This window comes from Mycobacterium szulgai, assembly GCF_002116635.1.
Classification (GTDB): domain Bacteria; phylum Actinomycetota; class Actinomycetes; order Mycobacteriales; family Mycobacteriaceae; genus Mycobacterium; species Mycobacterium szulgai.
In genome coordinates this window covers 1-57,671 of record NZ_LQPW01000144.1, presented here as the reverse complement: position 1 = coordinate 57,671, position 57,671 = coordinate 1, and the positions used below count along the sequence as shown (strand labels likewise).

Annotated in this window: 50 protein-coding genes (1 of these 50 running past the window's edge); 29 read left to right on the top strand and 21 right to left on the bottom strand. The window is 66.6% G+C overall.

The features are described 5' to 3' along the window. The 3 genes from AWC27_RS20865 to AWC27_RS20855 all read right to left on the bottom strand — a co-directional run. On the bottom strand, nt 1–718 hold the 5' portion of the coding sequence (locus AWC27_RS20865) for a class I SAM-dependent methyltransferase (protein ID WP_085672231.1). 188 nt of this gene lie to the left of the window's left edge; the window shows 718 of its 906 coding nt (coding positions 1–718); the start codon lies at nt 716–718; its stop codon lies beyond the left edge, outside the window. An 18-nt stretch (nt 719–736) separates the two neighbouring features. Further along, nucleotides 737–2,293 (bottom strand): PPE family protein, encoded by a 1,557-nt coding sequence (locus AWC27_RS20860; protein WP_085672230.1) that lies wholly within the window; start codon nt 2,291–2,293, stop codon nt 737–739. 84 nt (nt 2,294–2,377) lie between these two features. Further along, entirely contained in the window at nt 2,378–3,286 is a 909-nt protein-coding gene (locus AWC27_RS20855; RefSeq protein WP_085672229.1) for an oxygenase MpaB family protein, read from the bottom strand. Nucleotides 3,287–3,388: 102 nt separating this feature from the next. Between AWC27_RS20855 and AWC27_RS20850 the strand changes: the two genes are divergently transcribed. Further along, nucleotides 3,389–4,042 (top strand): TetR family transcriptional regulator, encoded by a 654-nt coding sequence (locus AWC27_RS20850; protein WP_085672252.1) that lies wholly within the window; start codon nt 3,389–3,391, stop codon nt 4,040–4,042. Nucleotides 4,043–4,061: 19 nt separating this feature from the next. Continuing rightward, a complete protein-coding gene (locus tag AWC27_RS20845) occupies nt 4,062–4,682 on the top strand; it encodes a hypothetical protein (protein ID WP_085672228.1) in 621 nt (206 codons plus the stop codon). On the opposite strand, the gene AWC27_RS20840 is transcribed toward AWC27_RS20845, so the two are convergent. Together AWC27_RS20840 and AWC27_RS20835 are read right to left on the bottom strand one after the other, a co-directional pair. Continuing rightward, nucleotides 4,670–5,227, bottom strand: coding sequence for a hypothetical protein (locus AWC27_RS20840; protein WP_085672227.1), 558 nt, complete (start codon nt 5,225–5,227; stop codon nt 4,670–4,672). The genes AWC27_RS20845 and AWC27_RS20840 overlap by 13 nt on opposite strands. 14 nt (nt 5,228–5,241) lie before the next feature. Then, nucleotides 5,242–5,823, bottom strand: coding sequence for a VOC family protein (locus AWC27_RS20835; RefSeq protein WP_085672251.1), 582 nt, complete (start codon nt 5,821–5,823; stop codon nt 5,242–5,244). Between the two features lie 100 nt (nt 5,824–5,923). Between AWC27_RS20835 and AWC27_RS20830 the strand changes: the two genes are divergently transcribed. The 4 genes from AWC27_RS20830 to AWC27_RS20815 are packed head-to-tail and all read left to right on the top strand — an operon-like array spanning nt 5,924 to nt 10,772. Continuing rightward, nucleotides 5,924–6,541, top strand: coding sequence for a TetR/AcrR family transcriptional regulator (locus tag AWC27_RS20830; protein ID WP_139837128.1), 618 nt, complete (start codon nt 5,924–5,926; stop codon nt 6,539–6,541). Beyond that, a complete protein-coding gene (locus tag AWC27_RS20825; RefSeq protein WP_085672225.1) occupies nt 6,538–7,602 on the top strand; it encodes an alpha/beta hydrolase in 1,065 nt (354 codons plus the stop codon). The genes AWC27_RS20830 and AWC27_RS20825 overlap by 4 nt, the downstream gene beginning before the upstream one ends. Then, the gene (locus AWC27_RS20820; protein ID WP_372516890.1) at nt 7,593–8,549 is read left to right on the top strand and encodes a 2-hydroxyacid dehydrogenase; all 957 of its coding nucleotides are present in this window, start codon (nt 7,593–7,595) and stop codon (nt 8,547–8,549) included. Before AWC27_RS20825 ends, AWC27_RS20820 begins: the two co-directional genes overlap by 10 nt. A 39-nt stretch (nt 8,550–8,588) precedes the next feature. Further along, nucleotides 8,589–10,772, top strand: coding sequence for an acyl-CoA dehydrogenase family protein (locus AWC27_RS20815; protein WP_085672223.1), 2,184 nt, complete (start codon nt 8,589–8,591; stop codon nt 10,770–10,772). Here the strand turns inward: AWC27_RS20815 and fadD2 are convergent. Next, nucleotides 10,769–12,445, bottom strand: coding sequence for a long-chain-fatty-acid--CoA ligase FadD2 (gene fadD2, locus AWC27_RS20810; RefSeq protein ID WP_085672222.1), 1,677 nt, complete (start codon nt 12,443–12,445; stop codon nt 10,769–10,771). The two genes, AWC27_RS20815 and fadD2, sit on opposite strands and share 4 nt — an antisense overlap. A gap of 67 nt (nt 12,446–12,512) precedes the next feature. On the opposite strand from fadD2, the gene ligD reads away from it, so the two are divergent. From ligD to AWC27_RS20765, 9 genes are all read left to right on the top strand, one after another. After that, on the top strand, nt 12,513–13,748 hold the full coding sequence (gene ligD, locus AWC27_RS20805; RefSeq protein ID WP_085672221.1) for a non-homologous end-joining DNA ligase: 1,236 nt from the start codon (nt 12,513–12,515) through the stop codon (nt 13,746–13,748). 32 nt (nt 13,749–13,780) lie between these two features. Further along, nucleotides 13,781–14,761 (top strand): ABC transporter substrate-binding protein, encoded by a 981-nt coding sequence (locus AWC27_RS20800; protein ID WP_085672220.1) that lies wholly within the window; start codon nt 13,781–13,783, stop codon nt 14,759–14,761. 79 nt (nt 14,762–14,840) lie between these two features. Further along, nucleotides 14,841–15,503, top strand: coding sequence for a 5-oxoprolinase subunit B family protein (locus AWC27_RS20795; RefSeq protein ID WP_085672219.1), 663 nt, complete (start codon nt 14,841–14,843; stop codon nt 15,501–15,503). A gap of 22 nt (nt 15,504–15,525) precedes the next feature. Continuing rightward, entirely contained in the window at nt 15,526–16,395 is an 870-nt protein-coding gene (locus AWC27_RS20790; RefSeq protein WP_085672218.1) for a 5-oxoprolinase/urea amidolyase family protein, read from the top strand. Nucleotides 16,396–16,416: 21 nt separating this feature from the next. After that, nucleotides 16,417–16,962 carry an aminoglycoside N-acetyltransferase AAC(2')-Ic gene (gene aac(2')-Ic, locus AWC27_RS20785; RefSeq protein ID WP_085672217.1) on the top strand — a complete coding sequence of 182 codons (546 nt, stop codon included), beginning with the start codon at nt 16,417–16,419 and terminating at the stop codon, nt 16,960–16,962. A 208-nt stretch (nt 16,963–17,170) separates the two neighbouring features. Continuing rightward, the gene (locus AWC27_RS20780; protein WP_085672216.1) at nt 17,171–18,568 is read left to right on the top strand and encodes a nitrate/nitrite transporter; all 1,398 of its coding nucleotides are present in this window, start codon (nt 17,171–17,173) and stop codon (nt 18,566–18,568) included. Nucleotides 18,569–18,646: 78 nt separating this feature from the next. Then, nucleotides 18,647–19,789 carry a uroporphyrinogen-III synthase gene (locus AWC27_RS20775; RefSeq protein WP_085672215.1) on the top strand — a complete coding sequence of 381 codons (1,143 nt, stop codon included), beginning with the start codon at nt 18,647–18,649 and terminating at the stop codon, nt 19,787–19,789. After that, complete coding sequence (locus AWC27_RS20770) at nt 19,786–20,550, top strand: sirohydrochlorin chelatase (RefSeq protein WP_085672214.1); 765 nt, start codon at nt 19,786–19,788, stop codon at nt 20,548–20,550. Before AWC27_RS20775 ends, AWC27_RS20770 begins: the two co-directional genes overlap by 4 nt. A 31-nt stretch (nt 20,551–20,581) precedes the next feature. After that, nucleotides 20,582–21,031 carry a TetR/AcrR family transcriptional regulator gene (locus AWC27_RS20765; RefSeq protein ID WP_085672213.1) on the top strand — a complete coding sequence of 150 codons (450 nt, stop codon included), beginning with the start codon at nt 20,582–20,584 and terminating at the stop codon, nt 21,029–21,031. Between the two features lie 22 nt (nt 21,032–21,053). Here the strand turns inward: AWC27_RS20765 and nirD are convergent, their stop codons facing one another. Both nirD and nirB read right to left on the bottom strand, forming a co-directional pair. Further along, nucleotides 21,054–21,410, bottom strand: a complete 357-nt coding sequence (gene nirD / locus AWC27_RS20760; RefSeq protein WP_083113857.1) for a nitrite reductase small subunit NirD — start codon at nt 21,408–21,410, stop codon at nt 21,054–21,056. A 9-nt stretch (nt 21,411–21,419) separates the two neighbouring features. Then, nucleotides 21,420–23,975 (bottom strand): nitrite reductase large subunit NirB, encoded by a 2,556-nt coding sequence (gene nirB / locus AWC27_RS20755; protein WP_085672212.1) that lies wholly within the window; start codon nt 23,973–23,975, stop codon nt 21,420–21,422. 216 nt (nt 23,976–24,191) lie between these two features. Here nirB and AWC27_RS20750 point away from each other — a divergent pair, with 216 nt between their 5' ends. Continuing rightward, nucleotides 24,192–24,632, top strand: coding sequence for an Hsp20/alpha crystallin family protein (locus AWC27_RS20750; RefSeq protein ID WP_085672211.1), 441 nt, complete (start codon nt 24,192–24,194; stop codon nt 24,630–24,632). A 35-nt stretch (nt 24,633–24,667) separates the two neighbouring features. On the opposite strand, the gene AWC27_RS20745 is transcribed toward AWC27_RS20750, so the two are convergent. After that, nucleotides 24,668–25,429, bottom strand: a complete 762-nt coding sequence (locus AWC27_RS20745; RefSeq protein WP_085672210.1) for an isocitrate lyase/PEP mutase family protein — start codon at nt 25,427–25,429, stop codon at nt 24,668–24,670. 64 nt (nt 25,430–25,493) lie between these two features. Here AWC27_RS20745 and AWC27_RS20740 point away from each other — a divergent pair, with 64 nt between their 5' ends. From AWC27_RS20740 to AWC27_RS20725, 4 genes are all read left to right on the top strand, one after another. Then, a complete protein-coding gene (locus AWC27_RS20740) occupies nt 25,494–25,790 on the top strand; it encodes a hypothetical protein (RefSeq protein WP_083113854.1) in 297 nt (98 codons plus the stop codon). A 77-nt stretch (nt 25,791–25,867) separates the two neighbouring features. Then, entirely contained in the window at nt 25,868–26,692 is an 825-nt protein-coding gene (locus AWC27_RS20735) for a hypothetical protein (RefSeq protein ID WP_085672209.1), read from the top strand. A 40-nt stretch (nt 26,693–26,732) separates the two neighbouring features. After that, nucleotides 26,733–28,649, top strand: a complete 1,917-nt coding sequence (locus tag AWC27_RS20730; protein WP_085672208.1) for a fumarate reductase/succinate dehydrogenase flavoprotein subunit — start codon at nt 26,733–26,735, stop codon at nt 28,647–28,649. Then, on the top strand, nt 28,649–29,395 hold the full coding sequence (locus tag AWC27_RS20725; protein WP_083113851.1) for a succinate dehydrogenase/fumarate reductase iron-sulfur subunit: 747 nt from the start codon (nt 28,649–28,651) through the stop codon (nt 29,393–29,395). Before AWC27_RS20730 ends, AWC27_RS20725 begins: the two co-directional genes overlap by 1 nt. A 3-nt stretch (nt 29,396–29,398) precedes the next feature. Here the strand turns inward: AWC27_RS20725 and AWC27_RS20720 are convergent, their stop codons facing one another. The 4 genes from AWC27_RS20720 to AWC27_RS20705 form a co-directional block, all read right to left on the bottom strand. Continuing rightward, nucleotides 29,399–30,649, bottom strand: coding sequence for a hypothetical protein (locus AWC27_RS20720; RefSeq protein ID WP_085672207.1), 1,251 nt, complete (start codon nt 30,647–30,649; stop codon nt 29,399–29,401). After that, nucleotides 30,646–31,881, bottom strand: coding sequence for a radical SAM/SPASM domain-containing protein (locus AWC27_RS20715; RefSeq protein ID WP_085672206.1), 1,236 nt, complete (start codon nt 31,879–31,881; stop codon nt 30,646–30,648). Before AWC27_RS20715 ends, AWC27_RS20720 begins: the two co-directional genes overlap by 4 nt. Before the next feature lie 116 nt (nt 31,882–31,997). Continuing rightward, nucleotides 31,998–32,486, bottom strand: coding sequence for a flavin reductase family protein (locus AWC27_RS20710; protein ID WP_085672205.1), 489 nt, complete (start codon nt 32,484–32,486; stop codon nt 31,998–32,000). A 6-nt stretch (nt 32,487–32,492) separates the two neighbouring features. Further along, nucleotides 32,493–33,530, bottom strand: coding sequence for an isopenicillin N synthase family dioxygenase (locus tag AWC27_RS20705; protein ID WP_139837127.1), 1,038 nt, complete (start codon nt 33,528–33,530; stop codon nt 32,493–32,495). Nucleotides 33,531–33,723: 193 nt separating this feature from the next. Between AWC27_RS20705 and AWC27_RS20700 the strand changes: the two genes are divergently transcribed. After that, the gene (locus tag AWC27_RS20700) at nt 33,724–35,559 is read left to right on the top strand and encodes an acyl-CoA dehydrogenase (RefSeq protein WP_085672203.1); all 1,836 of its coding nucleotides are present in this window, start codon (nt 33,724–33,726) and stop codon (nt 35,557–35,559) included. Between the two features lie 338 nt (nt 35,560–35,897). Here AWC27_RS20700 and AWC27_RS20695 read toward each other — a convergent pair whose 3' ends face one another. Then, nucleotides 35,898–37,220, bottom strand: coding sequence for an acetyl-CoA C-acetyltransferase (locus AWC27_RS20695; protein WP_085672202.1), 1,323 nt, complete (start codon nt 37,218–37,220; stop codon nt 35,898–35,900). 122 nt (nt 37,221–37,342) lie between these two features. On the opposite strand from AWC27_RS20695, the gene AWC27_RS20690 reads away from it, so the two are divergent. Both AWC27_RS20690 and AWC27_RS20685 read left to right on the top strand, forming a co-directional pair. After that, nucleotides 37,343–38,716, top strand: coding sequence for a 3-oxoacyl-ACP reductase (locus tag AWC27_RS20690; RefSeq protein ID WP_085672201.1), 1,374 nt, complete (start codon nt 37,343–37,345; stop codon nt 38,714–38,716). Nucleotides 38,717–38,735: 19 nt separating this feature from the next. Next, entirely contained in the window at nt 38,736–39,581 is an 846-nt protein-coding gene (locus tag AWC27_RS20685) for a MaoC/PaaZ C-terminal domain-containing protein (protein ID WP_085672200.1), read from the top strand. Here the strand turns inward: AWC27_RS20685 and AWC27_RS20680 are convergent. Both AWC27_RS20680 and AWC27_RS20675 read right to left on the bottom strand, forming a co-directional pair. After that, nucleotides 39,535–40,785, bottom strand: coding sequence for a chloride channel protein (locus tag AWC27_RS20680; protein WP_085672199.1), 1,251 nt, complete (start codon nt 40,783–40,785; stop codon nt 39,535–39,537). The two genes, AWC27_RS20685 and AWC27_RS20680, sit on opposite strands and share 47 nt — an antisense overlap. Before the next feature lie 58 nt (nt 40,786–40,843). Further along, nucleotides 40,844–41,407 (bottom strand): nuclear transport factor 2 family protein, encoded by a 564-nt coding sequence (locus AWC27_RS20675; RefSeq protein WP_139837126.1) that lies wholly within the window; start codon nt 41,405–41,407, stop codon nt 40,844–40,846. A 64-nt stretch (nt 41,408–41,471) separates the two neighbouring features. Between AWC27_RS20675 and AWC27_RS20670 the strand changes: the two genes are divergently transcribed. Next, nucleotides 41,472–42,101, top strand: coding sequence for a TetR/AcrR family transcriptional regulator (locus AWC27_RS20670; protein WP_085672197.1), 630 nt, complete (start codon nt 41,472–41,474; stop codon nt 42,099–42,101). On the opposite strand, the gene AWC27_RS20665 is transcribed toward AWC27_RS20670, so the two are convergent. After that, on the bottom strand, nt 42,094–43,278 hold the full coding sequence (locus AWC27_RS20665; RefSeq protein ID WP_139837125.1) for a cytochrome P450: 1,185 nt from the start codon (nt 43,276–43,278) through the stop codon (nt 42,094–42,096). The two genes, AWC27_RS20670 and AWC27_RS20665, sit on opposite strands and share 8 nt — an antisense overlap. An 82-nt stretch (nt 43,279–43,360) precedes the next feature. Between AWC27_RS20665 and AWC27_RS20660 the strand changes: the two genes are divergently transcribed. From AWC27_RS20660 to AWC27_RS20650, 3 genes are read left to right on the top strand one after another with little or no spacing between them, the layout of a single operon-like run. Further along, a complete protein-coding gene (locus AWC27_RS20660; protein ID WP_085672196.1) occupies nt 43,361–44,131 on the top strand; it encodes an SDR family NAD(P)-dependent oxidoreductase in 771 nt (256 codons plus the stop codon). Beyond that, on the top strand, nt 44,131–44,874 hold the full coding sequence (locus tag AWC27_RS20655; protein WP_085672195.1) for an SDR family NAD(P)-dependent oxidoreductase: 744 nt from the start codon (nt 44,131–44,133) through the stop codon (nt 44,872–44,874). Before AWC27_RS20660 ends, AWC27_RS20655 begins: the two co-directional genes overlap by 1 nt. A 60-nt stretch (nt 44,875–44,934) precedes the next feature. After that, entirely contained in the window at nt 44,935–45,864 is a 930-nt protein-coding gene (locus tag AWC27_RS20650; protein ID WP_085672249.1) for a TIGR03564 family F420-dependent LLM class oxidoreductase, read from the top strand. Nucleotides 45,865–45,884: 20 nt separating this feature from the next. Here the strand turns inward: AWC27_RS20650 and AWC27_RS20645 are convergent, their stop codons facing one another. Continuing rightward, nucleotides 45,885–46,511 (bottom strand): TetR/AcrR family transcriptional regulator, encoded by a 627-nt coding sequence (locus AWC27_RS20645; protein ID WP_085672194.1) that lies wholly within the window; start codon nt 46,509–46,511, stop codon nt 45,885–45,887. Between the two features lie 54 nt (nt 46,512–46,565). Beyond that, complete coding sequence (locus AWC27_RS20640) at nt 46,566–47,741, bottom strand: glycoside hydrolase family 3 N-terminal domain-containing protein (protein WP_085672193.1); 1,176 nt, start codon at nt 47,739–47,741, stop codon at nt 46,566–46,568. A gap of 81 nt (nt 47,742–47,822) precedes the next feature. On the opposite strand from AWC27_RS20640, the gene AWC27_RS20635 reads away from it, so the two are divergent. Further along, entirely contained in the window at nt 47,823–47,996 is a 174-nt protein-coding gene (locus AWC27_RS20635) for a DUF2613 domain-containing protein (RefSeq protein ID WP_023369784.1), read from the top strand. 9 nt (nt 47,997–48,005) lie between these two features. Then, nucleotides 48,006–52,139, top strand: coding sequence for a DUF3367 domain-containing protein (locus AWC27_RS20630; RefSeq protein ID WP_085672248.1), 4,134 nt, complete (start codon nt 48,006–48,008; stop codon nt 52,137–52,139). A gap of 3 nt (nt 52,140–52,142) precedes the next feature. Here the strand turns inward: AWC27_RS20630 and AWC27_RS20625 are convergent, their stop codons facing one another. Together AWC27_RS20625 and AWC27_RS32860 are read right to left on the bottom strand one after the other, a co-directional pair. Next, entirely contained in the window at nt 52,143–57,086 is a 4,944-nt protein-coding gene (locus AWC27_RS20625; protein ID WP_085672192.1) for a PE family protein, read from the bottom strand. Nucleotides 57,087–57,468: 382 nt separating this feature from the next. Further along, nucleotides 57,469–57,671: hypothetical protein (locus AWC27_RS32860; RefSeq protein ID WP_211281677.1), on the bottom strand; the 203-nt coding region annotated here is incomplete at its 5' end.

Here is a 57,671-nt window from a genome sequence, read left to right as displayed (position 1 = left end):
ACTGGCGTCCGTCCCCGGTGGCGGTCGCGGCGCGTTCTTCTTCGACCGCGGCCTGGAACTCGTGGTCGGGCAGCGGGGCGCCATCCTCGACCGCGACGTGGCTGCCGAGGCTGGCCAGTCGGTCGATGCCGACGAATAGCTGCTCCTGGGTAGCGGCCGGCAGATAGATCAGCAGTCCCTCGGCGAGCCACGCCGAGGCACTGTTGGGGTCAAAACCGCTGTCCTGCAATGCTTGTGGCCAATCTTCGCGGAGATCAACCGCGATCTCACGACGCTCGGCACGCGGTTGGACGCCGTGCTGTTCGAGTACCTGGCGTTTGAAATCGAGGACTCGCGGACGATCCAGCTCGAAAACCGTCGTCCCGTCCGGCCACGGAAGCCGGTAGGCGCGCGAGTCCAGCCCTGCAGCCAAGATGACCACCTGACGCGCGCCGGCGTCGGCGGCCCGGCGGAAGTAGGCGTCGAAGTATCTGGTGCGGGCGCCCTGGAAGGTGACGAAAAACTTGCCGAAATCGCCGGTCTTCAAGGCGTGGTCGGGCGCTTTGCCGTCCAGCACGTCGGCCCAGGATCCCCCCACGGCCCGGCAGAACACGTCCGCGTAGGGATCGACCGCTAGCGGCTCGGGCTTCTGCGCCTCCAGCGCTCGCGCCGCCGCCACAAACAGCGCGGTCGATCCGACGCTCGTGGTGATGTCCCAGGTGTCCCCTTCACTGCGCACCCAACCAACCCTACCCAGCTAGCCGGGCGGCGCGACCGGGTCCGGATCCCAGGTGCCCGGAACCATCGGCACCCGTGGACCGGCACCGAATTCAGCTGTGACTGCCGTCAAGCCCGCTGCCGGGGCTGCCGTCGCGTTGTGCACCGTCCCGGCGAATCCCACTGGGCCGGCGCCCCGATCCGAAGCCCGCACGTCGTCGGGGGGGAGGTCGGAATCGGAATCCATGTCGAGGTACTCATCGGCATGGTCGCGCGCCACAATCCGCCGCCGCCGGCGCGCCCGGGCCTGGTCGCGCGCGGCCGCCGCGGCAGCGGCAGCCGCCGAATCGGGTTCTGGCGCTTTCCTTTTGGCGCTCGCGCTGGCGGCCGCGCTCATGCCCGAGCCGAAACCGATACCAGGACCGCCGCCGACCAGAAATGGGAAGCTGAAACCGGCGGCCGCCGGGGGTGCCGACGGCGCCGGCGCCGGGCTGGCCACCGTGCTCGGTGCCGGTGCGGGCGCCGACGGCGAAGCCGGCACCGAAGCCGCGACAGACACCGTGGGAGCCATCCCGGCGACCGGAAGCATGGCCGGTACTGCGGGACCCGGCGGCACGGCGGCCGGGACGACGGGATGGATGCCGGCCAGGCCGGACAGACCCGCGAAGCCGGTCGCTGCTCCCAAGCTCGCGATGGCGGCACCCAGCGCGGCGGCCAGCAATTGTGGGGACTGGCTCAGCGAGGTCGCGATCTGGGCTATGTGTGTCGGCCAATCGAACAGCATGAGTTCGACGATGAATTCGATTGCGCCCACCGGGTTGGTGAACAGCTCTCGGAAGAACGTCTGAAAATCCTGAGTGAGTTCAAGCGCGCGCACGATCCACCAGATCGGCTGGGCCGCGTTGGTGTAGGCGTCGTATGGAAGCCCGTTGACGGTGCCCTCCAGCGGGTCCCAGATCACCCGGCCGCCGGTGATCACCCGCAAGATGTCGGCGATAAGGTAGTCCAGCGCAGTGGGGTCGCCGCCGTGGTCATGGCCGGCGTGATCGTCCGCTTCCTCGGAATGCACAATCTCCGGAGCCGGGGTGCTCGGCTGCCCCGACAGCACAGCCGCCTCGGCGACCGCTTGATACGTCGACATCGTGGTGGCCGCCTGAATCCACATCCGCACGTAGTCAGCCTCGTTGAGGGCGATCGGGATGGTGTTGATCCCGAAGAAGTTGGTCGCGACCAGTACTCCGTGGATGGTGTGATTGGCAGCCAGCTCGACCAGGGTCGGCATGGTCGCCAGCGCGGTCGTATAAGCCGCGGCGACGGTTTCCTGCCGACCGGCCATGTCCGTGCTCATCGCGCTCGCCTGTGTCAGCCAGGCCAGGTAGGGCGCATGAGCGGCGACATATTGATCCGCCGTGGGCCCGTCCCAGGCTCCGCCCTGGACCGCCGCCAGCAGTGTCATGAGTTCGTCTGCGACGGCGGCGTATTCGCCGCTCAGCGCGGACCAGGCCGCCGCGGCGCTCAACACCGATCCCGGCCCTGGGCCGCTGCTTAACAAGGCCGAATGGACCTCAGGCGGCGACCCCATCCACACCGTGGCCATACGAAATCCCCTCCGCCGGACAGCACCGGTTATGGAGGTTACTGAATTTGATAATCGTTTTCAATACGGCCGCCGGGGGCGTCCCTACACCAATGGACGACCCGTCTTCATCCGGCGATCCAGATCCCACAGCATCAGGTTGAACGGGAACTGCCGCACGATCCGCGGCAGCATCCGGTTTACCGCGCCGAACAGGCTCATCAACTGGTCGAAGCGGCGTTGCCGGGCAGCATCCCAGGGCAACCTCATCTCGTCGCGAAACCGCTGCGGCAGAAAGCCGGTGGTGATGAGCAGGTTGAAACTCTCCATCCGCTGCTGCACGGCACGCGGCAGGCGCACGCCCTTTATCCGGGAAACCGCAATGGGATAAAGGAATTCGCGGACGGTTTCGTCGATGTGCACCTTGTCCAGCGACTCCTGCCAGTACCGGTCGAAGGCGGCCCGGTCCGCGGGCCACAGGTCCGGCGGCACCTGCAGGGTGGTTCCGATCGACATGCCCTCGCGGTAGAGGCGGTCGGCGTCCTCCTCGGGTATCTCGCCGACGAAGGTTCGGTAGATGTCGACGCCCCCCTTGTAGATGCAGGCCGCCACCCACAACTGCAGCTCGGGATCAAAAGCGTTATACGACACCGGACTATCGGGCGTGGAGTAGACCTGCGCATGCGCGCGGTTGACGGCGCGGCGAAACGCCACCCTCTGGGCGTCGGTACCGGCGTTGGCCACCGCGATATAGGTGAAAGTGGTGCGCGCCCGCTTGATCGGGTGGCGGTCGATGCGACCGCTTTCGACGCGGCTCTCGGCCACGCCGTGGCCGACGCCGGGGCGCGACAGCTCCATGATCACGTTGGCCGGACCGGCCAGCAGGGCCACTCCCATCAGGCCGTAGTCACTGGCGACACGGCGCCGGCGCCGCGAACGGTGCGGACGGGGCGGATCGGAGATCGGTCGCTCGACATGCGGAAGTGGCGGGCGAACCGTCTGTTGAATTGCCATCGGGTGGCCTCCCAGCACTCGCCCCGAAGATCGCGAGCTAATTGTGAGAACGCTTGTTTCCTGATTTTGGCGGTAACCTACCCTGGTGTCAAGGTGGCCTGGGTGAGTCGCGGCGAGCGGCCGTACCGCGGTGTCGATGCCGCCGAGCGCCTGGCCGGGCGCCGCCGCCGGCTGCTGGCCGCCGGGCTCGACCTACTGGGGTCGGACCAACCAGACCTGTCCGAGCTGACCGTCCGCGGGGTGTGCCACCGGGCCGGGCTGGCTTCCCGCTACTTCTACGAAAGCTTCGTCGATAAGGACGGATTCGTGGCCGGCGTATTCGATTGGGTGGTTGCCGACCTGGCCGCGACCACCCAGGCGGCGGTGGCGGCGGTACCGGCCGACGAGCAGGCGCGCGCCGGGATGGCCAACGTGGTGCGCACCGTCGCCGGTGATGCGCGCATCGGGCGGCTGCTGTTCAGCACCCAGCTGGCCAACGCGGTGGTGATGCGCAAACGAGCCGAGTCCAGCGCCTTGTTCGCCGTGCTCTCTGGCCAGTATGCGGTCGACACGCTGCGGGCTCCGGCAAACGAGCGCGTTAAAGCCGCGGCGCACTTCGCGGTAGGCGGCGTCAGCCAGACCCTGAGCGCCTGGTTGGCCGGCGATGTGCAACTGGAGCCAGAACAACTCGCCGACCACCTGGCATCGCTGCTTGTCGAACTCACCGAGCCAAGCCTGTACCGCACTGGTGACTTCACCGATTCGAAGCAACGGTAGGGGTGCCAGCCTGGAAGTCATGACCAGGACCCGCGCCCTCACATTGGCCGCTTGCGCGCTAGCGCTGATCGCTACCGCCGCCACCGTCGCCGGGTGCGACCGCGATCAGAGCACGCCGACGGCCGAATACGCGGTCTACGCCGAATACGCGCTGACCAACAAGCCGGTGGTGCCCGGCTGGAATACCCGCGTGTTCAATACCCGGGAAGTTCAGGAAGGCCAAAGCATCAGCCTTGACGACAAGACCGGCGTCGTGACGCTGCAGCCGGGTCGCTATCACATCACGGCCAGCTCGATCGTCAACTACTACGACTCCGCAAGCCTGACCACCATCCCGATGAATCCCACCCCGGCGGCCGGCTACGCCCGGCTACGGCGTCTCGAAGACGCCACGCCGCCAAACACCAAACCCACCCCGCACCTGATCAACTCCAGCAATTCGAAGGCACTGTCGGTAGGCACCGGCAGCAACGCCGACGTCATTCCCAGCCTGATGGAGACGTTCCTGAAAGTGGACAACGAAACCAAGCTGGTGGTCGAACACCAGGTCGGCGATCAGGTGAAGGACATTTACCTGCAGGTCAACGGCAACGGATCGATCTGGCACATCAACGCCCGGATCGCGATTCAGCGACTGTAGTCGTAGAAAAGCGGGATCCGCCACAGTCGCGTGTCGGGATCGACCAACAATCGCGCCATGCTGAGTCGCAGCAGCCGAAGAGCACCCCTGATCAGCAGCCAAGCCATGGGTATCTCGATCAGCATCGCCGTGATTACCGACAACCAGGCGTCTTCGGGTCCGGCGGTCAGCAGGTCGAACCACGCGTCGCAGACCAGCAGGACGCCGGTGGTGAACGCGCTGAGCAACAGTAGCCGGCGTCGCCGATACCCGAAATAGGCCGTCGACGCCATGAAAAAGACGAGCAGCAGATCGAAGCCCACCCAGGTCACCGGCCAGTTGTGGGCGACATACTTCTGCGGCAGCGTCATCCCGAGGTAGCCGATCCAGGGGATCAGAATGATGCAGCCGGCCACGATCAGACCCAGCCTGATGCGCCGCTCACGAGCCAGGACCTGTGGATCCTCCAATTCGTGCAGGGGCAGCGCGAGCCGGGCAATCAGCTCGCGGCGCTGCGCTGCGCTGAGCGTAGCGATCTGCGCGTCACTCAAAATGCCCTCGGTCACTGATGTCGGGGGTTCTAGTGGCCGGCAGCCATCGCAGGCCGCCGGTCGGCCGCGGTCTTGGGCACCGCCGGCGTGTCCGCCTCGGTGAATTCCTTTACCCAGCAGGCGAATTCCAGGGTAATGCCGTCAGGATCCTGGAAATAGAAGGAACGTACATACACGCCCGGATGTACCGTCTTCGATACCTGCATGTCGCTCTCGTCATGGTTGAGCACCGGGCCCACCCGCACGCCCTTCTGTTTGAGCCGCTGCCGGTAAGCGTCGAATTTCTCGGCCGGCACATGAAACGCCAAGTGGTTCATGGTGCTCACCGCACTGGTGATGTCCCCGATGCCGGGGATGGCATCCGGCGACGAGACACCCGGCACCCGATCGGGAGCGTCGGCGAACCAGAAGAAGGCGACGCAGTCGCCGTTGCCGGCATCGAAGAAGAAGTGCTGCCCCTGCCCGCCGGGCAGATCGAGCGATTTGACCAGCGGCATGCCCAGGATGTCGCGATAGAAGGTCACAGTGCGCGCCATGTCCGAGCACACCAAAGCGACATGGTTGATTCCGCCGAGCTCGAACTCGGTGTTGGTGTTGTGCGGCTTGATCATTTGCGTCATTTCGTGGCTCCCATCGACCCGGGCGGCACTGGCCAGAATCTAAATCTGAATCTAACATCAGATTCAGATTTCATCCAGGGAGGAAGTGCCAGTGTCGACCGCGCCCGACTTCCCGACGCACCGCGGCCGGCGGACCCAGGCCGCGATCGACGCGGCTGCACGAACGGTTATCGCGCGCAAGGGAATCCTGGCCACCACCATCGCCGACATCGCCGCCGAAGCGGGCCGCTCGTCGGCGTCGTTCTACAACTACTACGACTCCAAAGAGGCGATGGTCCGGCAATGGGCGCGGCGCTTTCGTGACGAGGCCAGCGAGCGGGCACTGTCGGTCACCCACCACGGCCTGTCCAACCGCGAGCGCGCGTACGAGGCGGCAGCGGCTCATTGGCACACCTACCGGCATCGTCTCGCGGAGGTGATCAGCGTGTCGCAGCTGGCCATGGTCAACGAAGACTTCGCCCAGCATTGGGCCGAGATGTGCTCCATCCCAATTACTTTCATCGCCGATACGGTTCGGCGCGCGCAGGCGCAAGGGTACTGCCCCGGTGATGATCCGCAGTTGCTCGCCGAAGCTATCGTGGCGATGTTCAACCAGTTCTGCTACATCCAGCTCAGCGGCTCGGGCGAACCCGACGACCAGGCCTGCGTCCGGACGCTCGCCAACATCTACTACCGCGCCATCTACAGCGAGGAGGATCGCTCGAATTGACCGCTCTCATCAGGGAATTCGTCGGGCTTCCATCGCCGACGGCGCCACGCGCGGGAGCCGGCGGGCATCCGTGTCAGGGGCTGTATCACCGCGCCTCCGGGAGCAAACCGAAAGTGGCGATGATCGCCACGCACTACCAGATCGACTTCTCCGAGCACTACCTCGCCGAGTACATGGCCGTCCGCGGCATCGGATTCCTGGGCTGGAACACCAGGTTTCGCGGTTTCGAAAGCAGCTTCGTACTCGATCACGCACTGATTGACATCGGGGTCGGGGTGAGCTGGCTGCGAGAGACGCAGGGCGTGGAAACGGTGCTGCTGCTCGGCAATTCGGGCGGCGGCTCGCTGATGGCGGCATACCAGTCGCAGGCCGTCGACCCGCTGGCCGGCGACGGTTACGTCGCGACCGCGGCCCATCCGGGGCGCCCCGACGTGCTGACCGCCTGGATGGACGGCGCCGTCGTCGACGAAAACGATCCCGTCGCAACCGATCCCGAACTAGATCTGTTCAATGAGAGCAACGGACCACCGTACGCACCGGAGTTCGTCCGCCGTTACCGTGTCGCGCAGATCGCCCGAAACCACGCCATCACCGACTGGGCCGAGAAGGAACTGAAACGTGTTCGCGCCGCGGGGTTTTCGGACCGTCCGTTTACCGTGCTGCGCACCTGGGCCGATCCGCGCATGGTCGACCCCAGCATAGAGCCGACCAAGCGCGCGCCCAACCAGTGCTACGCGGGTACTCCGGTCAAGGCGAACCGCTCGGCGTACGGCATCGCGGCGGCCACCACCTTGCGCAACTGGCTGGGCATGTGGAGCCTGCGGGTGGCCCAGACCCGGGCCGAGCCGCACCTGGCTCGCATCGACTGCCCGGCTTTGGTGATCAACGCAGAGGCAGACACCGGCGTCTTCCCGTCAGACGCCCAGCGCATCTACGACGCGCTGGCGAGCACCGACAAACAGCGGGCCGCCATCGACACCGACCACTACTTCACCACCCCGGGTGCCCGTGACGAGCAGGCCGACATCATCGCCGAGTGGATCGCCCAGCGGTGGCCGTAACCGTTCTGGCCCACTTCGTCCCCGGCGCCAAAGTTCTCGATTTCCTTGCCGCCGAATCGGATTGGCTCGACGTTCGGTGGTGTGCGGACAGCGACGACGACGCCTTCTACCGGGAGTTGCCCGGCGCGGAGGTGATATGGCACGTGCTACGGCCCTTGTCGGGCGAAGACCTGCGGCGCGGCCGGCGGTTGCGGCTGGTGCACAAGCTGGGCGCCGGGGTGAACACCATCGATGTGGATACGGCCACCGACTGCGGCATCGGGGTCGCCAACATGCCCGGTGCCAATGCCCCGTCGGTGGCCGAGGGCACGGTGCTGCTGATGCTGGCCGCGTTGCGCCGGCTGACCGCACTCGACCGCGCGGTCCGCCACGGCAGCGGCTGGCCGTCGGACCCGGAGCTGGGCGAGAAGGTGCGGGATATCGGCGGCTGCACGGTCGGCCTGGTCGGCTACGGCAGCATCGCCAAACGCGTCGGCGAGATCGTCGCCGCGATGGGAGCCACCGTGCTGCACACCAGCACCCACGACAACGGGCGGCCCGGCTGGCGGCCATTGCCCGAATTGCTCGCGGCGTGCGACATAATTTCACTACACCTGCCGTTGACGCCGGATACCCATCATTTGCTGGGCCGCACAGCACTGGCACGGATGAAACCGGATGCGGTGCTGGTCAACACCTCTCGCGGTGCGGTTGTCGACGAGCAGGCGCTCGTCGACGCGTTGCGCGGCGGGCGGCTGGCCGCGGCGGGACTGGACGTTTTCGAGGTCGAGCCGATCGCACCCGACAACCCGCTGTTGCGCCTGGACAACGTGGTGCTGTCGCCGCATGTCACCTGGTACACCGCCGACACCATGCGGCGGTATCTGACCCAGGCCGTCGACAATTGCCGCCGGCTGCGCGACGGACAGCCGCTGGCCAACCTGGTGAACCAACCGACCGGTTGTTAGCTTGGTTACGAACCCCAAGAGAGCTAGGGAAGGCGACCAATGCCGATCGCGATAACCCCTGAACATCAAGACCTGGCCGATTCGGTGCGGTCCCTGGTGGCGCGGGTAGCGCCGTCCGAGGTGCTGCACGAGGCGATGGAAACCCCGATCGAGAACCCGCCGCCGTACTGGCAGTCCGCGGCCGAACAAGGCCTGCAGGGCGTGCATCTGGCCGAAGCCGTCGGCGGCCAGGGCTTCGGCATCCTCGAGTTGGCCATCGTACTGGCCGAGTTCGGCTATGGGGCCGTCCCCGGGCCGTTCGTGCCCTCGGCGATCGCCAGCGCACTGATCTCTGCGCACGATGCCAAAGCCGCGGTGCTCGCCGAGCTGGCAAGTGGCACCGCCATCGCGGCCTATGCGCTGGACTCGGGGCTGACGGCCACCCGGCACGGGCCGAAGGACGAGGCGCTGGTCATCCGCGGTGAGGCCCGCGCCGTTCCCGCGGCGGCCCAAGCGTCGGTGCTGGTGCTGCCGGTGGCGATCGACAGCGGCGAGGAGTGGGTGGTGCTGCGCGCCGATCAGCTCGAGATCGAGCCGGTGCAAAGCCTGGACCCGCTACGGCCCATCGCGCACGTGCGGGCCAATGCCGTCGAGGTCGGCGACGAGGCCCTGCTGACCAACCTCAGCATGGCCAACGCACGCGCCCTGATGTTCACCCTGCTGTCCGCCGAGGCCATCGGCGTGGCGCGCTGGGCAACCGACACCGCGTCGGCCTACGCGAAGATCCGCGAGCAGTTCGGCCGGCCCATCGGTCAGTTCCAGGCCATCAAGCACAAGTGCGCGGAGATGATCGCCGACACCGAGCGGGCCACCGCCGCGGTGTGGGATGCCGCGCGCGCTTGGGACGAGGAGAGCCCTCACGTCGAGTTCGCCGCCGCGGTGGCCGCGACGCTGGCGCCGGCCGCTGCCCAGCGCTGCACGCAGGACTGCATCCAGGTGCACGGCGGCATCGGCTTCACCTGGGAGCACGACACCAATGTGTACTACCGCCGGGCGCTGATTCTGGCCGCCGGCTTCGGCCGCGCCTCCGAGCACCCGCAGCGCGTGGTCGACACCGCCACGACCAGCGGAATGCGCGCGGTGGATATCGACCTCGACCCCGAAACCGAGAAGCTGCGGGACGAGATCCGCGCCGAGGTCGGCACGCTCAAGGGCATGGACCGCGAGTCACGCAAGGTGGCGATCGCCGAAGGCGGTTGGGGGCTGCCGTATCTGCCCAAGCCGTGGGGCCGGGCGGCCGGACCCGTCGAGCAGATCATCATCGCCCAGGAATTCACCACCGGGCGGGTGAAGCGGCCACAGGTGGGAATCGCGGCGTGGATCATTCCGTCGATCGTGGCGTTCGGCACCGAGGAACAGAAGCAACGGTTGCTGCCACCCACGTTGCGCGGTGAAATGATTTGGTGCCAGCTGTTTTCCGAGCCGGGCGCCGGATCGGATCTGGCCGGGCTAGCCACCAAGGCGACCAAGGTGGACGGCGGCTGGCGCATCACCGGCCAGAAGATCTGGACCACCGCGGCCCAATACGCGCAGTGGGGAGCGCTTTTGGCGCGAACGGACCCGTCAGCGCCTAAGCACAATGGCATCACGTACTTCCTGCTCGACATGAAAAGCCAAGGCGTGCAAGTGAAGCCGCTACGTGAACTCACCGGACACACGTTGTTCAACACCGTCTACATCGATGACGTGTTCGTGCCCGACGACCAGGTGCTGGGCGAGGTGAACCGCGGCTGGGAGGTCAGCCGCAATACCCTTACCGCAGAACGGGTTTCGATCGGCAGCAGCGACGCTAACTTCCTGGCCACCCTGCCGCAGTTCGTGGAGTTCGTGCGCGACGGGCAGTTCGACCAAGTCGCCCATCACCGGGCGGGGCAACTGATCGCCGAAGGACATGCCGCGAAGTTGCTCAACCTGCGCTCGACGCTGCTGACCTTGGCCGGCGGTGACGCGATGCCGTCCGCTGCCATCTCCAAGCTGCTGTCGATGCGCACCGGCCAGGGCTATGCCGAGTTCGCGGTGTCCTCGTTCGGCACCGACGCCGCGATCGGTGACACCGAGCAGTTGCCCGGTGAATGGGGCGAGTACCTGTTGGCCAGCCGCGCCACCACCATCTACGGCGGCACGTCAGAGGTTCAGCTGAACATCATCGCCGAGCGGCTGCTCGGCCTCCCCCGGGACCCTTAGTCCTCGATATCCATCTCGCGCAGCTCGCGCTTGAGGATCTTGCCGGTGGGGTTACGCGGCAGTTCGTCGAGGAAGATGACTTCCCGCGGCACCTTGTAACGGGCCAAGTGGTCACGCACGTAGTGCTTGACTGCGTCTTCATCGAGGTCGGCGCCTTCCTTCTTGACCACGAAGGCGCGCAGCCGGTGTCCCCACTCCTTGTCCTCGACGCCGATCGCGGTGGCTTCCACGACATCGGAGTGTCCGCTGATCAGATCTTCGACTTCGGCCGGGAAGACGTTCTCGCCGCCGGACACGATCATCTCGTCGTCGCGGCCGCTGACGTAGAGCAGGCCGTGCTCGTCGAAGTAACCGACGTCTCCGGACGACATCAGGCCGTCGATGATCTGCTTGTGCCCCCCGCCGGTGTAGCCCTCGAACGGGAAGGCGTTGCCGACGAAGATCCGCCCCACCTCGCCCTGGGGCAGCTCCTTGCCGTTGTCGTCGAGGATCTTGACCTTGACGCCCTTGACCACCGGCCCAACCGTCGCGGCGTTGCGCTCCAGGTCCTTGGGCCCGGCGATGGTGGCGAACGCGATCTCCGTCGAGCCGTACATGTTGTAGATGACGGGACCGAAGTCCTTCATCGCGCGGGTGGCCAGCTCGGCGCCCAGCTGCGACCCGGACACGAAGATGATCTTCAGGCTGGACAGATCGGGCTTCTTGTCCATCTTCTCGATCGCGTCCAACAGCCGCGAGAGCATCACCGGCACTACGACCATGGCGGTCACCTTGTACTTCTCCAGGTCTTCGAGCACCAGCGGCGGCTTGAACTTGCGCCGGAGCACCAGCGTCGAGCCCAGGAACATCGCGATGGTGCCGTGCAGATAGCCCAGCGCGTGGAACATCGGGGCCGGCAAGGAGGTGATCTCGTTGGCCTTGAACGGCACGTGCGAGAGAATGCCGCCAACCGGGGCCAGCGTGGGCGGCGTGCTGCGGTTCGCCCCCTTGGGAGTGCCGGTGGTCCCACTGGTCAGGATGATGATCGACGCGTGCTTGCTGGCCTTGGGGGCGGGTTCGGAGCTGCTGCGCTCGATCAACTCGGCCAGCGTCTCGTCCGTGCTGCCCGACGGCTCGTCGGCGTCCGGGTTGGTACCCAGCGCCCGCAGCTTGCCCAGCTCCGGCTCGGCCTTGCTGACGGCCTTGGTGTACTCGTCGTCGTAAATGATCAGCTTCGCGCCTTCGCGCTCGGACACCTCTTTGATCTGCGGTCCGGAGAATTCGCTGTTGAGCAGGATGATGCGGGCACCGGTTCGGGCGGCGCCGTAGTTGGCGATGAGGAACCAGCGAGTATTGCGGGCCAGGATGGCGACGCCGTCGCCGCCCTTGATCCCCTTCTCTATCAGGCCGTTGGCCACCGCGTGGGCGGCTTCGTCGAGTTCGGCGTAGGTGAACTCGCCCTCTTCGTCGATGCACGCCGCGCGGTCGGGGTGCCGCCGGGCGTTGAGCGAGGGCAGCATGCCGAACTCGCCCCATTTCTGGATATCGGCGGCCATCGCGGCGGTTTTGATCGGCGACTCCAGCCGGAACGCTCCCGCTTCGAAGATCTTGCGCACGTAGTGCAGCTCGGATGCGCCGCGTTCGACGTACTGCTGGATTTTTCCGACCCCGGGGAGATCACTGAGGTTAGGCATAACCTCACAATATGTGACGGCCATCGCAATGCGGCCAGAGAGTCGGCCGGAATTAGCATGGACTTCCATGACCGGCCCGGTGTCAATGGAAGTGGCCGGACGCGAGATCGCCATCACCCACCCGGGCAAGGTGGTCTTCCCCGGCCGAAACATCACCAAGCTCGACCTGATCCGCTACTACCTGTCGGTGTCCGACGGGGCGCTGCGCGGCGTCGCCGGGCGGCCGATGATCCTCAAGCGCTTCGTCAAGGGCATCACCGAAGAGGCGGTGTTTCAGAAGCGCGCGCCGCAGAAGCGCCCGGACTGGGTGGACGTCGCCGAATTGCGTTATGCGTCCGGCACTTCCGCCGCCGAAGCGGTCATCCATGACGCCGCCGGCCTGGCCTGGGCGATCAACCTGGGCTGCGTCGACCTCAATCCGCACGCGGTGCGCGCCGGCGATCTCGATCACCCCGACGAGTTGCGGGTGGACCTCGACCCGATGCCCGGGGTGAGCTGGCAACGCATCGTCGAGGTCGCGCTGGTGGCCCGCGAGGTGCTCGAAGACTACGGGTTGGTCGGGTGGCCGAAGACGTCCGGCTCGAAGGGCTTTCACGTCTATGCACGGATCGCGCCGCACTGGACGTTCAAGCAGGTGCGGCTGGCCGCGCAAACCGTTGCCAGGGAAGTCGAGCGGCGCGCGCCCGAGGCGGCCACCAGCCGCTGGTGGAAGGAAGAACGCGAGGGCGTGTTCGTCGACTTCAACCAGAACGCCAAGGACCGCACGGTGGCCTCGGCCTACTCGGTGCGCGCCACCCCGGATGCCCGGGTGTCCACCCCCTTGCATTGGGATGAGGTCGCCGGCTGCGACCCGGCTGCGTTCACCATCGCCACCGTGCCCGGCCGGTTCGCCGAGCTGGGCGACCCGTGGGCCGGGATGGATGACGCCGTCGGCGAGCTGGACCGACTGCTGATCCTGGCCGAAGAACTGGGCCCGCCGGAAAAGGCGCCAAAGGGCGCCAAAAAGAGCGCAGACGGTAGGCGGGTCTCGTCGATGCCGCTCATCGAGATCGCCCGCACCAAGACCAAGGACGAGGCGATGACCGCGCTGGACACCTGGCGCGCTCGCTATCCCGCCGCGGCCGAGCGGCTGCAGCCGGTCGACGTCCTGGTCGACGGCATGCGCGGACCGAGTTCCATCTGGTACCGGATCCGGATCAATCTGCAGCACGTGCCGGCCGATCAGCGTCCGCCGCAGGAGGAGCTGATCGCGGATTACTCCCCCTGGGAGGGTTATACGCCCAAGCCCCGGCCACGTAACTGACGCTCCGGTAGCCCACGCGATACTCTCTCGCTGTGCATCAGGGCTTGAGTCGGCGGGGATTCCTGCAGCTCGCCGGCGCCACAGGGCTGCTCACGGCGTGCTCGGGATCCAAGCCCGCGGCTGGCAACGCCGGCGGCGGCGCGGTGACGATCACCCATCTGTTCGGACAGACCGTCATCAAGGAACCGCCCAAACGCGTGGTCAGCGCCGGCTACACCGAACAGGACGACTTGCTCGCGCTGGGCGTGGTGCCCATCGCGATCACCAACTGGTTCGGCGACCAGCCGTTCGCGGTTTGGCCATGGGCCCAGCCCAGGCTCGGCCCCGCGCAACCTGTTGTGCTCAACCTGGACAACGGAATTCAGGTAGATCAGATCGCCGGGCTCAAACCCGACCTGATCGTAGCCGTCAACGCCGGACTGGACGCGGACACGTACAAGAAGCTGTCGGCGATCGCACCGACTCTGGCGCAATCCGACGGCGACGCCTTCTTCGAGCCGTGGAAGGACCAGGCCACCGCGATCGGTCAGGCGGTGTTCCAGGCCAACGAGATGAAGTCGCTGATCGACGCAGTAGACAAGCAGTTCACCGACGTCGGCCAGAAGAACGCGCAATGGAAGGGCAAGAAGGCGCTGCTGATGCAGGGCAGGCTCTGGCAGGGCACGGTGGTGGCGACCACGGCGGGCTGGCGCACCGACTTCTTGAATCAGATGGGTCTGGTCATTTCCGACAGCATCAAGCCCTTTGCCACCGACCCCCGCGCGATCATTCCGCGCGAGCACATCAAAGAGGTGCTCGATTCCGCCGACGTGGTGATCTGGACCACCGAGAGCCCCGAGGAGCAGCAGGCGTTGCTGGCCGACCCCGACGTCGCTGCCGCGCAGGCAACCGCGCAGAACCGGCACATTTTCACCACCAAGGAGCAGGCCGGGGCCATCGCCTTCTCGTCGCCGCTGAGCTACCCGGTGATCGCCGATCAACTGCCCCCGTTGATCGGCAAGGTTCTGGGCTAGCTGAGCGTTTGCTAAGGCACCTCTGGCAGTGCTCCAAAATCTCTGGCCGACCCTCTGATCACGGCGCTACCGTCAAAGAATGAGCCTGCCGAACCTCTCCATGGAGTCGGTGACCGACCCACTGGTCTGCCCCATTCTCGACTACGGCGACCAAGCACTGCTGCTGCAATGTGACACCACCGAGAACGTATTGGCGTGGGCGGACGCACTGCGTGCGGCCGCGCTGCCAGGGGTGGTCGACATCGTCCCGGCGTCGCGCACGGTGCTGGTGAAACTCGACGCACCCCAACACCAGGGCGCCACCCGGCAGCGGATACGCAAGTTGCCGGTCGCCCTGGACGCCGACGCGGGTGCCGGGCCCGCCGACGAGATCGTGATCGACGTCGTCTACGACGGCCCCGATCTGGCCGAGGTCGCCGGCCATACCGGGCTGACCACCGCCCAGGTCATCAACGCCCACACCAGCGCCCCGTGGCGGGTGGGATTCGCCGGGTTCGCCCCCGGCTTCGCCTACTTGATCGGCGGCGATCCACAGCTACGGGTACCGCGCCGGGCCGAACCGCGCACGGCGGTGCCCGCCGGTTCGGTCGCCCTGGCCGGCGAATTCACGTCGATCTACCCGCGCCAATCGCCCGGCGGGTGGCAGGTCATCGGCCACACCGACGCTGTCCTGTGGGATATCCACCGGCCCGATCCGGCGCTGCTCACGCAGGGCACGTGGGTACGGTTCCGGGCGGGGTGAGCCGAATAGGAAGGAGGTTCCCGTGACAACTCTGGAAATCCTGCGCAGCGGACCACTGGCCGTCATTCAGGACCTGGGCCGGGCGGGATTGGCACACCTTGGCGTCGGCCAATCCGGGGCCGCCGACCGCCGCGCTCACACGCTGGCCAATCGGCTGGTCGCCAACCCCGATGACCGGGCCACCGTCGAAGTTACGTTCGGCGGCTTCTCGGCCCTGGTCCGCGGCGGCGACGTCGACATCGCGGTGACGGGCGCCGACGCCGACCCCACCGTCAACGGAAAACTGTTCGGCACCAACAGCATTCACCATGTTCGTAACGGCCAGGTGATCTCGCTGGGCACTCCGCGCGCAGGACTGCGCACCTACCTGGCGGTACGCGGCGGCATCTGCATCGAGCCGGTGCTGGGATCGCGCAGCTACGACGTGCTGTCGGCGATAGGTCCGGCACCGTTGCGGGCCGGCGACGTACTGCCGGTGGGCGAACACACCGACGACTACCCCGAACTCGACCAGGCGCCGGTGGCCGCCATCGAGGAACATCTGGTGGAACTGCAGGTGATGCCGGGGCCGCGGGACGACTGGCTGGACGATCCGGACGCGTTGGTACACACGATCTGGATGGCTTCCAACCGCAGCGACCGGGTGGGAATGCGGCTGGAAGGACGTCCGCTGCAGCACCGCTGGCCGGATCGGCAGCTGCCCAGTGAGGGAGCCACCCGTGGCGCGATCCAGGTACCGCCCAACGGGTTGCCGGTGATCCTGGGTCCCGATCACCCGATCACCGGCGGATACCCCGTCGCCGGCGTGGTGGTCGATGCGGACATCGACAAAGTCGCCCAGGTGCGGCCTGGTCAATACGTACGGATGCACTGGGCGCGCCCGCGCGCCTAGCTTCCTGGTAGACACGAAACCGTGCACGCCCAGGTACACACGGCTCGCCTGGTCCATACCGCCGATCTCGACAACGAGACGCGGCAGCGGATTCATGAAATGGTCGTCGAGGCCTTCGCCGGTGATTTCGCCGATACGGACTGGGAACACACGCTGGGCGGCATGCATGCCGTGATCTGGCACCACGGCGCGATCATCGCGCATGCTGCGGTGGTGCAACGCCGGCTGATCTATCGCGGCAACGCGCTTCGCTGCGGTTACGTGGAAGGCGTTGCGGTGCGCGAAGATTGGCGCGGCCAGGGGCTGGTGCGGGCGCTGCTGGACGGCGTCGAGCAAGTGATGCGCGGGGCCTACCAGCTGGGTGCCCTGAGTTCGTCGGACCGCGCGCGGCGGCTGTACGCCTCGCGCGGGTGGCTGCCCTGGCTCGGCCCGACCTCGGTGCTGGCGCCGACCGGACCAATACGCACGCCCGACGATGACGGCACGGTGTTCGTGCTGCCGGTCGACATCGAACTGGATACCTCGGCTGAGCTGATGTGCGATTGGCGTGCCGGCGACGTCTGGTAATCAGCCAGCTAACAGACAACTCTGATTCAACTTTCAGCCGATATCGGCCCGATTGAGTTGACGGTCTTCCACCATGGGTGTGAGCATCAATCGAGCGGGGAGGTCTGTTCAGCGTTTGGTGTCTGCCCGGCCAGCATAGTGGCCGGCGTCACATCGGTTCGGACACAACTAAGTCCACCAGCAACGTCCACGAAAGGCGAATACCCCTATGGGCCGCAACCATCGCATCGCGGAGTGGAATCCCGAAGACAGCGCGGCCTGGGAGGCTGGCAACGACAAAATCGCCCGGCGCAACCTGCTGTGCACGGTGGCCGGTGACCATGTGGCGTTCTCCATCTGGTCGCTGTGGTCGGTGATGACACTGTTCATGCCGGCATCCGTATACGGCTTCACCGCCGGCGACAAGCTACTGCTGGGTGCCGTCGCCACGTTCGTCGGCGGCTGCGTGCGGATCCCCTACACCTTGGGCATCGCCAAGTTCGGCGGCCGCAACTGGACGGCCTTCTCCGCGTTCGTATTGCTCATCCCCACCGTCGGCACCATCGTGCTGCTGGCCAACCCCGGACTGCCGCTGTGGCCTTACGTGGTGTGTGCCGCGCTTACCGGCCTGGGCGGCGGCAACTACGCGGCGTCGCTGGCCAACGTCAACGCGTTCTACCCGCAGCGGCTCAAGGGCTGGGCGCTGGCCCTTAACGCCGGAGGCGGCAACCTCGGGGTGGCCGTGATCCAACTCGTCGGCCTGCTGGTGCTTGCCACCGCCGGACATGAAGCGCCGTACTGGGTCTGCGCCGTCTACCTGGTGGCACTGGCGCTCGTCGGCATAGCCGCTGCGCTGTTCATGGACAACCTGGATCACGGCATCGAAGCCAACACCATGCGTTCGATTCTGTTCGTGCGGCACACCTGGGTGATTTCGCTGCTGTACATCTGCACCTTCGGTTCCTGGATCGGGTTCGCATTCGCCTTCGGTGAGGTGTTGCAGGTCCACTTCGAGCAAGGCGGCGAAAGCATCAAGCACGCGTCGCTGCATGCCGCCCAGATCGCCTTCGTGGGACCGCTATTGGGTTCGCTGGCCCGGATCTACGGTGGACGCCTGGCGGACCGTATCGGCGGTAGCCGCGTCACGCTTTGGGTCCTGGGCGGCATGACCGCGGCCGCGGGGCTACTGGTCGGCATCAGCACCCTGGACGACAATCACGTCAGCACCAGCACCATCACGCTGGCGGGTTCCGTCGTCGGCTTCATTGCGCTCTTCATTCTGGCCGGCATGGGCAACGGGTCTGTGTTCAAACTGATTCCGTCGGTCTTCGAAGCCCGCAGCCGCGCGCTGAATCTCAGCGACGCCGAACGCCGGCACTGGTCACGCGCCATGTCGGGATCGCTGATCGGCTTCTGCGCGGCGGTCGGTGCGCTCGGCGGAGTGGGAATCAATCTGGCGCTGCGTGAGTCGTATCTGCGCAGCGGCACGGAAACGTCGGCGTATTGGATGTTCTTGGCGTCCTATGTGATTGCCGCCCTGCTCACCTGGGTCATGTACGTGCGCAGGCCGTCTTCGGCAGCCGCGGTCCCGCAAACGAAAGCTGAATGCGCCACTGTGGGGGTGTAATTAACACCGCCGCACAGAGCAATGCGTCAGCAATTGCGCGGTAACGCAATGGAAATTTCTTAGGCATACAAACGTCATATGGCCCAGCCCGAATCTGCGCCACTGACCGGCTACCGGGTCGCGGTGACGTCAGCTCGCCGCGCCGAGGAGCTCTGTGCACTGCTGCGCCGTCAAGGCGCTGAGGTCTGCAGTGCGCCCGCGATCAGCATGATTGCGCTTCCGGATGACGATGAGCTGCAACGCAATACCGAAGCATTAATCGTTAACCCGCCTGACATATTGGTCGCTCACACCGGCATCGGTTTTCGGGGCTGGGTCGCCGCCGCCGAGGGGTGGGGACTGGCCAACCAACTCATCAAGTCGTTGTCGGCGGGCCGCATCGTCTCGCGCGGCCCCAAAGCCACCGGGGCGCTGCGTGCCGCCGGGCTACGCGAGGAGTGGTCGCCGGAATCCGAATCCTCCCAGGAGGTGCTGGAATACCTGCTCGATTCGGGGGTATCCGGCATGCATATCGCCATTCAGCTGCATGGCGCCGCCGACGCGTGGGATCCCTTTCCGGAATTCCTCACCCAATTGCGTTCGGCGGGGGCCGAAGTGACGCCCATCCGGGTGTACCGCTGGAAGCCGACACCGTTGGGGGGTGAGTTCGATCAGTTGGTCACCGGGATCGCCCGGCGGCAATTCGACGCAGTCAGTTTCACCTCGGCACCCGCGGCTGCGGCGGTACTGGAACGCGGCCGCGAATTGGACATCGAGGACCAACTGGTGGAAGCGCTGCGCACCGCGGTACACGCCATGTGCGTCGGTCCGGTGACCTCGCGCCCATTGATCCGGCGCGGCATCCCGACGTCCTCTCCGGAACGAATGCGGTTGGGCGCCTTGGCCCGGCACATCGCCGAGGAACTGCCCGTGCTGGGCTCCACCAGCGTCAAGGCCGCCGGTCATGTGATCGACATTCGCGGAACCTGCGTACTGGTAGACGGTTGCGTCAAGACGGTGTCGGGTTCGGGAATGGCAATTCTGCGCGCGCTGGCGCAGCGCCCCGGCGACGTGGTAGCGCGCAATGACCTGCTGGGTATCTTGCCCGGCAACGGCGACGACACCCACGCGGTCGACACCGCAGTGCTGAGACTACGAACGGCCCTGGGCGACAAGAACATTGTCGCAACCGTGGTCAAGCGCGGCTACCGGCTCGCGGTCGATTCCGGGCGTGACCTATGAGTCTGATTCTGACGGCACACGGCACCCGCAGATCGTCCGGCATCGCGATGATCGGGAATCTCGCCGAGCAGGTGAGCCGGCTGGTCGGCCAGAGCGTGCAGGTCGCTTTCGTCGACGTGCTTGGACCCACGCCCGGCGAATTGCTTTCGGGTCTCAATTCGGCGCAACCGGCAATTGTGGTGCCGGCGTTCCTGTCTCGCGGCTACCACGTCCGCGCGGACCTACCGGGGCACGTGGTGGCCAGCAGGCATCCGAGTGTCACTGTCACTGCAGCCTTGGGACCGGGCCCGGAAATCGCGCGGATAGTCGCTCAGCAATTGGTGAAATCGGGCTGGCGGTCCGGTGATTCGGTGATTCTTGGCGCCGCGGGTACCTCCGATCGGCGGGCGCAGGCCGACCTGTGCCACACCGCGACCCTGCTATCCGCGCTGATCGGGTCCCGAGTCGACCTCGGATTCGCGGCCACCGGGGAGCCGGATATCTATCAGGCGGTGGCCGCCGCCCGGCGCCGCGGTGCGCGTCGCGTCGTGGTTGCGTCTTATCTGCTTGCCGACGGGTTGTTTCAAGAGCGGCTGGCCGGCTGCGGCGCTGATCTGGTCACCGAACCGCTGGGCGCCGACCCGGGGCTGGCGCGGCTGGTTGCCAACCGATTCCGCCGGGCCGTACCGCGCCGGACGGGCGGCCGAAGCGTACTACATCTGTCGAATTGCATGGAGCACAAAGCTTTGCTGACTAGGCACGCCGGTACCAGCGGCGCTTGATCTTTGCTGGCATCCGGGTGATCCTGGCATCATGGCCCGTCAGCAAGAGCCCTCGCGTGGACTGCTCGATGACGTGGCGAAAATGCTGCGTTTGCCATTCAGCACACCGGAGTTCATCGACCGCATCTTTACCGGGAGCGTTAACCAGGTTGGCCGCCGAACGCTGTACGTGCTGATCACCACCTGGGATGCGGCCGGGGGCGGCCCCTTTGCGGCCAGTGCCGTTGCTTCCACAGGATTGGCCAAGACCGCAGAAATCGTGCAGTCGATGTTCATCGGGCCGGTCTTCAACCCGCTGCTGAAGATGCTTGGGGCGGACAAGGTCGCCGTCCGGGCATCGTTGTGCGCGTCTCAGCTGGTCGGCTTGGGCATCATGCGTTACGGCGTGCGCTCAGAACCGTTGCATTCGATGTCGGTAGACGCGCTCGTCGACGCCATTGGCCCGACGATGCAGCGCTACCTAGTCGGAAAAATCGACTAACCCGCAATCAAGCCAGTCGGGCTCAGGCGGCCATCCGGGCAACCTGGATATAGCCCTCCGGTGTGACCCGCGCCGGGTAGACCGGCACCGAGACCCGCGGATCGTCAAGGCAGGAGCCGTCGTCCAGTGCGAAAGCCTGCTTCAGGATCGGGGATTGGACTGTCGCGCGCCCAGCGCGGTCGCCGACGATCCCGCGGGACAGCACGGCCGCACCGGAGAACGGGTCGACGTTTCCGACCGCACGCACCGTGCCGTCGTCCAGCCGGAACAGTGCCGCCTGGCTGCCGTCGTCGAGTAGCACGCCCACGCCGCGCCCGGGAATGAGGTGGTTGTAGTCGCAGGCGGTGGTCCACACCTGAATGTCGTTGAGAAGCGTCATGATTCCTCCCTAGTTCGATCTAACGCGGGGAATACCAATGGGCACAGGTACTTTGCGCCCGGCACGTTCGGTGAATGTCACTGTCGAATCGACCGCCTCTGGGGCGTTGACGAATGAGACGAACCGCGACAGCTTGTCCGGATCCTCCAGCACGCCCTTCCATTCGCACTGGTAGTTGGCCACGTGGCGCTCCATCGCAGCCTCGAATTCCTCGGCCAGGCCCAGCGAGTCGTCGCACACGACCTCGCGGACGTGGTCGAGCCCAAGCGATTCCACCCACGGCGCTGTGCGCTGCAGCCGGTCCGCGGTGCGGATGTAGTACATGAGGAACCGGTCGACGTAGCGAGTCAGCGTCTCGGTGTCGAGGTCGCTGGCCAGCAGCTGGGCATGCTTGGGGGTCATGCCGCCGTTGCCGCCGACGTAGAGGTTCCAGCCCTTTTCGGTGGCGATGACGCCGACGTCCTTGCCCCGCGCCTCGGCGCACTCCCGCGCGCAGCCCGAGACGCCCAGCTTGATCTTGTGCGGCGCCCGCAGTCCGCGGTAGCGCAGTTCAAGGTCGATGGCCAGCTGCACCGAATCCTGTTGGCCGTAGCGGCACCAGTCGCTGCCCACGCAGCTCTTGACGGTGCGCAACGCCTTGCCATAGGCGTGGCCGGATTCCATGCCACCCTCGACCAGCCGCTTCCAGATCAGCGGCAGCTGGTCCACCCGGGCACCGAACATGTCGATGCGCTGGCCGCCGGTGATCTTGGTGTAAAGGCCGAAGTCCTGCGCGATCTGGCCGATCAAAATCAGGTGCTCGGGCTTGATGTCGCCACCGGGCACCCGCGGCACGATCGAGTAGCTGCCGTTCTTCTGGATATTCGCCAGGAAGTGGTCGTTGGAGTCCTGCAGTGCGGCCTGCTCGCCCTCCAGAATGTGGTCGGAGCCGGTGGAAGCCAGGATGGAGGCGACCACGGGTTTGCAGATGTCGCAACCACTTCCGCGACCGAAGCGCTCCAGCAGCCCGGAGAACGTCCGGATCTCGGTAGCCGAGATGATCTCGAACAATTCCGCCCGCGACTGGCTGAAGTGCTCGCACAGCGCCTTGGACTGTTCCACGCCTTCGGCTTCCAGCAGCTGCTTGAGCAGCGGCACGCACGATCCGCACGAGGTGCCGGCTGAGGTGCAGGACTTCAGGGACGGAACATCGGCGCACCCGTCGGCGATCGCACACTTCAGATCGCCCTTGGTGACGTTGTTGCAGGAGCAGATCTGTGCCGAGTCCGGTAGTGCCCCAATGCCCAATGCGCCGGCGCCGTCGCCGGACCCGGCCGGCGCGATCAAAGCCAGCGGATCCCCGGGCAACTCACTGCCGACCATGGGCCGCAGCACCCCGTAGGAGGAGGCGTCGCCAACCAGCACGCCGCCGAGCAAGGTCTTGGCGTCATCGGAGAGAACCAGTTTGGCGTAGGTGCGATTCACCGCGTCGTTGACGGCGACCTCGAGGCAGTTCTCGGTTATGCCCATCGCATCGCCGAAGCTGGCGACGTCTACGCCGAGCAGCTTGAGCTTGGTCGACAGGTCGGCTTCCGGGAATTCCGCGGCGCCGTCCAGCAACCGGTCGGCCACCACCTCGGCGCTGGTGTAGCCGGGGCCGACCAGGCCGTAGCACACCCCCTCGATAGCGGCTACCTCACCGACCGCATAAATGTCGGGATCGCTTGTCCGGCAGGATAAGTCGGTGAGTACGCCGCCGCGTTCGGCGATCGCCAGGCCGGCCGCCCGCGCCAGTTCGTCGCGGGGACGGATGCCGGCGGCGAAGATCACCACTCCGGCGTCGATGACGTCACCATCGCTCAGGCTCAGCCGCATGGACTCCGAACCCGCAATGGGTTCAATCGATTTGGTACCGACACCGGTGTGGATGGCGATTCCGAGATCGGTGATCATCCGCGCCAGCAAGGCGCCACCGGCCTCGTCGATCTGTTGTGCCATCAGGCGCGGCATCATCTCGATGACGTGCGTCTGCAATCCGAACTGACGCAGTGCATTGGCGGCCTCGAGGCCCAGCAGACCACCGCCGATGACCACACCGGCACCGTTGTCGCCGGCCGCCGCCGTGCGCTGGGCGCCGGCCTTGATGGCGTCGAGGTCGTCCAGGGTGCGGTAGACGTGGCAGGCAGGCAGGTCGTGACCGGGCACCGGCGGGACGAAGGCGTAGGAACCGGTGGCCAGGACCAGTGCGTCGTAGCTGTGACGTACGCCATCGTCGGTTACCACCGTCTTTGTCGCGCGGTTGATTTCGGTGACCCGCGTGTTCAGCAGCAGCCGAACCAGCCCGTCACCGGCGTAATCGTTACCGGGCAGCGCCAGCAGTCCGCGATCCCAGCTTTCGGTGTAGGACGTCAGTCCCACACGGTCGTAGGCGGCGTCGGCCTCCTCGGCCAGCACGGTGATCTGCCAGGAGCCGCTGGTGTCACGGGCGCGCAGCGCCTCCACGAACCGGTGGCCCACCATGCCGTGCCCGACCACGATGACGTGACGGGAGTCACCACGCGCGCGCGTAGTTCCGGCTGAAGACATGGATTGAAGGTTAAGGGCGGCAAATTACCGGAAAATCGCCTTATGTGACGGGCGGATGACGACCTCCTCACCTCCTGTGAATCCTCTGTGTGACTGCGTTCGCCGCGGGCGAACACCCAGGTGGAACTTTAGTGTGGTCGACTCATGTTTGATCTAGTAGCCAGCCGGCTCAGCGCCGGACACAGCTAACTCACAACCAAACGTAAGGAGTTATCCATGAGTAATCTCGCCTTGTGGTCGCGTCCGGCCTGGGACACCGATCGGTGGATCCGCGACTTCTTCGGCCCGGCCGCCAGAGCGGACTGGAACAAGCCCGTGACCAGTGGCTTCAATCCTGCCGCGGAGGTCATCAAAGATGGTGACGACGCGGTGGTCCGCTTGGAATTGCCGGGCGTCGACGTCGAGAAAGACGTCAATGTCGAGGTGGATCGGGGCCGTTTGGTTATCCACGGCGAACACCGCGACGAGCACGCGGAAGACGAAGACGGGCGCACTCTGCGGGAAATCCGCTACGGCTCGTTCCGGCGGTCCTTCCAGTTGCCCGCGCACGTCACCAGTGAGGCCGTCTCGGCTTCCTACGACGCCGGCGTGCTGACCGTCCGAGTATCGGGTGTCTACGCCGGAACACAGGCGCAGCGCATCGCGATCACGAAGTAGCCACCGATCCGGCGGGGCCGCACGGCTCCGCCGGATCAGCTCCAGCGGGCCAACAGTTCCTTGGTACGGGCCGATAGGGCGTACTGCAGAAACGGCCCGAAGCTGATCCGGCCGACACCCAGCGGGGCGAGGGATGCCGGGTCGTCCTGGTCGGGCAGCGCGATCGCGTTGACGGGCTGGGGCAACTCGGTTGCCAAGCGCCGCAACATCTCTGGTTCGTGACGACCCACGGGGTAAAGTACGTCGGCGCCGGCCGACGCCGCCTCGGTCAGCCGCGCGACCGCGCGCTCGAGACGATCGGATTCGTTACCGTCCTGGCGCAGAAAGAGATCCGTGCGCGCGTTGATCACGACATGCACCCCGGCCACGTCCGCCGCCGATCGCAATGCGGCGACCAACTCGGCGTGTTCGCCGGCAGACCGCAGCCGCTTACCCTCCGAGTGCACGGTGTCTTCGATGTTCAGCCCGACGGCGCCCACGCTCAGCAATCCCTCGATCAGACGCGCCGGCGGCAGCCCGTAGCCGGATTCGATGTCGACCGATACCGGAATATCGACCGCCGCGGTGATTTGCGCGACCCGGGCCAGCACGTCGTCGAAGGACATACCTTCGCCGTCGGCCTTGCCGATCGAATCGGCCAGCGGGTGGCTGCCCACCGTAAGGGCGGCGAACCCGGCTCCGGCAGCCAGTCGCGCCGACCACGCGTCCCACACCGTCGGCAGTACCACCGGGTTGCCCGGCCGATGAAGTTCCAGCAGCGTGTGGGCACGTTCGGCCGATGACGTGTGACCCGACATGGACTGTGGATAGTATCGGTTGGCGTACTGTGATCCATAACACCCGTGAGCCCAGGGAGCATCCGTGTCCGCCACTGCTGAAATCAACGAACTGCACGACCTCATCGGCGGCCTGCGGCGGTGCGTGACCTCGCTGAAGACCCGCTACGGCGACAACCCGGCGATGCGCCGCCTCGTCATAGACGCCGACCGCATCCTCAGCGACATTCAATTACTCGACACCGACGTTGCCGAATTGGACTTGGATCGCGCCACTGTGCAGCATTCCGCGGAGATGATCGCCATCCCTGACACCGAATACGACCGCGATTTCTGGCGCGATGTCGATGACGAGGGTGTCGGGGGTCACAGCAGGTACTGACCAAAGAAGCCCCCCTAATTAGGGGGCTCTCACTCTGTGTACCCTTCGACAGACAGCCCGTTCGAAGGAACAGTAGATTGAGCGCACCCACGGCGAACCGTCCTGCGTCCGGCGTTTTCTCGCCCACCAGGGCACAAATACCGCAACGGACCCTCCGCACCGATGCCTGGTGGTGGCCACCGCTGGTAACCAATCTCGGGTTATTGGCGTTCATCATCTATGCGACGACCCGGGCATTCTGGGGCAGCGGCTACTGGGTGGAGAAATATCACTACCTGACGCCCTTCTACTCGCCATGCGTAAGTGCGTCATGCGCCCCTGGCGCCAGCCACCTGGGTGTCTGGTTCGGACATTTCCCTTGGTGGATTCCGTTGGGCGCGATGGTATTACCGTTCCTGCTCGGTTTCCGGATTACCTGCTATTACTACCGCAAGGCCTACTACCGATCGGTGTGGCAGTCACCGACAGGTTGCGCGGTGCCTGAACCGCGTGCGCATTACACCGGCGAAACCCGGTTCCCCCTGATCATTCAGAACAGCCACCGCTACTTCTTCTACTTCGCGACGATCGTGTCGCTGATCAATACTTACGACGCGATTATGGCGTTCCATTCACCGACCGGTTTCGGGTTCGGTTTGGGCAACGTGATTTTGGTCGTGAATGTGCTCTTGCTGTGGGCATACACCGTCTCCTGCCATTCCTGCCGGCACGTCACCGGTGGCCGGCTGAAGCATTTCTCCAAACACCCGGTGCGGTACTGGATCTGGACGCAGGTCAGCAAGCTGAACACCCGGCACATGATGTTCGCCTGGATCACGTTGGGAACCCTGTCACTGACCGACTTCTACGTCATGCTGGTATCCAGCGGCACCATCGCCGATTTCAGATTCATTGGCCACTAAGCCATTTGAAGAATTGTCAGAATTGAGCTAGCGAGGTTTCATGGTTGAGGTCGAACGGCACTCCTACGACGTGGTCGTGATCGGTGCCGGCGGCGCGGGGCTACGTGCGGTCATCGAGGCGCGCGAACGCGGCCTGAAGGTCGCGGTGGTGTGCAAGTCCCTGTTCGGTAAGGCCCACACGGTGATGGCCGAGGGTGGCTGCGCGGCCGCAATGGGCAACACCAACCCGAAGGACAACTGGAAGACCCACTTCGGCGACACCATGCGCGGTGGGAAATTCCTCAACAACTGGCGGATGGCCGAACTGCATGCCAAGGAGGCGCCCGACCGGGTCTGGGAGCTCGAGACCTACGGCGCCCTGTTCGACCGCACCAAAGACGGCAAGATCAGTCAGCGAAACTTCGGCGGGCACACCTACCCGCGGTTGGCCCACGTCGGCGACCGCACCGGTCTCGAGCTGATCCGCACCATGCAGCAGAAGATCGTGTCGCTGCAACAAGAGGATTTCGCCGAGGTCGGTGACTATGAGGCCCGGATCAAGGTGTTCGCCGAGTGCACGATCACCGAGCTGACCAAGGACCAGGACAAGATCTCCGGCGCCTTCGGTTACTGGCGGGAAAGTGGCCGGTTCATCTTGTTCGAGGCGCCGGCAGTCGTGCTCGCCACCGGCGGGATCGGTAAGTCGTTCAAGGTGACGTCCAACTCCTGGGAGTACACCGGCGACGGGCACGCCCTGGCGCTGCGCGCGGGCGCATCGCTGATCAACATGGAGTTCGTCCAGTTCCACCCGACCGGAATGGTGTGGCCGCCCAGCGTTAAAGGGATTCTGGTCACCGAGGGTGTTCGCGGCGACGGCGGAGTATTGAAAAACTCCGACAACAAGCGATTCATGTTCGATTACATTCCGCCGGTGTTCAAAGGCCAGTACGCCGAATCCGAGCAAGAAGCCGATCAGTGGCTCAAGGACAACGACTCGGCTCGGCGCACGCCCGACCTGCTGCCCCGCGACGAGGTCGCCCGCGCGATCAATTCCGAGGTCAAAGCCAACCGCGGCACCCCGCATGGCGGGGTTTACCTCGACATCGCGTCCCGGCTGACACCTGAGGAGATTCAGCGGCGGCTGCCCTCGATGTACCACCAGTTCAAGGAGCTGGCCGGGGTCGATATCACCAAGGAGCCAATGGAAGTCGGGCCCACCTGTCACTACGTGATGGGCGGTGTCGAGGTCGATGCCGACACCGGCGCGGCCACCGTCCCCGGGCTGTTCGCCGCGGGCGAGTGCTCCGGCGGCATGCACGGTTCCAACCGGCTGGGCGGCAATTCGCTGTCGGATCTGCTTGTATTCGGGCGCCGGGCCGGTCTGGGTGCCGCCGACTACGTGCGGGCGCTGAGCAGCCGTCCATCGGTGTCGCAGGAGGCTGTCGACGCGGCGGCGCAGATGGCGCTCAAGCCCTTCGAAGGCCCGAAAGACGGTTCGGCACCGGAGAATCCGTACGCACTGCAGCTCGACTTGCAGCACGTGATGAACGACCTGGTCGGCATCATCCGCAAAGAGGACGAGATCGCCAAGGCGCTGACGCTGTTGGGCGAGCTGTGGAAGCGCTACCAGAACGTGCAAGTCGAAGGTCACCGTCAGTACAACCCAGGGTGGAACCTGGCCATCGACCTGCGCAACATGCTGTTGGTCAGCGAATGCGTGGCACGGGCTGCGTTGCAGCGCACCGAAAGCCGCGGCGGCCACACCCGTGACGATCACCCCAGCATGGACGCCAACTGGCGCAACAGCCTGTTGGTCTGCCGCATCAACAGCACCGGGGTCGATGGTGCGCACATCAGGATCGATCGGCAGCCGCAGCTACCCATGCGGCCGGACCTGCTGGAACTCTTCGACATTTCCGAGCTGGAGAAGTACTACACCGACGAAGAGTTGGCCGACCATCCGGGACGGAGAACGTAATGGGCTACAACGCTAGCTTGCAAGTGTGGCGCGGCGACGAAAGTGGTGGCGACCTACGCGATTTCACCGTCGAGGTCAACGAGGGTGAAGTGGTGCTCGACGTCATCCACCGGCTGCAGCAGACCCAGGTGCCCGATCTCGCGGTGCGCTGGAACTGCAAGGCGGGCAAATGCGGATCCTGCTCGGCGGAGATCAACGGCAAGCCCCGGCTGATGTGCATGACCCGGATGTCGACCTTCGCCGAGGACGAGGTAGTCACCGTCACGCCGCTGCGCACCTTCCCGGTCATGCGCGACCTGGTCACCGACGTCTCGTTCAACTACGAAAAGGCCCGCGAAATACCGTCTTTCGCGCCGCCGAAGGATTTGCAGCCCGGCGAGTACCGGATGGCACAGGTCGATGTGCAGCGCTCGCAGGAGTTCCGCAAGTGCATCGAATGCTTCCTGTGCCAAAACGTCTGCCACGTCGTGCGTGACCACGAGGAGAACAAGCAGGCATTCGCCGGGCCGCGCTTCCTGATGCGCATCGCCGAGCTCGAGATGCATCCCCTGGACACCCGGGACCGGCGCAACGATGCTCAGGAAGAGCACGGCCTGGGCTACTGCAACATCACCAAGTGCTGCACCGAGGTGTGCCCGGAGAACATCAAGATCACCGACAACGCGTTGATCCCGATGAAAGAACGGGTCGCCGACCGTAAGTACGACCCCGTGGTATGGCTGGGTAACAAGCTGTTCCGCCGCTAGCGCTCAGTCGGCGGGAGCGAGCCGTTTGGCGAAGTAGGCGGCGGTCAGATTCAGCACAAGGACTGCCACCACCGGCCATAGCGCTTCGTGGTACTGGGCCAGCAGGCCCAGTACCGAACTCAAACCGATCAACCCTGCGCTGATCACCAACTGCCCGAACGCGATGAGGGAAATGCGCAGTGCCGGGTCGGCGTCGTGGGCGATCCAGAGTTGACCCGCGGTGAAAACGCTCTGGTTGGCGATCGAGGCAAGCGCAATCACCAGGCTGATGGCGATGATGTTGGGCCACCATCCGGCCAACTGGAATCCGATGGCGACCACCGCGGCGGCGATGCTGACGAACGCGCTGCCGACGAACAACCCAATCAGCCCGAACCTTTCGCGGGTCCGGTTCCACAAGGCGATTCCCGCCAGCAGCCCGACACATACGAACAGGACGACGGCGACGACGTTGTCGTGCTCGTCGCCCGGCGCCGCCGCGACCCTGATGCTGTAAAACGAGGATCCCAATACGACCGACCCGAAGAGCAACTGGACAAGCAGGTAGCGGCGATACCAGCTGGCGGTCCGGACCGTCTGCCACCCCACGTGCAGAAGTTTGTGCAGCCGGGGAGCCAAGTGGGCGCCCGGCACGATCTTGGGCGGCAGCGCCAGGCAAACCAGCCCTGAGATCGCCATTGCCACGGCAGCCATCCAGAGCAGGCGGATATTGTTCGTCAATTCGTTTTCGTGGTGTACGAATGACAACGCAATCGTCGCCAAGGCCGTCAATGTGGCCCCCACGCCGGCCTCGGTGAGCAGAATGTGGGCCCTGGCCGTTCGTGACGGCATGGCCGCCACCAAGTCGGCGAATGCAACGAAGGAGAACGCCGATACCGCCCCGATCAATATCACATTGACCACAAATAGGATACCGGCGATATTCCCATTTCCGATGGTCGCCCACAAAGCGTTGAGAGCTGCCAGGACAGCCAGGAAGAACACGATGATCACCAGCCGATAGCGCCGCGGGGCAGCGGCTAGAGCAGCAGGAGCGAACACATTCCCTATCGCGCCGCCGGCCGTGAAGGCGGGAAAGATGAGAGCCGCCATCCACAATTCGGCATGCAGTTCCGCTACGACAAATGGCAGCACGATAGGGACATTGCCAAGCTGCAGCGCGGTCCGGTAGAAGCCACTCTGAGTGATTATCAGCCAGACCACGCGTCTGCTCGTGCCGTCGATCTGACCGGCCGGATGCGATGTTCCCATTATGCTCTAGAGCATGCTACTTCCTCGAGTGGCCGGGCCGGGAAACTGCGGCGGAACTTCGGGGAATCCTTGCGCAGGGCGGGCGATTCGAGCAATTCGGCCATGCTGTCGGTGGATATGTCTCCGATGATGATCGTCGCAAGAACACCGGAATCAAACGTGTAAACCTCGCCATTCGCGGAGATGAAGAAGTGTGTCCGCGCTCGCCGGTCGACGTCTTGGCCCCAGATTCCGAGTTGCGGGTACAGCTGTTGTAGTTGCCGGGCGCGTTCCCGGAAACGGCTGGTGCCCACTTGCATCCGCGCCCGCAGCGCGGGAGTCGCCCGGATATCCCACCACTGAAACAGCGACCAGGCCACAACCGCGTCGTACTCGCCCAGCAGCTGCGCCACAGCATCCAAGTCGTTGATGTTCAAGTTCGTCACGGTGGTATTGATTTTGACCGGAATCCCGTAGGCGTTGCATAACTCGAGGGTGTGTCTGACACGCTGGAACAAGTCGGCCTTGCCTTTGCGGAAACCGGCGATCACGTCTTGTTCCGAGCCGTCTACCGGAAGACCCAAATAGGATATTTTCCCGCCGAGCGCTTCACCCGTTTCCGCGGTGAAGCTGTATCCCACGGTGTCGATGGCAACATCGAGCCCACAGTTATGGGCATGCTCGACAAACGGGAGAATATCTTCCCATTCGAGCGGGTCACCGCCCGATATCACTAATTCCTCAACCCCGGCCGCGACGAGCTTTTCGACCACGCGCTTGGTCTGGTGCAACGGAAGTGTCTGGGAATTGAAAATGTTGTAACACCCCACGCACACCAGGGGGCACCGATTGTAGATTCCCCAATTCACCTGGCTCAGTCGGCCGGCGGCGGCTGATTCGGATTCAAGAAGCATTGACCGCACGCTGCGCTGGACGTCTCGGGCGCTTTTACGCAGATCAGCAGAAAGATCGCTATCCGGCTTTAGAGCACTGGCCAGGAGTTCGTTGGCACGGCATAACGACTGCCGAGTAGGCATGCATTGCGCAAGGACGGTAGCGAGCTGGAAACGAATGGTGTCCGATGGTGCCATCCGGAGCTGGTCTTCAAGCTCGAGCTCCAGCTCCTTGAAACCTGCGATGGTGAAGTTCTCGAAAAGCAGCCGGCGCTCAAAGGCGCTGTCGCGATTGACGGACGGCTTCACCCAATCGACCGGCTGTAACAATGCTGACGGGACATCGCGTCGATCGATGTCCATCTCGCCTGCCCTCCGTTCGAAAGTGAAAGGAGGGTACTAAGCGGCAAAGGTCGGGCGCTACCCGTACGCGCACATTATTTTGCGATTCGAACAGGGCGAAGTGCCCTGTTTCGGGTTTAGACGCCGAGTCGGCGGAAAACGCTGCGGTGGAAAACGATGGGCGCCACTTCGGCATCCACGGTGACCTCGCTGACCCGTAGCACGACGATGGTGTGGTCCCCGGCCGGGATCAGCTGTTCGATCGCACTCTCCAGCCACAGCCCCGTGCCTTTGATGAACACGGCCCCGGAGTCGCGGGACACCGTCTCCAGCCCGGCGAACCGGTCGCCGGTCTTGGCGGCCAGCGTGCGCGCCGCCTCGTCATGAGCCTCGCCGAGCACACTGATGCCCAGCATCGGTACGCCCTTGAGCTTTGGCCAGGTGGTCGAGATGTTCTGCACACAGAACGACACCAGCGGCGGATCCAGCGAGACGGGAACAAAGGTGCTGGCCGCCAGGCCCTCGCGAACTCCGTCGACCTCAGCCGCGATGGCCACCACCCCGGACGGGAAATGTCCGAAGGCGTCACGCAGCGACGACGGTGTCAGCTTGCTGTTGGAGTTCATCGGACTTCATTCGCCCCTTGAGCCGAGAACGGGATTCTCGCGCTCGACCCTACCCGCTGAGTATCCGTGTGCGGCAGCCACATCCGGGTGCGCTCGCAATCGACTCTTCCACGCGTTGCGTCCATAGACGGAGACGATGGGATCCAACGGGTCCCGGCGCGGCACGGTGTGTGCTGCCAGTTCGGCGGGCAGCGACAACACCGGTATCTGTGCGTCCAGTCGTGGGTTGAAAAAATAGGGCACCGACAGCCGGTCGGTGACCCCTCGCTGCAGGTTCACCCGGTGCTCGGTTGCGCGCAGGTAGCCGCCGGTGGCGACTTCGAGCAACTCGCCGATGTTGACGACGAACGCGCCGTCCAGGGCGGGCACGTCCACCCAGTGACCGCCTCGCCGGACCTGCAGGCCGCGGCTGCCGGGCTCGGTCAGCAACAGCGTGAGCACGCCGGAATCCTTGTGCGCTCCCACGCCCTGTGCGCCGGCCGCGGAAATGGCTTGCGCCGGATACCGGACGATTTTGATCAACGTGGCAGGTTCGCCGGCGAAAGCCGCGTCGAACACGTCGGACGGACTGCCGAGGGCGGCCGCCCAGTGGCCGAGCAGGGTGCGAGCCACCCCGGACAGCACGGCGTCCCATTCGGCGATGATTCCGGGCAACTCGGGCAGGGCTGCCGGCCACTGGTTGGGCCCTTGCAGCCAGAAGTAATCCGGCTTGTCCGCACCGCCGATCGGCACGCGCTCGGGTCCGATGTCGATCTGTTCACGCCAGTCCACCTCGCCACCGGTCAGCTCGCCGCCCAGCCGGGTGTATCCGCGAAAATGCGGGCTGCAAGCCATCGCGATCGCGTCCTTGTCCGCCTGGGGCAGGGCAAAGAGGCGTCGCGCCACGTCAAGCACGCTGGCGGCGAGAGTGGCGGGCACGTCGTGACCGGTCAGATAGAAAAAGCCCACCTCGTGCGCAGCTACCCGAAGGCTATTGCGCAGCTGGCCGAAATCGGCGTGAAGATCCACTATCGGAAGGGCCGTGATGTTCCCCACAATCGTCATTGTGCACATCATCGCCCCAGGTCGCAGGGCCCCCGAGGGCCGGAATCAGGGCTGACCCAACCGGTTGGTTGAAATGTGGCCAACACCAACTTGCGTTGGAGTATCCAGCCGAGATATTTTAACAGTGTTACTGGTGGGTAACTTAGCCCGAGTACCCAACCATCAGGTGGCATTCTCAACGAGGAGGACCGTAGTGAGCCACTACAAGAGCAACGTCCGCGACCAGGTGTTCAACCTGTTTGAGGTGTTGGGCGTTGACAAAGCTCTGGGTGAAGGCGAGTTCAGCGATCTGGACGTCGACACCGCCCAAGAAATGCTGGCCGAGGTCAGCCGGCTGGCCGAGGGGCCGGTCGCCGAGTCGTTCGTCGAGGGTGACCGTAACCCGCCCACCTTCGACCCCAAGACGTTCTCGGTCACGCTGCCGGAGTCGTTCAAGAAGTCCGTCAACGCAGTGACCGACGCCGGCTGGAACAAGGCCGGCATCGACGAGGCCCTCGGCGGCATGCCGATGCCCAAGTCACTGGTCTGGGCGCTGCATGAACACATCCTGGGTGCCAACCCGGCGGTGTGGATGTACGCCGGCGGCGCCGGCTTCGCCAACATCCTCTATCACCTCGGAACCGAGGAGCAGAAGAAGTGGGCCATCCTGGCCTCCGAGCGCGGCTGGGGTTCGACCATGGTGCTGACCGAGCCGGACGCCGGCTCGGATGTGGGCGCAGGCCGGACCAAGGCCGTTCAGCAGGAGGATGGCTCCTGGCACATCGACGGGGTCAAGCGGTTCATCACCTCGGGTGACTCCGGCGACCTCTTCGAGAACATCTTCCACCTGGTGCTGGCCCGTCCGGAGGGCGCCGGCCCTGGCACCAAGGGTCTGTCGCTGTTCTTCGTACCCAAGTTCCTGTTCGACTTCGAGACCGGCGAACTGGGCGAGCGCAACGGCGTCTTCGTCACCAACGTCGAGCACAAGATGGGCCTGAAGGTTTCCACCACGTGTGAGCTGTCGCTGGGCCAGCACGACGTGCCCGCCAAGGGGTGGCTGGTCGGCGAGGTACACAACGGCATCGCACAGATGTTCGAGGTCATCGAGCAGGCCCGGATGATGGTCGGCACCAAGGCCATCGCCACGCTGTCGACCGGCTACCTGAATGCGCTGGAATACGCGAAGTCCCGCGTGCAGGGCGCCGACCTGACCCAGATGACCGACAAGACCGCACCGCGGGTGACGATCACCCACCATCCCGATGTGCGCCGGTCGCTGATGACCCAGAAGGCCTACGCCGAGGGTCTGCGCGCGCTCTACCTCTACACCGCGACGTTCCAGGACGCGTCGGTCGCCGAGGCGGTGCACGGTGTCAGCCCCGAGCTGGCGGTCAAGGTCAACGACCTGATGCTGCCGGTAGTCAAGGGCGTCGGCTCCGAGCAGGCCTACGCCAAGCTCACCGAGAGCTTGCAGACGCTGGGCGGTTCCGGCTTCCTGCAGGACTACCCGATCGAGCAGTACATCCGCGACGCCAAGATCGACTCTCTCTACGAGGGCACCACCGCCATCCAGGCGCAGGACTTCTTCTTCCGCAAGATCGTCCGCGACAAGGGTGTGGCGTTGGCCCACGTGTCGGGTCAAATCCAGGAGTTCGTCGACAGCGAGACCGGTAACGGCCGGCTCAAGACCGAGCGGGCGCTGCTGGCCAAGGCACTCACCGACGTACAGGCCATGGCCGCCACGCTGACCGGCTACCTGATGGCCGCTCAGGAAGACGTGACCAGCCTGTACAAGGTGGGGCTGGGTTCGGTGCGCTTCCTGATGAGCGTCGGCGACCTGGTCATCGGCTGGTTGCTGCAGCGTCAGGCCGCCGTTGCCGTGGCCGCACTGGACGCCGGTGCCACCGGTGCCGACCGGTCCTTCTACGAGGGCAAGATCGCGGTGGCGTCGTTCTTCGCGAAGAACTTCCTGCCGCTGTTGACCAGCACCCGCGAGGTGATCGACACGCTGGACAACGACATCATGGAACTCGACGAGGCCGCGTTCTAAGAGCAAGCAGAAAACGCAAAACGGTCCCCGCTCGCAAGAACGGGGACCGTTTTGCGTTTGCGCCGCTCGCCGCTCCGCTCACTGCGACGCGGATGCCTGGGTTATATGTCGACAACTTCGGAGAATCAAAAAGACCGCCGCTGGATCCCCTCACTCCAGCGGCGGCCCTTTGCGTTCGCCCGTCTCCGCTGACCGGCGGTCGATCTAGGGATTGCCCCGCGTTGCCGTCGGGGTCGGGGGGTCAGACCACAACACGGGGCTATCCGAGCATCCGAGTACCCATCTACTCGCGGCACAAACCACCCGAAACGAAAAATGATTCGCGCGTCCCAGAAAACTCAGCCTTCAAGAATCGCGGCAACACCCTGGCCGCCTGCGGCGCAGATCGAAATCAGCCCCCGAACCGGGCCGGACCCCTTCTTTTCCGCCTTCTTCTCGGCGATCTGTTTGGCCAGTTGCGCCAGGATCCGCCCGCCGGTGGCCGCGAAGGGGTGCCCGGCCGCCAAGGACGAACCGTTGACATTTAGCTTGGACCGGTCGATCGACCCGAGTGCGGCGTCCAGTCCCAGGCGCTCCTTGCAGTATTCCTCGGACTCCCAGGCCTGCAGGTGACACAGCACTACCGAGGCGAAGGCTTCGTGGACTTCGTAGAAGTCGAAGTCCTGCAGGCTCAGCCCGTTGCGCGCCAACAGGCGGGGGACTGCGAAGGTGGGTGCCATGAGCAGCCCGTCGTTCCCGTTGACGTAGTCGACCGCGGCGGTTTCGGCATCCACGAAGTAGGCCAGCGGGGCCAGCGAGTGCTCCTGGGCCCACTGCTCGCTGGCCAGTAGCGCCACCGAGGCGCCGTCAGTCAGCGGGGTGGAATTACCCGCGGTCATCGTCGCGTCACCGGCCTTCACCCCGAAAACGGGGCGCAGCCCGGCCAGCTTCTCCACACTGGCGTCCGGACGCAGGTTGTCGTCGCGGTAGAGCCCCAGGAACGGCGTGATCAGGTCGTCGAAGAAGCCGCGGTCGTAGGCGTCGGCCATGTTGCGGTGGCTGGCGACGGCCAGTTCGTCCTGCTCGACGCGCTTGATGCCCATCTGCTTGGCAGTGATTGCGGCATGCTCGCCCATCGACAGGCCGGTGCGCGGTTCGCTGTTGGCCGGCAGGTCCAGCCCGAGGTTGGCCGGCAGTGCGCCCAATAGCTTCGCCCGTTGCACGTTGGACTTGGACCGGCGCACCTTCAGCAAGGTGCGGCGCAGGTCCTCGCCCAGCGCAATCGGCGCGTCCGAGGTGGTGTCCACACCGCCTGCGGCGGCCACCTCGTAGCGGCCGGCGGCAATGCCGTCGGCCGCCGCGATCGCCGCTTGCAGGCCGGTGCCGCAGGCCTGCTGGATGTCGAAGGCCGGCGTATACGACGAGAGCGCGGAACCAAGCACACATTCACGCATCAGGTTGAAGTCGCGGCTGTGCTTGAGCACCGCGCCGCCGATCACCGCACCCAATCGCTCGCCACCCAAACCGAATCGGTCGACCAGCCCGGCCAGCGCGGCGGTGAACATGTCCTGGTTGGATGCCTCGGCATACGCGCGGTCGGATCGACCGAATGGGATACGGTTGCCGCCAAGAACGGCAACTCGTCGTCTGGACGGGCTCGGCTCAGAACTTGCAGGGGCCACGATTTTTCTCCGTGTCTCGGCGCTCTTTGGGGGTTAGTTTTGGGGGTATCCGCCTCTGCAGGCAATACTACCCACTGTTCTTACTCGGAAGTAAGTTCGTCCCCGACACGGAAGGCAACCCAGTGGCCAAACGCTCACCAGATCTGATATCGCAGGTGGTCAACTCCGCTCCGGGGTCGTTCGTGGCCAAGCAACTCGGATTGCCCCAGCCCGAGGAACTTCGGCGCTACCGCGCGGGCGATCCGCCGCTGGACGGGTCCCTGCTGATCGGTGGGCCTCAGGACCAGCCGGGCCGCGTCGTCGAGCCGCTGCGCTCGGCGTTGGACGGTGACTACGAGCTGGTGTCCAACAACCTGGGCGGGCGCTGGGCCGACAAGTTCGCCGGCCTGGTGTTCGATGCCACCGGCATAACCAAACCGGCTGGGCTCAAGGCGCTGTACGAGTACTTCACGCCGTTGCTGCGCAACCTCAAACCCTGCGCGCGCCTGGTAGTCGTGGGCACCACGCCCGAAGCTGCCGCCAGCACCGACGAACGCATCGCACAGCGCGCCCTGGAGGGCTTCACCCGGTCACTGGGCAAGGAACTGCGCAATGGGTCCACCGTCGCGCTTGTCTATCTGGCGCCGGACGCCAAACCGGCCGCCACCGGTCTGGAATCGACCATGCGGTTCATCCTGTCGGCCAAGTCGGCCTACGTCGACGGCCAGGTTTTCTACGTCGGAGCACAAGACTCCACGCCACCGGCCGACTGGGACAAGCCGCTGGACGGCAGGGTCGCCATCGTGACCGGCGCCGCCCGCGGCATCGGCGCAACCATTGCCGAGGTACTTGCCCGCGACGGGGCCCGCGTCGTCGCGATCGATGTGGAGTCGGCCGAAGAAGCCCTGGCCGAGACCGCCAATAACGTTGGCGGCACCCCACTGTGGCTGGATGTGACAGCCGAAGATGCCGTGGAGAAGATCACCGAGCACCTGCGCGACCACCACGGCGGGCGGGCCGACATCCTGGTCAACAACGCCGGTATCACTCGCGACAAGCTGCTGGTGAACATGGACGAGGCGCGCTGGGACGCCGTCCTGGCCGTGAATTTGCTTGCACCGCTTCGTCTTACCGAGGGCCTGGTGGCCAATGGCACGCTGGGCGAGGGCGGCCGGGTGATCGGCCTGTCCTCGATCGCCGGCATCGCGGGCAATCGCGGGCAGACGAACTACGGCACCACCAAGGCCGGGATGATCGGTATCACCCAGGCACTGGCACCCGAGCTGGCGAAGAAGGGCATCACGATCAACGCCGTCGCACCGGGATTCATCGAGACCCAGATGACCGCTGCCATTCCGTTGGCCACCCGCGAGGTGGCCCGCCGGATGAACTCGCTGCACCAGGGCGGCCAGCCGGTCGACGTCGCCGAGACCATTGCCTACTTCGCCAGCCCGGCTTCAAACGCGGTGACCGGCAACGTCATTCGCGTCTGCGGTCAGCAGATGCTGGGCGCTTAGCCTTTCCAGGGGGAAGACAGTGAACCAGCCAAGCGGTCTGAAGAACCTGCTGCGCGCGGCGGCCGGGGCCCTGGCGGTGATACCGCGCGGGGACAAGCTGCCCGATCGCACGGTGACAGTCGAGGAACTGCCCATCGACCACACCAATGTGGCGGCCTATGCGGCGGTCACGGGTCTGCGCTACGGCAACACCGTACCGCTGACCTATCCGTTCGCATTGACGTTCCCCTCGGTGATGTCGCTGGTCACTGCCTTCGACTTTCCTTTTGCCGCAATGGGTTCGGTGCACATGGAGAACCACATCACGCAGTACCAGCCGATAGCGGTCACCGACACCGTCGGGGTGCGGGTGCACGCGGAGAATCTGCGCGAACACCGCAAGGGCCTGCTGGTCGACATAGTTACCGACGTGAACGTGGGCAACGACACCGCTTGGCACCAGGTGACCACGTTTCTGCACCAGCAGCGCACCAGCTTGTCCGACGAGCCCAAACCTGCGCCGCAAAAGGAGCCTAAGCCGCCGCCGGCCTCCACCGTGCTGCGGATCACGCCCAGCCAGATCCGCCGCTACGCCGCCGTCAGCGGCGACCACAATCCCATCCACACCAATCCGGTGGCCGCCAAGTTGTTCGGGTTCCCGACTGTGATTGCGCACGGAATGTTCAGCGCCGCAGCAGTATTGGCCAACATCGAAGGCCGCTTTCCCGATGCGGTGCGGTATTCGGTGCGGTTCGCCAAGCCGGTGGTGCTGCCTGCTACCGCCGGGCTCTACGTCGAAGAGAAGGAGGGCGGCTGGGATCTGGTGCTGCGCAACGTTTCTAAGGGGTACCCGCACCTGACCGGTACCGTTCGACCGCTGCCTTGAGCCGGTCCGCCGCAACGGCGGTGACCAGGAAAAGCAGCAGCAGCCAGATCGGGGGGCGAGCCAGCTCCCAGACGAAGATCGCCGCCCAGACCGGCGAGCCCTGGGTGACGGCGAGCACGCCGGCCGCACCGGCCAGCGAGACCGCCGGCACGTGCAGGTGCGTCCCGGCGGCCGAGTTGATGGCCAGCACCACTAGCGATCCGGCCGCGGCGCCGGTGGCCAGCGACGGGGTCAGCATTCCGCCGGCTCCCCCGGCGCGCAGGAACAGCGCGGTCAGCAGTGGTTTGAGCACCAGGATCACCGCCGCCGCCGACAGCGTCATGCCGGAGGCGAGGCTGACGGTGAGAATGCTTTTGCCGTTGCCGGGAAGTTCGGGCCACCAGTGCGAGCAGATTCCGGTCAGCAAGCCCGCGGCCGCCAGCGCGGGGATCAGAACCCAGGACCGCAGCAGGCGGGCCGGGCGGGCCGCCGCCATGATCCGGTTGAAGGCCAACCCCACCGCCATGGCCAGTGGCGCCAGCAGCAGCCCGTGGGCCGTCAGCAGATACGTCGATTCCACGCTGGGCCACTCGAGTTCGGGCCGATCGTGGGTGACGGCAGAGCCGATCGCGACGGCCAGACTGGAGGTGATCAACGCCGCCCCCACCGCCCGTGGCTGCCAGGTGTGCAGCACGATCCGCAGCGCGAAAAGCGCACCTGCCACCGGAACGGCATAGACCGCACCCAGGCCGGCCCCCGCGGCGCACGCGAGCAGGATCTCCCGGTCGGCGGGCGATAGCCGCTTCAACCATCCGGTAGCCAAATCGCTTAGGGCCGCCGCGAATTGGCGTGGTGCCCCTTCCCGGCCCAAGGATGCGCCGGAGCCGACCAGCACCACTTGCAGCATGGCGTCGATGCTCCAGGTCAGCCGCGGTACCCGCGCATGACCCAGGATGGTCTTGTCCAGCGGCGGCACGTCGGCGCGGCGGCGCAGGATCCACCAGCCCAGCGCAGCCACGGCGCCGCCGATCATCGGGCCCACGGCGCGTCGGACCGGACTGCTTCCGGCGACACCGCCAAGCAGTGAGCCGAAGGTGTAGTGGTAGGTGAGGTGCTCGACGAAGCGCAGCACCACCGTCGTCGACAACCCGGCGACCCCGGCCAGCAGGCCGACTATGACCACTGCGCAAAAGAAGTCGACGTTCCGTTGCGGTGATCGCAGCACGACTGCCGACGATAGGACGTTGGACCTCGTTTTGTATAGGAGCGGGGTACCGGGCCGGCTACCAGCGCTGTGGTGCGGGCGTGTCGATCGTCAGGCAGCGCTGGTAGGACAAGTCCCGGCGGTCACGGGTCCCTACGGGATAGCCCTGTTCCTTGAAGAACGACGATTGCAACACGGATGCATTGGCCATAAACATCACTTCGACGGTCGAGCGCCGAACCGCAATGCGCCACTTGTCGTTTCGGCGCACCAACCGATCGATATATCGGCCACTGATGAATTGCGCGGTGCGGCCGTCGCTCCCCAGCAGGACCACGATCACATAGCTTTCCGCGTGAGCGGTCTCACCGACGATGTCGCACGTGTGAGTGGTGATGTTGTGCGTGTGCACGCGAGAAGTTGCCCCGTGCGCGGCGTTGGCCCAGTCTGCGTAATCGCGGCCGCGATTGATCACAGAGCCGTGCTCGTCGAGGCCGTCATCGTGGTAGGCGGCGGCAATGAGATCGGCGTCATGCCGGTCACAGCCCCGGGCGTGCCGAGCGATGCAGTCCAATATCTCCGTGCGGTCCTTCAGGTAGCGCACATCCTTTACCAAAGTTTCCAGGTCGGTATCAACAGCCACTGTACGACCGTATAACACCAAGAGAGTGCAAGGATAGCGGTCGGGTCGAACTAGCGAGGTGATCATGGCTCAGACGCCGCGGCGCGCGGGCGCCAAGACATCCAACACTCGAGACGTTCTCCTCGATTGCGTCGAGGCGCTCATGCTCGAGAAGGGTTATGCGGCCGTCACGTTTCGGAATGTGGCAGCTAAGGCCGGCGTCGCTCCCAGTCTGGTGCAGTACTACTTCCAGACGCTGGACGGCATATTCATCGCCGCGATCCGACGCTATTCCGAGCGCAACTTGACCCATCTTGCAGACGCACTGCGCGAACGTGCCGACCAGCCGTTTAGGGTGCTGTGGGAATACAGCTGGGAGGAGGCGACCGGTGCGCTGATGACCGAGTTCACGGCGCTGGGCAATCACCGTAAATCCATTCGAAAAGAGATCGCGGAGGTCACCGAACAGGTACGCAAGATTCAACTTGACGCTGTCACAGCGAAATTCGGGAACCGCAAACTCGAGGACGAGCGAGTCACACCGGTTGGGTTGCTGCTGTTGGTCACCGGCATCCCGAAATTCCTCAACTTGGAGAAGGGAGTCGGAGTGTCCACGGGTCACCGCGATCTGATTAACGCCTTCGAAAGCTATCTCGAATCCGTTGAGCCGGTGGCAAAGAATGCCAGACGCGCCAGCAAGCGCCGCGTCAGGTAATGACCGCGGGCATGGTGTCCCACCCGCGCACAGTGGAGGTACGGGACCGCTTGGCACCTCCGATATCGATGTCCCATTTCGGGAATCGGTTCAATATTTCGTCTAACGCGATGCGGCCCTCCAACCGGGCGAGCGGTGCGCCCAGACAAAAATGCACGCCACGCCCAAAGGTTAGGTGCCCATTTGATCTGCGCCGGATATCGAACCGCTCGGGATCCGCAAAGTGACGGTCGTCGCGGTTGGCCGAAGCCAACATCAATAACATCGCGCTACCCGCCGGCACCGTCTGACCCTGAACCTCCGTGTCTGCCAGCACATAACGTGCGACATGCGGGCCGGGAGGCTCATAGCGCAACAGCTCCTCAATTGCACCGGGAATAAGCGACCGATCCTCAACGATCTCTTGGCGCTGATCGGGATGCTCTGCCAGCACCTTGCCCATCCAGCCGAAAAGCCGGCCGGTCGTCTCGACGCCGGCGCCTGCTACAACGGTCAGAAAAATCAGCACCTCCTCAGTCGTCAACCGCCGCGTGATTCCTGACTCGTCTTCGAACTCGATATTCAACAGTTCGGTAACCAGGTCGCTCGACGGGTGTCGTTGGCGCCAGGCAACATAATCCGCGAATAGTTCACCGTCAAAGTAGTGATCTTTTTGCACCGGCATGGGCTCGCCGGGATTGTTGCGGAGCGCTTTATGTACTTCAGCGCGCACCACCGGCTGGTTAGCGTCGGGCAATCCTACGAGCATGCCGATCGTGCGCATTGGCAGCTCGGCTCCCAAATCGCGGACGAAATCGAAACTCTCGGCGCCGACAAGCGGATCCAGGCAGGCCGCGCAGAATGCCCGCACCTTGTGTTCCAACACCTTCATCTTCTTCGGCGTGAATGCCCGCGATACCAGCGCCCGGTGAATCGTGTGCAACGGCGGATCCTCATTGATGAATACCCCGGGCGGCATGACTGGATCGGCCTTGACGACCTCGAGGATGTCACCTTTGGCCGAGCTGAACCGGCCGATATCGCGTATGGCGGCATCCACGTCGGCATAGCGGCTCAGCGCCCAGAAATCATGACGTGCGTTGTAGTACAAAGGCATCTCGTCGCGCAGCAATCGGTACGTCGGGTATGGATCGAGGTCTATCTCGGCATCCCAGGGGTCGTAGTAAAGACCTGTCACTTGCTCTCCCTAGTCGAAGCTTGTACGGTCGTACAGTAGCGCATCGCTGTACGACCGTACATACATACGAGAGGGGCCTGAGGTGACCGATCGGTTCTCCCTCGACGGGCGGGTAGCCATCGTCACCGGCGGGGGTACCGGAATTGGGCGTGGTGCAGCTTTGGTGCTGGCCGAGCATGGCGCCGACGTGGTCGTCGCCGCGCGCCGTCGCGACCCCCTTGAATCGACTGCTAAAGAGATAGCCGCGCTGGGCAGGCGAGCCCTAGCCGTGCCGACCGACGTAACCAGCCCTGCGAGGTGCGAGTCCTTGGTCGAGGCGGCCTTGGCGGAATTCGGGCGCGTCGACATCTTGGTCAACAACGCCGGTGGAGCCGAAACCAAACCGATCCTCAAATGGCCTGATGACGACTTTGATCACGTAATCGCCCTGAATTTCGGTGCCGTCTGGCATCTTTCGCGCGCGGCGGCCAAACCTATGCTGCGGCAAGGAAAAGGAGCCATGGTCAATATCTCCTCGGGCGCGAGTCTTCTCGCGATGCCTCAAGCCGCGCCCTACGGTGCGGCGAAGGCGGCTGTCAACAACCTCACCGGATCTATGGCCGCGGCATGGACACGCAAGGGGATCCGGGTCAATGCGATCGCGGTCGGCGCTGTCCGCGCGGCAACGCTGACCGACGACGCGGCGCGCTACGGATTGGACCTCGACGCGATCGCAGCTACCAACGGAGCCGGGCGGCTCGGCGAGCCGGACGAAATCGGTTATGGAGTGCTATTTTTCGCGTCGGATGCGTCCAGCTTCTGCTCAGGGCAGACCCTATACATGCACGGCGGCCCTGGACCGGCCGGCATCTGATGAGCAGAGTAGCTGTAGTCACCGGAGGCGCCTCAGGGCTGGGGCGGTCGATCTGTGAACATCTGTTGAGCGCCAAACTACGAGTCGCGGTGCTAGACCGCGACACTGAGGCGACCGAACGAGTCGCTGCCGACCTTCGGACACAAGCCGGACCTGCGTTGGCCGTAGCGGCGGATGTGTCAGATCAAGTCGCCGTTGACGCAGCATTCGACAAGATCCGAAGCAAGCTCGGCCCTGTTGAAATAGTGGTCACCAGTGCCGGGATTTCCGGGTTTACGCCATTCGAGGACATCACACTCGACGAATGGAACCGTTACATCGCGGTGAACCTCACCGGCACATTCTTGTGCATACGAGCGGCAATTCCGGACATGGTCGGCCGGGGTTGGGGCCGCATCGTCACAATCTCCTCCGCGGCTGGCCAAGTGGGTGCGCTGCGCCAAGGGCACTATTCGGCGTCCAAGGGCGGCGTCATCGCGCTGACCAAGACACTGGCCCTCGAATACGCTTCTCGTGGCATCACCGCGAATTCGATCCCGCCATTCACTGCTGACACGCCAATGCTGCGCGCCGCACAGCGCGCCAAGCAGGTTCCGGATGCCGCGACGATGGCACGCATAGTTCCCGCGGGCCGCGTCGGTACCGGCGATGACATCGCGGCAATCTGCGCCTTCTTGTGCTCTGACAGTGCGAGCTACATCACCGGCCAAGTCATCGGCGTCAACGGCGGAGCAGTTTTATGACACGGACAACCGAATCATGTTGGTCCCCATAGTGCAGACCTGGCTAGCCCCGGTGGCATGATGCGCATCGGGCTTACGGCGACTGGGGCATCGACGAACAAGATAGTCGCCCAGGCACAGCAAGCGGAAGCGGACGGTTTTCATTCGCTGTGGTACGCCAGCACCCTCGCCGGCGACCCGCTCGTCGCGATGGCTCTCGCCGGACGGGCCACCTCGCGAATCGAGTTAGGAACCGCGGTACTGCAGACATATCCGTGCCATCCCTTGCTTCAAGCAAACCGCATATCAGCGACCGCCGACGCGATGGGCAGGGCGGGCTTGACGCTCGGTATCGGCCCCTCCCACGAGACGCTCATCCGCGATGTCTATGGCATGTCCTACGACCGCCCCGGCCGTAGCACCGAGGAGTACCTGGGGATCATCACGCAGCTATTGCGGGGAGAGGAAGTTAATTTCGACGGCTACCACTGGACCACGCACAGCGCGCAGCGGTTTACGCCGCTCGCCTACCCGGTACCAGTCTTGCTCTCGGCTTTATCGCCCCGGCTGCTGCGAGTTGCCGGCCAGGTCGCTGACGGCACGATCTTGTGGATGGCCACGGCCAAAGCGATCGAATCGCACGTGGCACCAAGGATTAACTCAGCAGCATCGGCCGCCGAGCGGCCCACGCCACGGATCGTAGCCGGGCTGCCGGTTGCCGTGCACGACGACATAGGCCAGGCGCGCGCAGCGGTCGAAGCGACCGCTGCGACCTATGGCCGGATGCCCAACTATCGCCGCATACTTCACGTCGGCGGCCTCAACAATGTGGCCGAGGCCGCCATCGTCGGTGATGAGGCATCGGTTCGAAAACAACTGCAGGCACTGGTCGACGCTGGAGCCACAGACGTCTGGGCTGCAGTCTTCCCAGTGGGTCGCGACAGACTGGAGCGCAGTGAGTCCCGCCGGCGGACCACCGCACTGCTGAGGGAACTCGCCGCCGCGAGCTAGACATCCAACGGTTGCCGCGGTTAACCGGTGGCGGCGCCCCGGCCGGCGTCGCGATCCGCCGGCGCGCCCTTGAGACCGAGCCAGAATAGATCGATCATCAACTCGGCCGCCTCGTCGACACCGGTGTCGCCGGCGCTGACCCGGGTGGCCACGGCTTCACCCGCCCCCACCAAAGCGACTGCCATCATTTCGATTTCGGCGTCCGAGCGGGGGCTGCGGGTGCCGGCTCGCACCAGCCCGGCCACCAGGTCGATGATCTGCTCACGGCCCTCGCGCACGGTTTGGGCGAACGCCTGCGAGCTGGTGGCCTGGGTGTACATCACGATCCACGACGCCCGGTTCTCGTCGATATAGCGCAGGAACGACACAATTGTGTTGCGCAACAAATCTTTTGGACTCTGATTGAAGTCGATGTCGGCGCGCACCCCGTCGATGAACCGGCTCATCTCGCGGTTCAGGCAGGCACCGAACAGCTCCTCCTTGGAGCCGTAATAGAGGTAGAGCATTGGCTTGGATATCTGTGCCTCGGCGGCGATCGCGTCCATCGAAGTCTCGTGGTAGCCGTTGACCGAGAACATCTGCACGGCGGCGTCGAGCATCTGCTGCTCGCGGACGGCTCGGGGTAGCCGCTTGGTACCACCTGCCATGTGTCGTGCGCCTCTCTAGCCCGTCTATCTGACTCTAGAGTAAGCGCCCGCCCGCTAGCGCCCGCAGCTTCGGCCGGGACCCTTCATGGTCGCCACCCGGACCACCGATTGGTCGATCGCCGGCGCTTGCAGTTCGCCGGCGTTCAGCGCTTGCTCCAGCCGGTCCAGCACCGCGGGCACCTCTTTGGTGGTGACCCACAGCGCGATATCGGTGCCCGCCTGCAAGGTGCGCAACACCGCCTCGGTCACGCCGAACCGGTCGGAGATCGCGGCCATGCTGGACACGTCGTCGCTGAATACCGGGCCGTCGAAAGGCGGGGCCCCGTAACCGGTTCCGGTGCGCAGCAGTTGCACGGCGGCCGGACTCAGGCTGGCCGGATCGGAGCCGGTCAATCCCGGGACCTGCAGATGACCGATCATCACTGCGACCGGGGTCTGGGTCACCAGCGTGCGGTAGGGCACCAGATCGTTGGCCACCAGATCACCCAGTGGCGGCGTGCTGACCCCGCCGGTGTGCGAATCACCCGAACCGTGCCCGTGACCGGGGAAATGCTTAAGCACCGGCAGCAAACCGGCGTCGCGCAAACCCTGCGCGTACGCCCCGGCGTAGGCGGTAACCTTCGCCGGGTCCGAGCTGAACGATCGGTCGCCGATGACGGTGTCGTCCGGGGCGTCGCTGACGTCGACCACCGGGGCGAAGTCGACGGTGATGCCCAGTTTGCGCATCGCCTCGCCGCGCTGGCGGGCCAGGCCGCGAACCTGGTCGACGGTTTGGGTCTGCCCCAATACCCGGGCCGACGGCGAGGTTCCGATGATCGACTTCAGCCGCGATACCCGCCCCCCTTCTTCGTCGACGCTGACGGCCAGCGGCAGCGGGCCGGCGGTGTTGATGATGTCGGTCAGCGCGCCGTTGTTGAACATCGACAGGTCGGTCCAGCCACCGATCATGATGCCGCCGACGTGGTAAGTGCTGACCACGGCCTTGGCGTCGGCGCCGTCCTGCACGCCCACCATCAGCAGTTGGGCCAGCTTGTCGCGGGTCGACAAGGCAGCGGGAACGGCCGTCGGCTCGGCACAGACGGGCGGCACCGCAGCGGCCATGGGCGTGGGGCTGCTGGACGACGGAGTGGTAGTCGAGGAAGGCGGTGCGGACTTGGTGCCGCTGTGTCCGCAGCCCGCCACCAGTGCCGATACCGTGGCGAGCACAGCCACGGTGCGCGGGAAAGACATCCGGCCATGCTGTCACGGCGGTATTGCGCCGCTGGGCTTGGGTCGCGCGAGCCGGGGAGGCTCTTCTGCTAGGTTGGCGCTATGAACCGGATCGTCGCGCCCGCGGCTGCGAGCGTGGTGGTTGGTCTCCTATTGGGTGCGGCCGCGATCTTCGGGATCACCCTGATGGTGCAGCAAGACACCAAGCCGCCATTGCCCGGCGGCGATCCGTCGTCCTCAGTGCTCAACCGGGTCGAGTACGGCAACCGCAGCTAACAATCGATGGTGGCGCCGCTTTCGCGCCGGTGGCTGGTGCTCGTTGCCGCGATCGCGCTGGCGCTGACGTTCGCTCAAGCTCCCGGCCAGGTCTCTCCGGACACCAAACTCGACCTCACCGCCAACCCGCTGCGCTTTCTGGCCCGGGCGACGAACCTGTGGAACAGCGAGTTGCCATTCGGCCAGGCGCAGAACCAGGCCTACGGCTATCTGTTTCCGCACGGGACCTTCTTCCTAATCGGCCATCTGCTTGGGGTACCGGGCTGGATCACCCAGCGGCTGTGGTGGGCGCTGCTGCTCACGGTCGGTTTCTGGGGGCTGCTGCGGGTCGCTGAGGTACTCGGGATCGGCAGCCCGGCGTCGCGCGTCCTGGGTGCGGCGGCGTACGCGCTGTCACCGCGGGTGCTGACCACGCTGGCGTCGATCTCGTCGGAAACGCTGCCGATGATGCTGGCGCCGTGGGTGCTGTTGCCCACCATCCTGGCGTTGCGGGGCACTCGATCGGTTCGGGTACTGGCCGCCCAGGCGGGGCTGGCGGTGGCGTTGATGGGGGCGGTCAACGCCATCGCAACCGCGGCGGCCTGTTTGCCGGCGGTTATCTGGTGGGCCTGTCACCGCCCGAACCGGCGGTGGTGGCGCTACACCGCATGGTTGCTGCCGGCGGTGACGCTGGCGGTGCTGTGGTGGGTGGTGGCGCTGGCCGAGCTGCGCGGCATCAGCCCGCCGTTCTTGGACTTCATCGAATCCTCGGGCGTGACCACGCAATGGTCCTCGCTGGTGGAGATGCTGCGTGGGATCGACAGCTGGACACCGTTCGTGGCGCCCAACGCCACCGCGGGTGCGCCGCTGGTGACCGGGTCGGTGGCGATCCTGGGCACCTGCCTGGTCGCCGCGGCCGGATTGGCCGGCCTGGCCAGCCGGGACATGCCGGCACGCGGCCGGCTGGTGACGATGCTGCTGGTCGGTGTGGTGTTACTGGCGGTCGGCTACAGCGGCGGGCTGGGTTCGCCACTCGCCCACCAGGTGCAGGCGTTCTTGGACGCCGCCGGCACGCCGCTGCGCAACGTGCACAAGCTGGGCCCGGTGGTGCGGATCCCGCTGGTACTGGGCTTCGCCGAACTGCTAGGCAAAGTGCGGTTCAGCCTCATCGCCCACCCAGAGCGCGACAAACGGGTCGCGGTCGGCATCGTCGCGCTGGTCGCGCTGATGGTCAGTACCTCGCTGGCCTGGACCGGCCGGCTCACCCCGCCCGGCACGTTCAGCGCGATGCCGGGGTATTGGCATGAGGCCGCCGACTGGCTCAGCGCACATCGCAACGGGCGCGTGCTGGTGGTTCCGGGTGCGCCGTTCGCCACCCAGATCTGGGGAAACAGCCACGACGAGCCGCTGCAGGTGCTCGGCGACAGCGCGTGGGGGGTACGCGACTCCATTCCGCTGACCCCACCGCAAACCATCCGGGCGCTCGATTCGGTCCAACGCCTGTTCGCTTCCGGGCGGCCGTCGGTCGGGCTGGCCGATACCCTTGCCCGCCAAGGTATTTCGTTCGTCGTGATGCGAAACGACCTGGATCCCGAGACGTCGCGCTCAGCCCGTCCGATCCTGGCGCACCGCACCCTCGCGGGATCGCCCGGCCTGGCGAAGGTGGCCGAGTTCGGCGCCCCGGTGGGGCCGGGGTCGGTGGCGGGGTTCGTGTCCGACAGCGGATTGCGACCCCGCTATCCGGCGGTGGAGATCTATCGCGTCGAGTTAGCCGGCCATCCCGGCTCACCGTACTTCGCCGACGCCGGCCAGATGCCCCGCGTCGACGGTGGTCCCGAAGTGCTGTTGCGGCTCGAGGAACGGCGGCGGCTGCTGGGTCAGCCGCCGCTGGGCCCGGCCCTGCTGACCGGCGACGCGCGTGCGGCCGGCTTGCCAACGCCGCTGGTGACCGTCACCGACACGCCGGTCGCCCGGGAAACCGACTACGGCCGGGTCGACCACCACTCGTCGGCGATCCGCGCGGCCGGGGACGCCCGGCACACCTACAACCGGGTGCCCGACTACCCGGTTCCGGGCGCCGAGCCGGTCATCGGCAGCTGGACCGGGGGCCGCATCACGGTGTCGAGCTCGTCGTCGGATTCCACCGCACTGCCCGACGTCGCTCCGGCGACCTCTGCGGCCGCGGCGATCGACAGCGACCCGGCGACCTCGTGGGTGTCCAACGCGCTGCAGTCCGCGGTCGGGCAGTGGCTGCAGGTGGATTTCGACCATCCGGTGACCAACGCCGTGCTCACCCTGACGCCCAGCGCCACGGCCGTCGGCGCACAGGTCCGCCGCATCGTGGTCGAGACGGTCAGCGGCAGCACCACGCTGCGGTTCGACGAGGCGGGCAAACCGCTGACCGTCGCACTCCCCTACGGCGAGACGCCGTGGGTGCGGGTCACCGCGGCCGCCACCGACGACGGATCGGCGGGTGTGCAGTTCGGCATCACCGACCTGAGCATCACCCAGTACGACGCGTCCGGATTCGCCCACCCGGTGCAGCTACACCACACTGTGCTGGTGCCCGGGCCGCCGCCGGGTGCGGCGATCGCGGGCTGGGACCTCGGCTCCGAACTGCTGGGCAGGCCGGGCTGCGCGTCGGGGCCCGACAGCATGCGCTGCGCGGCGTCGATGGCGCTGGCCCCCGAGGAGCCGGTCAACTTCAGCCGCACCCTGACCGTGCCGCAGCCGATGTCGGTGACCCCAATGGTGTGGGTGCGGCCGCGGCAGGGGCCGAAGTTAGCCGATTTGATCGCCGAGCCGAATACCACTCGCGCCTCTGGTGATTCGGATTCTGTCGAGGTGCTCGGTTCGGCGTATGCGGCCACCGACGGCGATCCGGCCACCTCGTGGACGGCCCCACAGCGCGTGGTGCAGCACAAGACGCCACCTACGCTGACGCTGACCCTGCCGCAGCCCACCGAGGTCACCGGTCTGCGGCTGGCGGCCAGCCGGTCGACGCTGCCGGCCCATCCAACGATGGTGGCCGTCAACCTGGGTGACGGGCCGCAGATCCGCGCGCTGCAACGCGGTTCCGAGCCACAAACATTGGCGTTGACGCCCCGGGTCACCGACACCGTGACGCTCAGCCTGCTCGACTGGGAAGACATCATCGACCGCAACGCGCTGGGCTTCGACCAGCTCAAGCCGCCGGGCCTGGCCGAAGTCGTGGTACTCGGACCGGGCGGTGCCGCGGTCGCGCCGGCCGACGCGGCGCGCAACCGCGGGCGTGCGGTGAGCGTCGACTGCGAGCACGGCCCGGTGATCGCCGTTGCGGGCCGGTTTGTGCATACCTCGGTCCACACCACAGTGGGCACGCTGCTGGACGGCGCGCCGGTTGCAGCCGTCGCGTGTGACCGCGATCCGATCGCGCTGCCGGCCGGCCAGCAGGAGTTGCTGATCAGCCCCGGTGCGCAGTTCGTCGTCGACGGCGCAGAGCTGACGGCTCCCGGCTTTTCCGAATTGCCCAGTGCGACAATGGATTCTGCTGTTGTCGGCGGATGGGGGCCGGACCGGCGCGAAGTGCGCGTGCCCGCGTCGGACCGGTCCCGGATACTGGTCGTGCCCGAAAGCATCAACCCGGGTTGGCAGGCCCGCACCAGCGCCGGGGTCCGGCTGCAGCCGGTCGCGGTCAATGGGTGGCAACAGGGGTGGGTGGTGCCCGCCGGGAGCGCGGGCACCATCACGCTGACGTTCCCCGCCAACTCGGTGTACCGGACGGGACTTGCGGTCGGGCTGGCGCTGCTGCCGCTGCTGTTGTTGCTGGCATTGTGGCGGCGCAGGGCTTCGTGTGACGACCCCGCGGCTGCCCCGTGGGCTCCCGGCGGCTGGGCCGCCCTCGGTGTGCTGGCGGCCGGGGCCCTGATCGCCGGTGCGGCCGGCGTGGTTGTCATGGGCGCTGCCCTCGGGCTGCGCTATGTGCTGCGCGACCGAGAGCGGTTGCGCGACAACGTCACCGTGGGGTTGAGTGCGGGCGGATTGATTCTGGCCGGGGCGGCGCTGTCTCGCCATCCGTGGCGGTCGGTGCACGGGTATGCCGGGCATGCCGCGATTGTTCAACTGCTTGCGCTGATTTCCGTTGCGGCCGTCGCGGTCTCGGTGATTCGGCTGCGCCGGAGCTAGGCGTCAGGCTGGTCCGCCCGTCCCACCGTTGCCAGCGGTGCCGCCGGGTCCGCCGTCGCCGGGCTCGATACCGACGGGACCGGTACCGGGAGTGCCGTTGCCGCCTCCGGTGCCGTTTCCGCCGACGTTGGTGGCAGACGTCCCGCCGTCACCGCCGCCGCCGCCATTGCCGCCTTTCCCGCCGGCGCCGCCGCTGCCGATGCCCGCACCCAGGCCGCCGTCACCGCCGGCCCCGCCCGGCGCCCCATCACCACCGTCGCCACCGGCGCCCACGCCAACACTCTTGCCGGTGAAGTTGCCGGCGCCGCCAGTGCCGCCGGCGCCGCCAGAGCCGCCCTGGCCGCCAGCTCCGCCGTTGCTGAAACCGCCGCCGGAGTCACCGCCGGCCCCGCCAACACCCGCGCTGCCGCCCTGACCGCCTTTGCCGCCGGTGTCGACCGCGGACGGCCCGCCTTCGCCGCCGAGTCCGCCGTTACCAGCGTTACCGCCGCTACCTCCGCTGCCGCTGCCACTGCCGCCCCTGCCGCCCGCGCCACCGGATCCGCCCGCGCCGCCACTGCCGCCGACGCCGCCGACACCGGCGGGGGTGATGTTTTCAGCGCCGTCACTGCCGTTACCGCCGTTGCCCGCGTCGCCGCCCTTGCCGCCATTGCCGCCGCCGGTTTCGCCGACGCCGGCGCCGCCCGCCCCACCGGCGCCGCCATTGCCGCCGGCCCCGCCAGCCGCGCCGTTTCTGCCGTCGAAGGCCTGGGCGGATGCGCCGGCGGCACCGCCATTGCCGCCGTGCCCACCCGCGGCGCCGTGTCCGCCGGTGCCATCGGCGCCGTTGGTATCTCCGACGCCGCCGACCCCAGCCGCGCCACCTGCCCCACCGGTGCCGCCGTTGCCGCCGGCCCCGCCGGCCGCGTCTTGCAGGGCTTTGCCGCCTTCGCCGCCGTTGCCCGAGGCGCCGCCGTTCCCGCCGTTGCCACCGCTTCCGGCGATTGCCCCATTCCCGCCGTTGCCGCCGGCCCCGCCAGCGCCACCCGATCCACCGTCGCCGCCAGCTCCACCGGCAGCATTGAATGGGTCCTCACCACCGCTGCCCCCATTGCCTGAGGCGCCACCGGTTCCGCCGTTACCACCATTGCCGCCGGCCCCGCGCGCACCGTCATGGCCTGAAGCCGCCAGGGCCACGCCGCCGGCTCCGCCGTTGCCGCCGGCCCCGCCAGCACCTCCAACTCCGCCGTCGCCGCCACCTTGGCCATTCACATCGGGGACGTCACCGTTGGCACCGCTGACGCCGTCGCCGCCGGTGCCGCCGTCGCCGCCCTTTCCGCCGCGCCCGCCGTTGCCGCCATTGCCGGCGTCGGTGCCACCGCGGCCACCGATCCCGCCGTTACCGCCAGCCCCGGCGGCGCCGCCGTCACCGCCGGACGCGCCCGGTTGGTTTCCGGGCGTTCCCGGGGTCCCGGCCGCGCCGTTGCCGCCGTTGCCGCCGTTGCCGCCGCTGGCGTTGCTGACCCCCATCAACCCCGAAGCACCCTGACTCGAGCCGGTACCGCCGGTGCCGGCGGCCCCGCCCAAGCCCGCGTTGCCGCCGTTGCCGCCAGTTCCGCCAGCGCCACTGTTGACTCCGGTTACTCCCGTTGCGCCGTTGCCACCGTCAGCTGGAGCGCCGCCGGCGCCGCCGTTGCCGCCGGCCCCGCCCGCGCCGCGCGTGCCGGTGTGACCGGTTGCCGCAAGCGCCGCCCCGCCGGCCCCGCCATTGCCGCCGGCGCCACCGCCACCGCCGTTGCCGCCGTCGCCGCCGGCTTGCCCGTCACCCCCGCCGGTGGTCGCGTTGGCGCCGGTAGCGCCGTTGCCCCCGGCTCCGCCGCGGCCGCCGTTGCCACCATTGCCGCCGGCACCGCCATCGCCGGCGTCGGTACCGCCGCGGCCGCCCGCGCCGCCATTACCACCGGCGCCGCCGTCTACGCCGTTACCGCCGGATGCGCCGGGCGTGGCCGGTGAGGTGCCGTTGGTGCCGAGCCCACCATTGCCGCCGTTGCCGCCGCTGCCGCCGTTGGCGGTACTTAGTCCCGACAGGCCTGAGAGTCCTGCAGTCGAGCCGGTACCACCGGCCCCGCCGGCGCCCCCCAAGCCCGCGTTGCCGCCGTTGCCGCCGGCGCCACCGGCGCCGGCGTTGACTCCGGCCGCGCCATTGGCGCCGTTGCCGCCGTCACCGGGAGTGCCGCCGGCACCGCCATCGCCGCCGGCCCCGCCGGTTCCGCGGCTCCCGGCATGACCCGTGGCCGACAGCGCCGCTCCGCTGGCCCCGCCGGCGCCTCCGGCTCCGCCCGTGCCGCCGGTGCCGCCATCACCGCCGGCCTGGCCGACGGCGCCGGCCGTTGTGGCGTTCGCGCCGGAGGCGCCAGTGCCCCCGGCTCCGCCGCGGCCGCCGTTGCCGCCGGCACCACCGTTGCCGCCATTGCCGCCGTCGGTGCCGCCGTGCCCGCCCGCGCCGCCATGACCGCCGGCTCCGCCGCTGCCGCCCACTTCTCCGGATGCCCCGGTTGTGGTCGGCGATGCGCCCACGCCGCCGTTCGCGCCGTTGCCCCCGTTGCCGCCGTTGCCGCCGTTGCCGCCGTTGGTCGCGGTGCCGCCGGCGCCGCCCAGTCCACCGTCACCGCCCTTTCCTGCGACGATCGACGCGCCGCCGTCGCCGCCGGCGCCACCGGAGCCGGCGTTGCCTCCGTTGGTTGCGTTGCCGCCTGCGCCGCCTTGACCACCGCCGCCGCCGGGGCCGCCAATGGCGGATGCGGTGCCGCCTTGGCCGCCCGAGCCGCCGCCTCCGGCAGCGCCGGAGGCGCTGGTCCCGCCGGCACCTCCGGTTCCGCCGGCCCCACCGGCGCCGGCGTTGCCGCCTTGCCCGCCGTTGCCGCCGGCGCCGGCGGTGCCGCTCCCGGTTGCGCTGCCACCCACGCCACCGGTCCCGCCGGTGCCTCCCATACTGCCGGTGCCACCGGCGCCACCCACACCGCCGGCGCCAGCATTGCCGCCGTCGATGGTGGCGCCGCCGGCGCCACCGGTGCCGCCCGCGCCCCCGTTGCCGGTGGCGCCCAAACCTACGTCAGTGCCGCCAGCGCCGCCCTGGCCGCCGGTGCCTCCGACGCCACCCTGAGCGCCTGAGCCGCCGGAGCCGCCTTGGCCGCCGCTGCCGGCGTCGCCGCCGGTCGAGTGGTAGAAACCATCGGCTGGGGCGCCGGAGCCGCCTTGGCCGCCGGTTCCGCCGTTGCCGCCCTGGCCCGCGCCGCCGGCCTTCCCGCCGGTTCCGCCGGAGCCGGCCAGACCACCGATACCCGCGTCACCGCCATTACCGCCATTACCGCCGCTGCCACCGTTGCCCGCGGGACCGCTGTTTAGGCCACCTCGATCCCAGGAGCCGTCGGTGCCCGCGCCGCCCGTGCCACCGCTGGCACCGTTGCCACCCGTGCCGCCGTTGCCGTTGATGCCGCCGTTGCCGCTATTGCCGCCCGCTCCGCCGGCTCCGCCGTTCCCGCCCGCGAATCCGGTTTCGCCGGTACCGTCCGCCGCGCCGGTGCCACCGGCGCCACCCGAGTCGCCATTGCCGCCGTTGCCGCCGTTCCCGCCGTTGCCGGCGCTTCCGGTGCTGCCGCCGGCGCCGCCGGTGCCCGCCAGGCCCCCGGCACCGGCATTGCCGCCGTGGCCGCCGTCGCCACCGGTGGCCCCTGCGCCGACGCCGGACTTTCCATCTGCCCCATTGCCGCCGTGGCCGCCGTTGCCGCCGAGTCCACCGCTGCCGTTGGTACCGCCTGTCCCGCTGCCGCCGCCAGCACCGCCAGCACCGCCGGCCCCGCCGGCAAAACCAGTGCCGCCGTCGCCGTTGGTCGCGACGGTTGTGTTGTTGTCGCCGGCTGCGCCATTACCGCCGGAGCCGCCTGAACCGCCGTTACCCCAAGCGCCGGCGGTGCCGCCGCCAGCGCCCGCGGCGCCGCCGCTGCCGGCGGCACCGCCGGCCCCACCGATCCCACCAGCACCGCCCGCGGTACCGGTGCCGGATGCGCCGTCACCGCCGTTCCCACCCAAGCCGCCATTGCCGCCCAGGCCGCCGTTGCCGCCGTGACCGAACAGCAGTCCGTTGGCCCCGCCCGCTCCGCCGGTGCCGCCCACGCCGCCGGCAGCGCCGCTGCTGCCGACCCCTCCGGTGCCGGCGGCCCCGGTCGCGCCGGCGCCACCGGCTCCACCATCACCGCCCAGCCCGCCGGCGCCGCCCTGGCCCGCCCACAAGCCGCCTTTGCCGCCGGCTCCGCCCACGCCGCCGGCTCCACCGACCAGGCCCGTCGCGCCCGCCGCGCCGACCCCGCCGTTGGCGCCCGCTCCTCCTGCGCCGTAGAGCAGTCCGCCATTACCGCCACTGCCCCCGGCCCCGCCAGCTCCGCCGTTCACGCCGGCACCTCCGGAACCACCGGCGCCACCGCTCCCGAAAAGTCCCGCCGACCCGCCAGCTCCGCCGGCCTGCCCCGGCGCGCCCGCGGCGCCGTTGCCGCCGTTGCCCCACAGCAACCCGCCGTCGCCGCCCCGTCCGCCCGGCGTGGACGCATTGGCGCCGTCGCCGATCAGCACGCGTCCCAGCAGCGCTTGAGACGGGGCGTTGATCGCGGCGAGCAGCTCCTGCTGAACGGTGTTGGCGGCCTCGGCCGAGACGTAGGAATGGGCGCTGGCGCTCAGGGCTTGCACGAATTGGTCCTGAAACGCTGCGGCCTGGGCATTGAGTGCCTGGAACTGCTGACCATGGGCGCTGAACAGCGCAGCGATCTGAGTGGACACCTCGTCGCCAGCCGCAGCCAGCAGTTGCGTAGTCGAGGCTGACGCAGTGCGGGCGGCCGAGTGGACGGCCGAGCGGATCCCGGCGATATCGGCGGCCGCGGTCACCACCAGCTCGGGCGAGACAAATACAAGCGACATCGATGACTCCCTCCGCAGGCCCTGCCGTGGGGGATGGGCCGGCCCGCACCGCCTGGCAGCATCCGTAGCCGCCGCTGGTGTCAACCGTGCCGATCGGGATATGCATAAAGGTTGGCCATTTGTTGAGCCGCTGGTCAGCGAACTGGGGGCGCCGGCACACCTCCTGGAGGGAGTGGCGCCAGCGGTCGAGCGCGGCTGCCGTTCCCGCGCCAACTACGCTGCCGCGGCCGGTGCTGCCGTCGCCTCCATTGGTTCCGTTGCCGCTGGCACCTCAATGTCGGTGCGATGTACAGGCATTACGGCGTCGAGCGCCGTTTGAATAAGCGTTGGTAAGCCGATGATTCTGCTGGTCACTCTGGCTCGCGCGCGGCAGGCGGGTTCATTAAGACAGGGAACTTCCGATAGCGCCGGTGGGGCCAACCAGGCCGTCTTGGCCGCCGGTGCCGGGGGGTAGCCCGCTGCCTCCGCCACCGGGGGCTCCGGCGCCTCCGCCGGCGCCGCCGGCGCCGCCGGCGCCGCCTTTGTGAGTGGGACCGCCCGTGCCGCCCGTCCCGCCATTTCCGCCGGACCCGCCGTCGCCGCCCC

What these genes read in the sequence shown, in the direction of transcription:
- AWC27_RS20860 (WP_085672230.1), bottom strand. Translation starts at nt 2,293, where the DNA reads ATGGCCACGGTGTGGATGGGGTCGCCGCCTGAGGTCCATTCGGCCTTG.
- AWC27_RS20855 (WP_085672229.1), bottom strand. Translation starts at nt 3,286, where the DNA reads ATGGCAATTCAACAGACGGTTCGCCCGCCACTTCCGCATGTCGAGCGA.
- AWC27_RS20845 (WP_085672228.1), top strand. Translation starts at nt 4,062, where the DNA reads ATGACCAGGACCCGCGCCCTCACATTGGCCGCTTGCGCGCTAGCGCTG.
- AWC27_RS20835 (WP_085672251.1), bottom strand. Translation starts at nt 5,823, where the DNA reads ATGATCAAGCCGCACAACACCAACACCGAGTTCGAGCTCGGCGGAATC.
- AWC27_RS20815 (WP_085672223.1), top strand. Translation starts at nt 8,589, where the DNA reads ATGCCGATCGCGATAACCCCTGAACATCAAGACCTGGCCGATTCGGTG.
- fadD2 (WP_085672222.1), bottom strand. Translation starts at nt 12,445, where the DNA reads ATGCCTAACCTCAGTGATCTCCCCGGGGTCGGAAAAATCCAGCAGTAC.
- ligD (WP_085672221.1), top strand. Translation starts at nt 12,513, where the DNA reads ATGACCGGCCCGGTGTCAATGGAAGTGGCCGGACGCGAGATCGCCATC.
- AWC27_RS20795 (WP_085672219.1), top strand. Translation starts at nt 14,841, where the DNA reads ATGAGCCTGCCGAACCTCTCCATGGAGTCGGTGACCGACCCACTGGTC.
- AWC27_RS20780 (WP_085672216.1), top strand. Translation starts at nt 17,171, where the DNA reads ATGGGCCGCAACCATCGCATCGCGGAGTGGAATCCCGAAGACAGCGCG.
- AWC27_RS20775 (WP_085672215.1), top strand. Translation starts at nt 18,647, where the DNA reads ATGGCCCAGCCCGAATCTGCGCCACTGACCGGCTACCGGGTCGCGGTG.
- AWC27_RS20770 (WP_085672214.1), top strand. Translation starts at nt 19,786, where the DNA reads ATGAGTCTGATTCTGACGGCACACGGCACCCGCAGATCGTCCGGCATC.
- AWC27_RS20765 (WP_085672213.1), top strand. Translation starts at nt 20,582, where the DNA reads ATGGCCCGTCAGCAAGAGCCCTCGCGTGGACTGCTCGATGACGTGGCG.
- nirD (WP_083113857.1), bottom strand. Translation starts at nt 21,410, where the DNA reads ATGACGCTTCTCAACGACATTCAGGTGTGGACCACCGCCTGCGACTAC.
- nirB (WP_085672212.1), bottom strand. Translation starts at nt 23,975, where the DNA reads ATGTCTTCAGCCGGAACTACGCGCGCGCGTGGTGACTCCCGTCACGTC.
- AWC27_RS20750 (WP_085672211.1), top strand. Translation starts at nt 24,192, where the DNA reads ATGAGTAATCTCGCCTTGTGGTCGCGTCCGGCCTGGGACACCGATCGG.
- AWC27_RS20745 (WP_085672210.1), bottom strand. Translation starts at nt 25,429, where the DNA reads ATGTCGGGTCACACGTCATCGGCCGAACGTGCCCACACGCTGCTGGAA.
- AWC27_RS20730 (WP_085672208.1), top strand. Translation starts at nt 26,733, where the DNA reads ATGGTTGAGGTCGAACGGCACTCCTACGACGTGGTCGTGATCGGTGCC.
- AWC27_RS20725 (WP_083113851.1), top strand. Translation starts at nt 28,649, where the DNA reads ATGGGCTACAACGCTAGCTTGCAAGTGTGGCGCGGCGACGAAAGTGGT.
- AWC27_RS20715 (WP_085672206.1), bottom strand. Translation starts at nt 31,881, where the DNA reads ATGGACATCGATCGACGCGATGTCCCGTCAGCATTGTTACAGCCGGTC.
- AWC27_RS20710 (WP_085672205.1), bottom strand. Translation starts at nt 32,486, where the DNA reads ATGAACTCCAACAGCAAGCTGACACCGTCGTCGCTGCGTGACGCCTTC.
- AWC27_RS20705 (WP_139837127.1), bottom strand. Translation starts at nt 33,530, where the DNA reads ATGACGATTGTGGGGAACATCACGGCCCTTCCGATAGTGGATCTTCAC.
- AWC27_RS20670 (WP_085672197.1), top strand. Translation starts at nt 41,472, where the DNA reads ATGGCTCAGACGCCGCGGCGCGCGGGCGCCAAGACATCCAACACTCGA.
- AWC27_RS20655 (WP_085672195.1), top strand. Translation starts at nt 44,131, where the DNA reads ATGAGCAGAGTAGCTGTAGTCACCGGAGGCGCCTCAGGGCTGGGGCGG.
- AWC27_RS20650 (WP_085672249.1), top strand. Translation starts at nt 44,935, where the DNA reads ATGCGCATCGGGCTTACGGCGACTGGGGCATCGACGAACAAGATAGTC.
- AWC27_RS20645 (WP_085672194.1), bottom strand. Translation starts at nt 46,511, where the DNA reads ATGGCAGGTGGTACCAAGCGGCTACCCCGAGCCGTCCGCGAGCAGCAG.
- AWC27_RS20640 (WP_085672193.1), bottom strand. Translation starts at nt 47,741, where the DNA reads ATGTCTTTCCCGCGCACCGTGGCTGTGCTCGCCACGGTATCGGCACTG.
- AWC27_RS20635 (WP_023369784.1), top strand. Translation starts at nt 47,823, where the DNA reads ATGAACCGGATCGTCGCGCCCGCGGCTGCGAGCGTGGTGGTTGGTCTC.
- AWC27_RS20625 (WP_085672192.1), bottom strand. Translation starts at nt 57,086, where the DNA reads ATGTCGCTTGTATTTGTCTCGCCCGAGCTGGTGGTGACCGCGGCCGCC.